Below are 54,981 nucleotides of genomic sequence, written 5' to 3'. Positions count from 1 at the left end.
GGCGGCAACCAGCTCATCCGCCGCGACCCCACCAGCACCACTCTCAACCTCGGCAGCGACCAGATCACCCTGGACACCGCCAGCAAGAAGGTCACCAACGTCCGCACCTACGGGGCGCCCGGCGGCCTGGCCATCACCCGCACCACCACCGGCGGCACCTCGGCGCTGGCCTACCAAGCCTCGGACCACCACGGGACCAACGGCGTCCAGTTCAACGCCACCGACCTCACCCAGACCCGCCGCCCGGCCGACCCCTTCGGCAACGAGCGCGGCGCCCAGCCGAGCGCGGGCACCTGGGCGGGCGACAAGGGCTTCGTCGGCGGCACCAAGGAGAAGACCACTGGCTTCACCCTTCTCGGCGCCCGCGAATACGACCCCACCACGGGCCGCTTCATCAGCCCGGACCCGGTCATCGATCCCGGCGACCCCCAGCAGTGGAACGCGTACGCCTACGCCAACAACAGCCCCTTCAACAGCTCCGACGCGAGCGGGCTGAAGTACCTGGGTGACACCCAGGAGGACACGGTCTACGCCCTCCAGCACACGGACCACGGAAGCGGGGTGCAGCAGCACGATGAGGAAGAGGAAGCTCAGACCGACCTGGACAACGCGAACAACGAGGTCAGGAAGACCAAGGCCAAGCGCGACCACCTCATCCACGAGGTCGTCGACATCATCGGTGACCTGATCGGCTACAACGACGCCCGCGACTGCTTCACCAAGGGCGACGTGATGGCCTGCATCAACACCGCCCTCAACGCGGTTCCGTGGGGCAAGCTCTTCAAGGCGATCAAGGTCGGCATCAAGGCCTTCAAGGTCTACAAAGAGCTCAACAAGACGTACGACGCCATCCACGCGGCGGAACGCGGCGCCTCCCGCGCCGCCGAAGCCATGACCAGAGCCAAAAAGGCCGTCTCGGAAGCACGGGCAGCCGAAGCCAAGGCCGCGAAGTCGGCATCTGAAAAGGCCGGCAAGGAATCAGCCGGCGACGCCGCATCGACAGAGTCCAAGGCCTCGAAGAGCGCGGACGACGCCGAGTCGAACGCGGGCAGCGCTGAGTCACGGAGCAGCGGGTCGGCGGCGGAATCGGAATCCGCCCCTGTCAGCTGCAACAGCTTCCCTGCCGGTGTCCGGGTCCTGATGTCGGACGGCACGTCCAAGCCCATCGAGGAAGTGCAAAGCGGCGAGTCCGTCGCTGCCACCGACCCCCAGACCGGCGCGACCGGCCCCGAAACCGTCACTGCCACCATCACCACGCCCGACGACAAGGAGTTCACCGACCTCACCCTCACCGACGACGCAAGCCCCCGCGGCCCGCCCGCCACCCTCACCTCCACCTACCACCACCCCTACTGGAGCGAGACCCGCCACCAGTGGGTGGACGCCGGCGAACTCACGCCGGGCGAACACCTCCGCCGTCCGGACGGCTCCCTCCTGACCGTCCAAACCACCCGCACCTACCCCTACGCCGTCACCACGCACAACCTCACCGTGGACAACGTCCACACGTACTATGTGCTGGCGGGCGCTACGCCGGTCCTGGTTCATAACTGCGGGGGAATGAAAGCCTCCGACCAAGTGCGCGACTTGGCGGCCCGAGGTAAGACGAGGGAAGCCGCCGATGTGCACTATGAAGACATGGTGAGGGCGCGCACGGGTGGTACGTCGCAGATGATTAACGGGCGTGAGGTGGACGTCGTTACCAGCGACGCTCTAATTCAGGTGAAGCGGACGATGACAGCCGTCAACCGGCCCAAGAACTTCCTGAGCAAGTCGACGAGGAATCAGATCAAGGCCACTCTCTCAAGTGCAGACGAAATGGGTGTGCGGGCCGAATTCTGGTTCAAGTACGGCGTCCATCGAGATGTCCGCAGCTACATCGAGGGTAAGGGCGGGATTGTCGTCACCGGATTTGGGGACTGATCGCCAGTGTCGAAGTACTTCAATCTACGAGGGTTCCTGGACTGTGATTACAGCGATCTGGATGTGATCCGGGACGTCGTAGTGCAGGACAGGAGCAGGGCGACGCGGTTCGGCCTGACCGAGGAAGCTGCCGCCCTGTATCTGGATGGGTGGCTGTACCAGAAGAGGGAGATTAACTGGATCGCCCACGCGTTCTTCGGCGCGTCCATGAAGAGCGGGGGTGTGGACCTTATCTTTGATCAGCTGGAGAGAATCGCGAAGTTGATTCCGGAGCTGGAGGGAGTGTTCTTCGTGGATGACGACGAGGGCGGCCCTTCTCGTCGATGGGATGTGGCGAATGGGCGCGTGTCCATCCGCTAAGGATCTCGCGATTAGCATCGCTGCCCGGCTTCAATCTTCGGGCAACACGCCCCCCCCCCCCCCCGTGACGATTCATGCAACTTCGATGGAACGGTCCCGCTTGACGGGGGAAATTGGCATCGAAGAGGTCGCGCTTTAGAGGACTCATCGCGATGGCCCTGGATTGCCGGAGTCCAATAGTTAACCGGGCTCGCGGGAAGCCCCGCCGGAGTGCATCCGGCGGGGCTTCTGCGGTGTTTGACGGCAGTAGTTGACGGCAACGTCAGCGGACAGGCCTTGCGCAAGGCACCGGGTCGTCACCGTCGTCGGGCTGGTTGGCGGTCGCGGTCGGGTAGTGAAGCGTGTGGCCGAGAAGGTCGATGGCGTCGCATTGGAGGCGGAGTCGGACGTGGGCGTAGACGGTGGCTGTGACGCCGATGTGGGCGTGGCCGAGGAGTTCTTTGATCACGATAAGCTCGACGCCTTGCTCCAGGAGGAGGGTGGCGGTGGAGTGCCGTAGGTCGTGGAAGCGGATGCGGCGGAGCCCGGCCCGATCGAGGAGGGCGCGGTAGCTGCGATTGAGTTTCGCGGGATCGATCGGCCCCCCCGTCGGCGTTGTAAAGACGAGGCCGTTGTCCTTCCAGCCTTCCGCTGCCGCCTCACGTTCTGCTTCCTGAGCTTCACGGTGTTCTTTCAATGAGTGGATGCACTCGTTAGGGAGGGCGATGCGCCGTTCAGATGCGCGGGTCTTGGTGGGCAGGGTGGTCAGTCCGCCGGTCTGGGTGCGCTGGAGGGTGCGGCGGATGCTGGCGGTGCCGGCACTGAGGTCGACGTCTTCCCAATGAAGACTGAGAAGTTCGCCCTTGCGGAGGCCAGTGCGGAGGGCGAGTTCGTACAGCGCGTGCAGGCGGTTGCTTCGGCCGGAGGTGAGGAACTGGCGGGCGGCGATCTCACGGCGCAGGTAGATCGTGAAACGCGCCCACAGCGCGGAGGCGTGGGCATTGAACAGGACCGCGCCGGCGTAGTCGTACGTCTTCGGGTCTGCGCGGAGCCGAACATCCTGAGCGCAACCGGGTGGGCAGCGAGCGATGTGATCTTCACCCGAGCCGTGAGGCGGGAGGATGTCGGTGACGGCCTGGGGAAGATCCTGCAAGAAAAGGAAATATGCACTTCCTGTCAGGGGAATTACGGACCTGACAATTTCGTCCCGGGGGTTCTTTACGACCCCGCTGGATCCTGGATGTTGGGAGCAGGGTGAAGGCCTCTCATATCGAGCTGCAACGTCATGACTGGGCGTCACTTAGGTGTGGATGTGGGCAATCGGGAGCTCACATCCCATCATCATTCACCGCCCCCCTCTCGGCGCGCACCCTGGAGGAGACCATGGGGCATACACTCAATGGCCATGTGGAACGAGAAGCCATGCTGTTCCAAGTGGCACCGCACGCAACCTCCGTGATTCTCGCTGCTCTGACCGAAGACCTGCCGTCGTTCACCAGGTCCCATTTACTGAACATTCTTTGGTACCTGGTGACCGGAGAGTCTCACGAAACTGAAGGGACAGCTGGCCTTCTGAGTCTTGAAGTAGAATGCCGATCTGTGGCGGGTGAGGGTATCTGGTCGATCTACAAAGAGGCGACGTCGGGGGCGGCGAGACAGCTATGGATATCCTTGAATTCGTGGATCCAGATTCCCTGCGATTTGAGCATTTCCGCTCGGCCCTCTCCGGAAGCTAAAGGGACGACTCAAGAGGCTCCGCCGGAATACCGGTCCGGCGGAGCCTCTTGAGTGGATCCATTCGCCGGGGCGGTGACGCATGGGTCGAGGACCGGCCCTTCTCCAGGAATCCGGTCTCGGCGATGATCAGCAGGACGCCTCTCTCACCACAGACGGACTTCGTCGCGGAGCTCTCGCTCCAGGTGAGGTCCTTCGGTCCACCGGGTGGCGTGAGGTGAGGGCCCTCACCCCGCCAGGATCACCGTGCGCGGGGGCGTCGGGGCTTCGCTGGGGGTGTTCGGGGTGGTGCCCGCGCGGAATTCCTGGGGGCTGACGCCGCGGACGCGTTTGAAGGCCGTCGAGAGGGCGAAGGCGCTGCTGTAGCCGACGCGGCGGGCGACCGTGGCGACGGTGGCCTCCGGTTCGCGCAGCAGGTCGGCGGCCAGGGCCAGGCGCCAGCCGGTGAGGTAGGCGACCGGGGGTTCGCCGACGACCTCGGCGAAGCGGCGGGCCAGTGAGGCGCGCGAGACCCCGACCTTGAGGGCGAGTTCCTCCACGGTCCAGCCGTACGCCGGGTTCTCGTGCAGGAGACCCAGCGCGGGGCCGACCACCGGGTCGCTCTGGGCCCGGTACCAGGCGGGCGCGCCGCTGCCCGGGTCGGCGAGCCAGGTGCGCAGGATGCCGATGAGGAGCAGGTCCAGGAGCCGGTCGAGGACGATCTCCTGGCCCGGTTCGTCCTTGCCGATCTCCATCGCGAGCAGCCGTACGAGGGTGTCGTCCCCGGCGGTGGCCGGGCGGACCAGGACCGTGGGCAACGCGTTCAGCAGCCGTCGGCCGATCTCGCTGGGCGCCTGGTAGGTGCCGCTCAGCATGACCGCGGACCCGTCGTCCTGGAAGGCCTCGCCCCAGGAGCGCACGCCCAGCGCCATGGTGTCGGTGACGTCCTCCCCGGCCTCGGTGTTGCACCGCTGCTCCGGACCCACCGTGATCTGGACCGGGGTGTCCGGGTGGTCGGCGACCGTGTAGGGCTCGGGGCCGCGTACGACGGCCAGGTCGCCGGGGCGGATCAGCAGGGGCGCGCCCCGGTCCGGGACCAGCCACGCCTCGCCGCGCACCATCGTGACGACGGAGAGCGGGGCGCGGTCCTCGACGCGCAGCGACCAGGGCGGGTTGAAGACGGATTTGAGGAGGAAGGCGCCCCGGGCCTTGGGGCCTTCCAGCAGACCGGTCAGAGTGTCCATCCCAGGTGCCTTCCGAGAGTGTCCGTCCCGGGCGCACGCACCACGGAGCGACGGTGAAGCGCCCGCTCTCCCGCGGGGGACGGAATTGAGAGCGGGCGCCGTTCAACGGGGTGGTGCTATGCCGCCGAGCCGCGGCCGTGCAGGGTCAGCGCCCGGCCCAGGGCGGCGAGGGCCGCCGTGCAGGCCACGGTGCGCACGATGTTGCCGCCGGTCCAGCGGGCCCCGAAGCGGGACCGGGCCGCGCCGAAGTCGGCTCCGGCGCGAGCCAGTTGGGTGTTCAGCGGAATGTTGACCGCCGCGGTCACCACCAGGGACAGCGCGTAGAGGGCGAAGGCCGTCCAGCCCCAGCGCGCCGCGTCCGGGCGGCCGCCGCGTTGCTGCTGCACCGCCGCGACGCCCGTGGCGAGGAACGCCCCGAGGAAGAGCAGGCCGAACAGCCCGTTGTCGATGGCGTCGTTGATGTTGCGCATTGCGGTCACGTACGTCTGGTCGTCGCCGCGCCCGAGGCCCGGCATCACCGAGATGTCGAAGGCGAAATAGAGGCCGGCCATCAGCCCCGTGCCCACCGTCGCCGCCACCAGGGTGGCCGATTGGGTCGTCGTGCTCGTCACGTCTGGAGTCCCTTCAGGGTGCGCTCGTACCGCCTGCGCAACAGCGTCGCACCGATCAGCCGGACCGGCGGTGGAATGGTGGAGGAGACGTGTGCGACGGACTCCCGGCTCGCGCCGTCGAACATCCACGGCTGGAGGTACGTCATGACGCGCATCGGCGCGCTGGAGACCACCTTGCGCTCCTCGGCCAGGTAGGCCCGCTCCCCCAGCCGGTCGAAGACCGGGAAGACCACGCGTTCCTCGTCGCGCAGGTGGCCGCGCAGGATGTCCTCGAAAGCCTTGGCGGCGGCCACGAGGCCGTCGCCGCCGCGCCCCACGGCGGTGGACACCGCCGCCATGGCGGCGTCCAGCTCCTCGTGGTCGTCGTGGAGTTCACGGGCCTGCGCGTCGAAGTCGGCGTCGCGCCGGCGCAGGCCCGGCCACAGCACGTCGTCCTCGCTGGTGTGGTGCCATTCGATGACCTCGCGCAGCCGCTGCCACCACTCGGCGCCGCCGCCCCGCCAGGCGGGCGCCGCCGCGCGCAGCCGCGCCGCGTCGCGCCGCATGGCGATGTGCATCAGGGCGAAGCCGTGGAAGTGGGGCGGCAGGGCGGCCAGTCCGTTCTCGCTGGAGAAGGAAGGCTGGGACGTGCTGGTCATCGGGGTCTCCTCCCGGTGGGGGCGACGTGGGACGGGCTCAGACGTTCCAGACCCCGCTGGCCGCCGCCTCGCGGGCGAAGTCGGCGAAGTCCTTGGGCTTGCGGCCCAGGGCCTCCTCGACCCCGTGCACCAGGTGCGCGTTGCGGCCGTCCAGGATCATGGTGAACAGCTCGGCGAACTCCTCCGGGAGGTCGTTCTCCCGCAGGACGGCGCGGTACTCCTCGTTGGTGACCGAGAGGTACGTGATCTCCCGGCCGGTGGCCTTGGTCAGTTCCGCGGCGACGTCGCTGAAGCTGAGCAGCCGCGGTCCGGACAGCTCGTAGGTCTTGCCGATGTGCCGGTCGTCGGTCAGGGCGGCCACCACGACGTCGGCGATGTCGTCGACGTCGACGAAGGCCTCCACCGCGTCCCCGGTCGGCAGGGCGATCTCGCCGGCCAGGACGGGCTCCAGGAAGAAGCTCTCGTTGAAGTTCTGGTTGAACCAGCTGGCGCGCACCACGGTCCAGTCGGCTCCGGAGGCCTTGAGGTTCTCCTCGCTGACCTCCGCGGCCTCCTCACCGCGGCCCGAGAGCAGCACCAGGCGGCGTGCGCCGCTCGCCACGGCCGCCTTGGAGAACGCGCCGACCTGCTCGGCGGCGCCCGGGAAGGCTAAGTCCGGGTAGTAGGTCACGTACACCCGGTCGACGCCCTCCAGGGCCGCGGCCCAGGTCTCGGGCTGGTTCCAGTCAAAGGCCGGTTCACCATGGCGCGATCCGACCCGTACGGGAAGACCCTTGGCGGCGATTTTTTCGGCGACGCGGCGGCCGCTCTTGCCGGTGCCTCCGATGACGAGGGTGGTCCGGCCGTTCTGCGTGTTCTGCGTGGTCTGAGTCATGAGTACAGTCAAGTCCAGTCTCGCGAGACGGGCCATAGCCACAAAGCTCTCCTCCATACGCGTGCGTCTACGGCCGGTGCCCGGGCAGGCGGGCGTGGAGGCTGTGGCGGCGGCGGGAACCCCCGAATCGTAGGCACGCCTTACCCGGACCGGCCACAGCGTCCCGAGCCCTCCTCGACCCGGTCCCCAGCCTTCCGCGAGCGGTTCCCGAGCGGCTCCGGACGGGCCCCCGAGCGGCTCTCCGGTGCGCCCCGGCCGCGGCTCCGGCCGGTCCCCGGCGCGCGTGCGGCGGGCCTCCGCCCGGCCTGGACGCGTTCTGTACGGCGGGACTTGAGCGATCCTCCGGTCCGCGCCGACACCATCGGGCCGTGGAAGACCGCAGCGAGGTCCGGGAGGCCGCATGAACCCCACTCCGGAGCATCCGGAGCTCGACCAGTTGTCCGCCGACCTGGGCGGTCTGCTCGGCCGGATCGGGCTCGACCCGGCCGGAGAACCGCCCGTGCGCCGGGACCGCATCGACATCCGCTTCGCGGCCGCGGCCGCCCGCCACCCCGTCAGGATCGCCGCGCGCGACGCGGAGGAGCAGGCGACGTACCTCGAACTGGACTGGCTCGCGGACGAGATCGCGCGCAAGCTGTCGGGGCGTACGGGCCCGGGGCTCGCGGTCGCCGTGCGCGCCCGGCGCTCGTGCATGTCCGCGGGCGCCGTCGTGGGCGCGCTGCGCTCGGGAGCGGCCGTACTTCCGCTGGAGCCCGGGCACAACGCGGGGCTCCAGGAGTTCCTGATGCGGGACGCCGGGGCCTCGCTCGTCCTTTCGGACAGCGGGCTGCTGCGCGACGAGATCCCGCTGGCCAAGGCCGGTCCGTTCGTCATCGCGGCCCGTCCGCAGAGCACCGCGGTACGCCGTGAACTGCCGCAGGAGGCCGCCTTCCTGGCGCTCCCCTCGGGCGGGCACCCCGGCCGGGCGCTGTCCGTGGCGCCGGTCACGCACGGGGAGGTGCTGTCCTGGGTGGACAGCATCGTCCCGCTGCTGGAGGCGGGGCCGCAGGAGGTGTGGACCGCCTTCCACTCGCTGAGCCTGGACCTGGGCATGCGGGAGATCTGGGGGCCGCTGCTCTCGGGCGGGCTCGCGGTGGTCGTCGACCGGGACACCGGTGCGGACGCGCGCGAGTTCGCCGAACTGCTGGAGGACGAGCAGGTGACGGTGCTGACGCAGCTGCCGTCGGGGCTGGCGCGGCTCACCGGAGCCGCCGCCCGCGGCACGACGCTGCCCGCGCTGCGGCACGTCCTGCTGGCGGACGAACCGGTGGAGGAGCGGGTGCCGGCGGCGTGGAAGGCCTCGGGGATCGCGCCGTGGGCCGTCGTGTGGGAGGTGTCGGGCTCGCCCACCGTGCTGTGAGGCGCGTGCTGTGAGGCGCGACGGACCCGGACGCGCCGAGGCGTCCGGCGGGGATTCCCGCCGGACGCCTCACGCGCACGCAACCGGACCTGCGGGCGGTTCAGACGTTCCCCAGCCCGCCGCACACGTTGAGCGCCTGCGCCGTGATCGACGCGGCGAGGTCGGTGGTCAGGTACCCGACGAGCCCGGCCACTTCCTCGGGCGTGGAGTAGCGCCCCAGCGGTATCCGCGCCTCGAACTGCTCCTGAACGTACTCCTCGGTGGTGTCCCACACCTGCGCGTACCCGCTGCGCACCAGGGCCGCGGTGGGCGTCTCGACGTAGCCGGGGCAGACCGCGTTGACGGTGACGCCCTGCGGGGCCAGCTCCTTGCCCAGCGCCTTCGTGAAGCCGACGACGGCGTGCTTGGCGGCGGAGTAAGGGGCGCCGAGCAGCACGCCCTGCTTGCCCGCGGTGGAGGCGATGTTGATGATCCGGCCCCAGTGGGCGGCGCCGAGCCCGCCCGGGCCGAGCACCTCGCGGGTGACCAGGAAGACGCTGTTGAGGTTGGTGTCGATGACCTCGTGCCACAGCTCGTCGGTGAGGTCGGCGGTCGCGCCGCCGCCGCTGCGGCCCACGTTGTTGACGAGGACGGAGACCGGCGCGTCGAAGGCGCGGCCCGCCGACGCGACCAGGGCCGCCACCGACGCGCGGTCGCGCACGTCGGCCGCCGCGCCCTCCACCTCCAGACCCTCGGCCCGCAGGTCCTGGACGGTCTGCTTGACGGCCGTCTCCGTGCGCGCGCAGAGGAACACCCGGTGGCCGCGGGCGCCCAGGTCGCGTGCGATGGCCAGGCCGATCCCGCTGGTCGCCCCGGTGACCAGGGCCACGGGCCGCTCGGGGGCTCTGTTCGTCGCCGTCGGCTGTGCCTTCATCGGGCGCCCTCCCATGCTCGTGCTGACGTCATGACGTTCGCGGAGGTCACTCGGGGCGCACCGGAAGAAGGATGGAGGAATCGGGCGGGGTCAGGCCCCGGGCGAAGGGTGCGCCCGGTCCGGTTCCGGGCAGGCCCGCAGCAGCCCGCGGGCCTCGGCGTGCAGCCGCTCGGCGTCCAGCTCCTCGCAGTCCACCGACATGCCGAGCCCGGTGGCCGCGCCGGTCTCGTAGAACGACTGGTACTGGATGTACGGCTGGAACCCGTCGGACGCCTCCCGCCCGATCAGCAGCGTCGCGAGGTGGGTGCGGCCCGCGTCGTCCGTGCGGGAGAGCTCCAGCTCGTACTCGTACGGCTCCGCCCGCGGCGGCAGGTCGAGCACCGCCCGCGCGAAGCCCCGCACCTGCTCCGCACCGTCGAAGCGGATGGTCTCCGTACCGAACGGCGACTCGGCGCGCAGCAGCCACGCCTCGCCCGCGCCCTCGACCGTCAGCGCGCTGCGCCCGTGCGGGCCTTCGTGGCGGCAGACGAACGCCGCGTCCTCGTGGTCCATCGGAACAGCATGCCAAGGAGGTGCCGGGCCCCGTGGTCCGGGGGCACGCCCTCTCGACGGGCGGCGGCCGCTGCGCGATCCTTGGCATCCGGTCCGGTGACGGGGGGTCACGTGGCGGGTCAGGCGACGCATCGGACCGCGGGGTGGCCGGCGTGAGGGCGTTCGACGTGGTGGAGCCCGTGCTGGTGGCCGCCTTCCTCGGGCTGGCGTACCGGACGGTGCGCACCACCGGGGTCGGGCTGCGGGTGGCCGTGCTGGTCATGGCCGTGTTCAACGCGGGGCTGCTCTGGACGCTGGCCGAGACCGGGCCGTCCTGGTCGGTGCCGGTGGTGGGCGCGTTCTCGCTGGTGTGCGCGGTGTTCAGCGCGCTGGCCGCGGCGCGGGCCCTGCTCGGGCGGATCGCCTTCATCGACGACGCCCGCTACGCGGAGATCGTGGACCAGGTGGGGAGCGCCCGGGAGCCGCAGGTGCTGGGGCTGTGCGTGCTCTACAACGGCACCCTCGCCGTGACGGCCTTCAGCGACGACGCCAGGCCGGAGGGCAGGCTGCACCACCTGCGGACCCCGGACCGCTGCGGCTTCTGCCTGGTGGAGGACCGGATGCGGGACTTGCTGGGCGAGCCGGAGGCGCTGGTCGAGGAGTACCGCACCCACCTGCGGGCGGGCCGGAGCCGGCACTTCCTGGTCAGGCGGCGCTCGCCGGAGGAGCCGTGGACGGGCCGGTTGCGGGACCGGATCGCCTACCGGCTGCCGAAGGTGCGGCCCCCGTGCGACGTCCACGACCCGCTGCTCGCGGGACGCGGCTGACCGTTGACGGCGTTAACGCCGTTAACGCTCCCCGCCCGCGCGGCGGTTCAGCGCTCCTCCGGGGAGAGCAGCAGCCGCTTCTGGGGTTTGCCCATGGCGTTGCGCGGCAGCGATGCCACGAACCGCACCTCGCGCGGGCGTTTGTGCACCGAGAGGTGGGTGGCGACGAAGTCGGTCAGTTCGGCCGCGCCGACCCCCTCGGCGACGACGAAGGCCACGATGCGCTGGCCGAGGTCCGCGTCGGGGACGCCGACCACGGCGGCCTCGCTGACGGCCGGGTGGTCCAGGAGCGCGTTCTCGACCTCGCCCGCGCCGATCCGGTAGCCGCCCGACTTGATCATGTCGATGGAGGCCCGGCCGACGATCCGGTGGAGGCCGTCCGCGTCGATGGCCGCGATGTCGCCCGTACGGAACCACCCGTCCTCGGTGTACGAGGCGGCCGTGGCCTCGGGGCGGCCGAGGTAGCCGCTGAACAGGGTGGGCCCGGTGAGCTGGAGTTCGCCGATGTCGGCCCCGGGCTCGGCGGCGATCCGGGTACGGACCCCCGCGACCGGCGTGCCGACCGTACCGGGGCGGGGCGCGGCGTCGGCCCGGGCGCTGAGCGTGATCAGGGTCTCGGTCATGCCGTAGCGCTCCAGCGGCGCGTGGCCGGTGAGCCGCTCCAGCGCCCCGAAGACGGGGGTGGGCAGGGGCGCGCTGCCCGAGACGAGCAGCCGGGCCCCGGCGAGGCCCGCGGCGGCGGCCGGGTCGGCGGCGATCCGGGACCAGACGGTGGGGACGCCGAAGTAGAGGCTGCCGCCCGCGGCGGCGTAGGCCTGCGGGGTGGGGCGGCCGGTGTGGACCAGGCGGCTGCCGGTGCGCAGGGCGCCCAGGACGCCGAGGACCAGGCCGTGGACGTGGAACAGCGGCAGCCCGTGGACCAGCGTGTCCCCGGCGGTCCACTGCCAGGCGTCGGCGAGGGCGTCCAGTCCGGCGGCGAGGGCCTCGCCGGTGTGGACGACGCCCTTGGGGGCGCCGGTGGTGCCCGAGGTGTAGAGGATCAGGGCGGGGTCCCCGGGGCGCGCGCCGCCGGTGTCGGCGCTCGCGGCGGCCCGGCGGGCGAAGTCGGCCTCGACGAGGACGGCGCCGGAGTCGCGCAGGATGTGCTCGCGCTCGGCGGGCCCGGCGTCCGGCGGCAGCGGGACGACCGGCACCCCGGCGAGCAGCCCGCCGACCACGGCGGCGACGGTCTCCAGGGAGGCGGTGGCGGTCACCGCGAAGGCGGGCGCCCCGGCCACCTCGGCGGCGACCGCGCGGGCCGCGCCGAGCAGGTCCTCGTACGAGGTGGAGCGGCCGGCGATGGTGACCGCGTCCGCGCGGTCTCCGTGGTTGCCGTGCAAGGCCGTGAGCAGCACCGGGGGTCCCCTGTTCGTCGTCGACGTCGACTGGGTCCCAGGGTGTCAGACGGCCGGCGGGGACGGCCGGGCGGAACCTCCCGTCCGGCCGTCCCCGCCCGCCACACCGGTACCGGTACCGGTACCGGTACCGGTCCGATCAGATGACGCCCTGGGCCAGCATCGCGTCCGCGACGCGCTCGAAGCCCGCGATGTTGGCGCCCGTCACGTAGTCGCCGGGGGCGCCGTAGCGCTCCGCGGTCTCGTGGCAGACCGTGTGGATGTCCCGCATGATCCCGGCCAGTTCCTGCTCCACGCGCTCCGCGGTCCAGGAGACGCGGGCGGCGTTCTGGCTCATCTCCAGGGCGCTGACGGCGACGCCGCCCGCGTTGGCGGCCTTGCCCGGGCCGAAGGCGACGCCGGCCTCTTGCAGGATGCGGACCGCTTCCGGGGTGGTGGGCATGTTGGCGCCCTCGGACACGGCCCTGACGCCGCCCGCGATCAGGCTGCGCGCGTCCTGGGCGTCCAGCTCGTTCTGGGTGGCCGAGGGGAACGCGACCTCCGCGGGCACCTCCCAGACCCGGCCGCCGGGCACGTAGCGGGCCGAGCCGCCGCGGCGGGCGGCGTAGTCGCTGACGCGGCCGCGCTCGACTTCCTTGATCTGCTTGAGCAGTTCGACGTCGACGCCCTTCTCGTCGATCACGTAGCCCTGGGAGTCGGAGCAGGTCAGCGGGTGGGCACCGAGCCCCAGCAGCTTCTCGATCGTGTAGATCGCGACGTTGCCGGAGCCGGAGACGACGGCGCTGCGGCCTTCGAGGCCGATGCCCTTCAGCTTCAGCATCTCGGCGGCGAAGAGCACCGCGCCGTAGCCGGTGGCCTCGGGGCGGATCGCGGAACCGCCCCAGCCGCGGCCCTTGCCGGTGAGGACACCGGCCTCCCAGCGGTTGGTGATCCGGCGGTACTGGCCGAAGAGGTAGCCGATCTCGCGGCCGCCGACGCCGATGTCACCGGCGGGCACGTCGGTGTGCTCGCCGATGTGGCGCTGGAGTTCGGTCATGAACGACTGGCAGAAGCGCATCACTTCGGCGTCGGAGCGGCCGCGCGGGTCGAAGTCGCTGCCGCCCTTGCCGCCGCCGATGCCGAGGCCCGTGAGGGCGTTCTTGAAGATCTGCTCGAAGCCGAGGAACTTCACCACGCCGATGTCGACGGACGGGTGGAACCGCAGGCCGCCCTTGTACGGGCCGAGCGCGCTGTTGAACTCGACGCGGTAGCCGCGGTTCACCTGGACGTGGCCGTGGTCGTCCGTCCACGGCACCCGGAAGATGATCTGCCGCTCGGGCTCGCAGAGCCGCTCGACGAGTCCCGGCACCGCGTATTCGGGGCGCGCGGCGAAGACGGGGGCGAGGGTCTCCAGTACCTCTCGCACCGCCTGGTGGAACTCGGGCTGGGCCGGGTTGCGGCGTTCGATGTCCGCGCGCAGCGCGTCCAGCCTGGCCTTCGAGTCCTTGGGGTCCTTCACGGGCTCGTCCTCCTCGGGGGTGTGGTGCGCGCGGGGCGGCGGTACGGCGTTGGTCCGACGTGCCGTCACCTCCCGCGAACCGGAATCGGCTGTTCGGGGTGCGGTCCCAGCCGGAGGGTACCGCGCGCCCTGACGGCGCCGGCGTGCCGTCCGACCTGCGGAACGGGGCCGAAAATACTACGGCGGGCGGCGCGGTTCGAGGGTGCGGGGAAGACCCCGGAGGATCCGCCGGAGCGTGCGTCCGGGTCTTGTTCCTTCGGGCCGTTGCCGGGCGACGCCTGCCTCGCGTCTCGCGCCCCGGCACCGTGCGCCCCAGCCTTCCGCCTCACGCTGTTGTTTCGCTGGAACCGCCCGGACCGGGGGCGAGGCCGCTCCCGTCGAAGCCCGGACCGGGATCCGTGCGCAGGTCCGCCCAGAGCTGCGCGCTGTCGAACCAGTGGTCGGTGGTCAGCATCTCCAGCCCGTGCGGGGACTGGCCGTGCCCGGCCAGCGCGGCCCGGGCCTGCGCGAGGGTCAGGTCCCGGTCCGGCCAGGGCAGTCCGGCGGCCGCGGCCACCGCGCGCAGGAAGGCACCGGCGGTGACGGGGGCGGGATGGGCCGCGTGGTAGACGGAGGCCGTCAGGTCGGGCGCGGGGGCCAGCGCCGCCCCCAGCAGCAGCCGGGCGAGGTCCGCCACGGAGACGGCGGACAGCAGCGCGGGCCAGCCCTCCACCGTGCCGGGCAGGGCGCGCAGGATCCGCAGCGCCCCCGGCACGACCCAGGTGTCGCCCTCGCCGTAGACGAGGTGGGGGCGCAGGACGGTCCCGCCCGCGGCGATGACCGCGTCCTCGGCGGCGGCCCGGTTCAGCGAGGTGGGCGAGCCCGGATTGCGGGGCACCCGCTCGGGGCGCTCGCCCCGGAAGGTGCCGCGGCCGTACACGGAGGCCGTGCTCAGGTACACGACGCGCGGTACCCCGGCCCGGCGGGCCTCGGCCAGCAGGGCGGCGGTGCCGCGGGCGTTGACCGCCTCGTTGGCCTCGGGGGCGCCGCCGATCCGCGAGGCGCAGTGCAGCAGGACGTCCGCTCCGTCGCAGATCCCGCGCAGCGAACCGGGGTCGGCGAGGTCGGCCCGTACGGTACGGGCGCCGGGGACGGCGACCGCCGGCGGGCGGCTGTGCGTCAGCAGTCTCAGGTCGAGGCCCCGGCGCGCCCCCTCGCGGGTCACGTGGCCGCCGATGAAGCCGGAGGCGCCGGTGATCAGGACGGTGAGCACGCGGGGCCCTCCGGAGGGGATGAGGCGGGACCAGAGGTGTCCGGCCGCGTGCGCGAACGGCGGCTCCGGGCCCCTGTTCGGCGGGTGCCGGTCGGCGGACGCCCCAAGATAACGACACCCCCGCCCTCGCGGACGGAAGATCCCCGATGTGATCGGGCCCCCTCCGGATGTGGACGGCCCGATCCCTGGGCGACGGGCGGTTCAGCCCGTACGCCAGGTGCCCGCCGGCCGGAACGCCCCCATCCTGGCGCGCCCCCAGCCGACGGGCTCGGCGCGCACCGCCTCCGCCTCGGCCGGCGCTCCCTGCCGTCCCGCCAGCAGTGCCAGCACCACGGCCACGGCCGCCGTCTCCGCCGCGTCCGGGCGGCCCTTGACCACCCGCCAGAGCGGGCTGCCCCGCTCCGCACTCCCCTGCTCCTGGTTTCCCTGCTCCCCGGCGGTCATACCGGCGGGTTCCCGTGCTTGCGGGCGGGCAGGTCGGCGTACTTGGAGCGGAGCATCGACAGCGACCGGATGAGGACGGCGCGGGTCTCCTGCGGGTTGATGACGTCGTCGACGAGGCCGCGCTCGGCCGCGTAGTACGGGTGCATCAGCTCGGTCGTGTACTCCTTGATCTTCTGCGCGCGCATCCCCGCCGGATCGTCGGCGGCCGCGATCTCGCGCCGGAAGATGACGTTGGCGGCGCCCTCGGCGCCCATCACCGCGATCTCGTTGGTGGGCCAGGCGAGCGCCAGGTCGGCGCCGATGGAGCGCGAGTCCATGACGATGTACGCGCCGCCGTAGGCCTTGCGCAGCACGAGCGAGATCCGGGGGACGGTGGCGTTGCAGTAGGCGTACAGGAGCTTGGCGCCGTGCCGGATGATGCCGTTGTGCTCCTGGTCGACGCCGGGCAGGAAGCCGGGCACGTCGACGAGGGTGACCAGCGGGATCGAGAACGCGTCGCAGAACTGCACGAAGCGCGCGGCCTTCTCGGAGGCGTGGATGTCCAGGACGCCGGCGAGGGCGGCGGGCTGATTGGCGACGAAGCCGACGACGTGGCCGTCGAGCCGGGCGAGCGCGCAGACGATGTTCTGCGCCCAGGCGGGCTGGATCTCGAAGTATTCGCCGTGGTCGACGGTCTCCTCGATGACCTTGCGGATGTCGTACGCCTGCTGCGGGTTGGCCGGAACGATGTGCTCCAGCGCGTCGTTGGTCCGGTCGGCCGGGTCGTCGCAGGCCTCGCGGGGGGCGCTCTCGCGGTTGTTGGAGGGCAGCAGCGAGAGCAGGTGGCGCACGTCCTCCAGGCAGCCCTCCTCGTCGTCGTAGGCGAAGGCGGCCACGCCGGAGACGGAGGCGTGCACGTCGGCGCCGCCGAGGCCGTTCTGGGTGATCTCCTCGCCGGTGACCGCGCGCACCACGTCCGGGCCGGTGATGAACATCTGCGAGGTCTCGCGGACCATGAAGACGAAGTCGGTCAGGGCGGGGCTGTAGGCGGCGCCGCCCGCGCAGGGGCCGAGCATCACGGAGATCTGCGGGATCACGCCGGAGGCGCGGGTGTTGCGCTGGAAGATGCCGCCGTATCCGGCGAGCGCGCTGACGCCCTCCTGGATACGGGCCCCCGCGCCGTCGTTGAGCGAGACCAGCGGGGCTCCGGCCGCCTCGGCGAGGTCCATCACCTTGTGGATCTTCTCGGCGTGGGCCTCGCCCAGGGCGCCGCCGAAGACGCGGAAGTCGTGCGCGTAGACGAAGACGGTGCGTCCGTCGACCGTGCCCCAGCCGGTGATCACGCCGTCGCCGTAGGGCTTCTTGTCCTCCAGCCCGAACCCGGTCGCGCGGTGCCGCCGCAGGGCCTCGACCTCCTGGAAGGAACCCGGGTCGAGCAGCAGGTCGATGCGCTCGCGCGCGGTCAGCTTGCCCTTGGCGTGCTGGCGCTCGGTGGCCCGCTCGTCGGGCCCGGCGAAGGCCTGGGCTTTGATCTCGGCCAGTTCGGCGGCTCGGTCCAGAACCGGTATGGGCGGGGCTTCGGGAGCCATGGTCATGTGGATCCTCCAGGTCTGAAGGCCGGATCCAGCCACCGTCGCCCCGCCCCCTCAAGAGGTCTTGGAGACTTGCTGGAACCCGCCCCCGCCCCGGGCGTCCGGCGGGGCCTCGCGGGGGCTCGTCGGGGTGCGGTCCGCGCACCCGTCGACCGGCCCGGACGCGGACGTGCCCGTGCCCCGGCCCGAAGGGCCGGGACACGGGATGGATCAACGGGATGGATCAGTGGTTCTCGATCCACCACACGATCAGGCCCACGCAACCGACGCCCGCTCCGTAGGCCGCACCGCGGACGACGTGGAACGCGAGGGTCTTGCGCCGGCGCTTGAACCAGCGGCCCACGCGCCGGGCGCGGGACGTTCGGATCGGGGCCGACTCTGTGCTTTCGGCGGGGATGAGCTCTGGCTTATCCTGCATTGCGTGCTCCGTGATGGTGACGGGGCTTGGAAGGGAGCCCTTCCGACGGTGGCCTCGGAACCGCGTCGGAGTTACAGGGGCTCCCTTCGTACGAGTGCAGGGGGTCGCACGATCCGGCCGCGCTGCCGCTGCTCTTCGTGTCTCCCATGGTGCAGTGAGGCGGAGATGCTGCGGAGTGCCAAATCCCTCAATTACGCCGGGCGTTACTGTAGGAACACCACAACTGGCGTTACGTCGGGGTTACGCGCCCTGTAACTTCGCACCACAATCGGCCGACGCCGCGCCAGTCGGTCTCGCGCCCGGGCCCGGCCGGCCGGTGCGGGTTTCCGACGCCGTCTCCCGTGCGCGGAAGGGGATCCCCTGAATGGATCCAAGGCATCGAGTCGGGCGCCATCGGGATGCCCCGGCTCCCGATGCCCATCCGCCTCGCCGCCCTCTACGAGTGCGATGTCGCCGACCTCACCGGTGACGACCGGATCGCCGCCGCCACGTACACGAAGTCCGCGCATGCCGCACTGCCCGCCGTGCAGCGGGCGCTGACCACGTACCGGCACCTTGCTCCGGGCGGTGGAGGAGCCCGCACAGAGCCCTGCGGGGACCTGCCGGGGTTGATTCGTTACCGCATCACTACCGCACGGTACTTCCGATATTGATGTTTTTGTGATACTATGTCAGAATCTGCCGGTACCGTCTGGTCGCATGCAGAACAATGGACAGCCCAGCCCCACAGCCCTCATGGCGGCCGCGGCGCGTGCCGCGCATCTCCTCGTCGACGACGGCCCGCCGGTCTTCGTCGATCCCCTGGCACTCACCCTCCTGGGGCAGCGCGCCGATGAACTCCTCGGCTACCACCGGTCCTACGGCGCCCACCCCATCCTGGCCGGTGCGCGCACGACGGCCGTGGCGCGCGGCCGCTACACGGAGGACCTGCTGGCCCGGCTGGCCGAGGAGGGCGTCGACCAGTACGTGATCCTCGGCGCGGGGCTGGACTCGTTCGCCTACCGGTCGGAACTCGCCTTCCGCGTCGATGCGTACGAGGTCGACCTGCCCGCGACCCAGGAGTGGAAGCGGGAGCTGCTGGCCAGGGCGGGGATCAGGGTCCCCTCGTCCACGGCCTTCATCCCGTTCGACTTCGAGCGGGAGCCCGCGCAGGCGCTGACCCACCACCTGGTGGCGGCGGGCTTCGACCTCGGCCGGCCCGCCCTGGTCAGCTGGCTCGGGGTGACGATGTACCTCACCCCGGAGGCGATCGGGCAGACGCTGGACGTCGTCAGCGGCTTCGCCCCCGGCACCGAGCTCGTCGTCGAGCACCTGCTGCCGACCGGCCAGCGCGATGAGGCGGGGCAGGCGTACGCGGAGGCGGTCATGGCGGCGGCGGCCGGACGGGGCGAGCCGTGGCGGACGTTCCTGAGCGTCGAGCAGATGGACGCCCTCCTGCGCGAGCACCGGCTGGATCCGGTCGCGTCCGTCCAGCAGCGCGAGGTCATGGACCCGGCGGGGTGGGAACGCACCGACGCACTCCGTCCGTTCACCCTGTCCGTCCTCACCCGCGCGAACGTTCCCCCGCGCCCGGGGCAGCTGCCAGCGCCGCCGCCGTGTGCCAGGCGTCGGTGACCGCCGCGCGGGCCTGGGCGGTGCGCTCCGTGACGTCGCCGGTCAACTGCACGGGGGCGCCCACGTGCACGTGCAGCGACGGGCGGCGCAGGGGCGCGGTGGCCACTCCCGCCAGCTGCTTGGCGGTGCTGCCGGACGAGAGCCGGCGCGAGCCCGCCTGACCGACCGGCACGACGAGGGCGCCGGTGCGTTCGGTCAGCCGGGCCAGTCCGCTGCGGAACGGGCCGGGGGCCGATTCCGCCGCGTCCCGGCGCGCGGGCAGGCACCCCTCCGCGTACATCAGCAGCACCCGCCCCTGCGCGAGCGCTTCGGCGGCCGCGTCGAGGGCGGCCGGGGCGCGGGCCGTGCCGCGCGCGACCGGTATGTGTCCCTCCCCGGTGAGGGCGCGCCCGAGCCACGGCACGCGCCACAGGCCCGCGGTCGCCATGACGACCGGTCGGACCCCGAGGCGGTGCAGCGCGGCGAGCACCACGGCCGGGTCGGTGAGCGACGTGTGGTTGGCCACCAGGACCGTGCCGGGGCCTCCGGTGGGCGCGAGCGTCCCGGTCACGGACAGCCTGCCGAACACGGGGATCAGCGCTGCGGCGGTACGGCTGAGCAAGGGAGCCTCCGGGACGGGGTACGGGGTACGGGGTACGGGGTGCGGGGCGCGGGCGCGGGGCGCGGGCGCGTGATCACCATCGTCCGGTCGGCGCCACCGCCCCGTCCTGAGTGATCGTGCTCATCTCGCTGGGGTCCCGTACCTGGTTTTCCCGGCAATCGATTGACAGGAAACTGTCGAATTGACAGAATTCTGTCATAAGGACAACAGTCCGGCAGGGACCTGGAGGACGCCATGACCCGCACCGTGCACCTCGCCGTTTACGACACCCTCGCCGACTGGGAGACCGGGTACGCCACCGCCTGGCTGGCCCGCACCGGCCACGAGGTGCGGACGGTCGGCCTCTCCACGGACCCCGTCCGCAGCACCGGCGGCCTCCGCATCACCCCCGACCTCGCGCTCGACGACCTCCGCCCCGCCGACAGCGCCCTGCTCCTGCTGCCCGGAGCCGACCTCTGGGACGCGGGCGACGAACTGGCCGCCTTCGCCAAGGCCGCCCGGGCCTTCCTGGAGGCGGGCGTCCCCGTCGCCGCCATCTGCGGAGCCACGGCGGGCCTCGCCCGCGAGGGGCTGCTCGACGACCGCGCCCACACCAGCGCCGCGCCCGAGTACCTCGCCGCGACCGGCTACCGGGGCGCCGCCCACTACGCCGACACCGACGCCGTCACCGCGGGCGACCTCGTCACCGCGGGACCGACCGAGCCGGTGGCCTTCGCCCGCGAGGTCCTCGGCAGGCTCGGCGCGTTCGAGGGCGCCCAGCTCGACGCCTGGTACCGGCTCTTCCACGACTCCGACCCGGCCGCGTACGCGGAGCTCAACGCGTGAGCCGGGCCGCGCAGGACGCCCTGTCGGGCACCGCGCTGTCGGTCTTCCGGCTGAACGGCCAGTTCCTCGCCGTCTCCGAGGAACTGGCCGCGCCCGTCGGCCTCACCGCCTCCTGGTGGCAGGTGCTGGGCGCCGTGCTGCCCGAACCGCTGCCGGTCGCCGGGATCGCCCGGGCCATGGGCATCACCCGCCAGAGCGTCCAGCGCATCGCCGACCTCCTGGTCCGCCAGGGCCTCGCCGCGTACGCGCCCAACCCGGCGCACCGGCGCGCCAAACTCCTCTGCCCCACGGCCGAGGGGCGCGCGGCGATCGCCCGGATCCAACCGGGCCACGCGGCCCTGGCGGCGCGGCTGCTGCACGAACTGGGCGGCCAGGACGCCTTCGACGAGACGGTACGGGTGCTACGACGCCTCAGCGTGGCACTGGACGCGATCGCCGCGGACCCGGCGCCGTAACGGGCCGGCCGGCCAGGCCACCCCGTTAGGCTTCCCGCGGCACCACCCGGCACCGGCACCAGGAGCGCGCACCGTGTTCGACCCCGCAGCCCAGCACCCGTACCCCGACGCCCACCGGCCGGACGAGGCGCCCGCACCGCATCCGCTGCTGGGGCCGGTGCTCGGGCTGCTCGGGACCTGGCACGGCCGGGGGCGCGGCGAATACCCCACCCTCGCCCAGGAGTTCACGTACGCGCAGGAGGTCTCCTTCAGCCACGACGGCCGGCCGTTCCTGCACTACGAGACCCGGGCCTGGCTGCTCGACGCCGACGACGCGCCGCTGCGGCCCTCCGCCCGCGAGAGCGGCTGGTGGCGGCTCCAGCCCGACGGACGGGTGGAGGCGCTGATCACCCAGCCCACCGGCATCGCGGAGATCCTGGTCGGCCGGGCGGACGGCACGGCGGTCGACCTGGCCACCCACGAGGTGGCCCTCGCGCCCACGGCCAAGGAGGTGAGCGCCACCCGTCGGCGCTACACCCTGACCGACGACGGCGCGCTCGCCTTCGTCCACGACCTCGCGGCGGTCGGACAGCCGCTCCAGCACCACCTCTCGGCGCGGCTGCGGCGCCGGGAGGCGTAAGCGTAAGCCGCTGCAGCTCAGCCCGCGACGAGCGTCAGGTGGCCGCGGCGGGCCGGGGCGCGGCCCGGGGCGGCCGGGCCGGTGGAGACGGGGCCGAGCGTACGCACCGGGGCGGTCCGCTCGGCCGCGCGCCGTTCCGCGCGCAGTTCCGCGATCGTCTCGCGCAGGGCCTCGTCGAAGCGGGCGATGTCCTCGGGGGTGTTGTCGTAGTGGACGCTGGCCCGCAGGGCCGTGGTGACCTCCGGACGCGGCCGGTGGAGCGGAGTCTCCTGCGCCACCGTCTTGCGCACGACGACCCCGCGCCGCGCCAGGGCGCGCCGGACGAGCCCGGCGGGCAGGTCGGCGTGGCGGAAGGCGAGGATGCCGGACCGCTCCCGGGCCGGGGTGAGGACTTCGATGCCGGGTGTGCGCTCCAGGACCGCGCGCAGCTCCGCCGTCAGGTCCCGGCGCGGGAGCCGCGCGGCCGCCGCGTGGTGGGCGAGGGCCGCGTTCAGCGCGGCGACGGCCGCCGGGTGGGGCAGCGGGTGCGCGCCGCCGGCGAGCGAAGCCCTCAGCGCGGGGGCGACGTACGCGAAGCCGATGGAGTCGGGGCCGCGCAGGAACCGCCAGCCGTCGGCGGTGAGCAGGTCGCAGCCGAGGGCCGCGGCGTCGACGGGCAGCCGTCCGACGGAGTGCGAGGCGTCGACGGCGTACCGGGCCCGGTGGCCGGCCAGCAGCCGGCCGACGGCCTCGACCGGGGTGACCGTGCCGAGGGTCGGGGCGACGTGGGTGACGGAGACCAGGGCCACGTCCTCGTCGAGGTGGGCGCTCATCCACTCCAGGTCGAGGCCGCCGTCCGCGCGCAGCGGGACGACCTCCAGCGTGCAGCGCGTACGGTCGCGCAGGTCGTGGAGGGCGCCGAGGCGGGCCACGCCCTCGTACGGGGTGGTCCAGACGCGGTCGCCGGGGGTGAGGTCGAGTCCCGAGACGCACGCCTCGAAGGCGGCGGCCGCGCCGGTGAACAGGACGGTGTCGGCGGCCGGGACGCCGAGGAGGTCGCCGAGGCGGGCGTAGACCTCGGTGTGCAGGACGGCGCCGAGGCGCTCCTCCAGGTCGTAGGGGCCGTAGAGGTCGTCGCGGGTGGTGGCGTCGGCGAGTACGGCGCGCACGGCGGCCGGCATCCGGCCGGTGCCCGCCGTGTCGAGGTGAGCCGTGTTCATTTCAGGGGCCTCCCCCCACAGTTGGGGTGTACCAGGACTTGCCAACTTGCTTGGCAATATGTTGCCCACCTCTGAAGCCGGCTGGCAATGCTTGGCAACGCCCGCTCAGGCGGGACTCTAGGCGGCAGACCCGGCAACCCCTCCCTGGCAATACTTGGCAACATTCGCCGCTGCCTTGCCCGTTCTTAAATCTCCGCAGTTCAAACGGCTGCCCACGGGCAGTGTCCGGGGCCTCCGAGGGCACATGCGGGCCCTTCTCCTCGGTTCTCCACTCCTTCTCCAGCGGATTCCGAGCGGATTTCCAGGGAGTGTTGCCAATCTTCTTGGCAGAGAGGTTGCCAAGCCGGATCAAACAATTGCCACGGAGGACACCATGAAGAACATCGCCCGCCTCATCGCCAGTGCCGCCCTCGTCAGCGCCGCGGTCCTCACCGTCGGTGGAGTCGCCCACGCCGACGGCGGTACCGACATCGGCTGGCCGGTGGCCCCGCCCACCGGCGTCACGGCCGTCACCGACGGCGCCGCCACGGACATCGGCTGGCCGGTCGCCCCGCCCACCACCCCGGCGCCGACCCCGGCCCCCACCACCAACATCGGCTGGCCGTAACCTCCACGGCGGCTCTAGCCGGATGCGGCACGGTGCTGCGAGGAGCACCCGCACCGCCGCCCCGGAAGGAAGTCCCCGATGGCCAAGTCACCGATGGTCCACGCACCGTGGAACGCGAAGTTCGAGAACGTCCTGCGCCAGGGCCTGCCCGGGCTCGGCACGGACGGGAAGCCCGCGGCCGACGTCCCGATGGACGCGTACGGGCTGGACTCCATGGCCCTCATCGGCATCGTCAGCGGCCTGGAAAAGGCGTTCGGCACCACCCTCGCCGGACAGGTCGTCATTCCCGTGCACTCCCTCACGGCCGGCCAGCTGTGGGGCATACTCTCCACCGCGCTGCAGCCCTCCTGGGACCAGGAGCGCCCGCTCGCGGCAGGCCACCGCACCCGGGACCTCGGCCCCTGGGCCGTCGCCTGACCCACCCGTCCCACCCGCCACACCCGACCCATACCGCGAAGCCCCCGCCGGTCAGCCGACCGCGACGGGGGCTTCGGTCGTGCCCGGGACCCGGCGCGCGGGGCCTCCCGTAGGACCACTGCCGCTCAGTCCGTCCGCAGCACCGAGTAGATCAGCTGGTCGTGCCAGGCCCCCGCGCGCCACTGCGCCCGGCGGATGCGGCCCTCCAGCTCGAACCCGGCCTTCTCGGCGGCTCGTTGCTCGGCGATGTTGTCCGCGTCGGTGCACAGCTGGACCCGTTCCGCGCGGGTGTGCGCGAAGAGGTACTCCACGAGCTCTCGCTGCGCCCGGGTGCCGATGCCCCGGCCGCGGTGCGCGGCGAACAGGCCGATCGCGATCTCCCAGCAGGACGAGGTGTCCGCCCGCCCCCAGGAGCGGCGCAGCCATTCGACGCGCCCGACGAGTGCGCCGCCCGACGTGACGGACAGCATGTTCTCGTCCCCGCCCAGCAGGCCCCGTTCGGCGAGCGCCTGCCGGGTGCGCAGGGCCGGCGTGTGCCCGTACCACTGGTAGGGCCCGGGGCCCTCGGGGCCGGCGAACTCCGCCTCGAACCGGTCCAGGTCCGCGGCCGTCACCGGCCGCAGTGCCACCTCGTGGGCGTCCGACGCCCCGGCCCCCGCCCTCGTATCCGTCATCGGGGGATCGTACAAGATCACCGGCGCGCCGCTCCCGACCTGCGGTTCCACCAGTCTTCATGCGTTCTTGGACAGAGGCTCAGGATCCGCTTGCCAACATCAAGGCAAGGTTTTGCCAAGCCCCAGCCCGGTCGCCGCCAGCCCGGTCGCCGCTGTCGAAGGAGCTACCGCCTTGATGTCACTCTCCGGCCTCATCGAACAGCACGTGCTCGCGCGGCCCGAGGCGACCGCCGTCACCCACCCCGCCGGTGGGGGCGACGAAGTCTCGCTTTCCTACCGGGAGTTGAGCCGCGCGGCCAACCGCCTCGCCGCCCACCTCGGCGCGCACGGCGTACGTCCCGGTGACCGCGTGGTGACCGCCCTGCGGCCGGGGCCCGACCTGGTGACCGCCTTCCTCGCCGTCATCCGGGCGGGCGCGGCGTACGTCCCCGTCGACCCGGCGCACCCCGGCGAGCGGCGGCGGCTGATCGTCCGCGACAGCGCGGCCCGCGCCGTGGTCACCGAGGGCGCCTTCGCCGCCGACTACGCGGCCCTGGGCGCCGCCGTGGTCGCGGTGGACACCGACGCCACCCTGATCTCGGAGCGCCCGTCCGCGCTCGGCGCGCTGACCGCTCCCGTGCCGGGCCCCGAGGACACGGCGTACGTCTGCTACACCTCCGGAACCGGCGGCGCCCCCAAGGGGGTCGTCGTCCCGCACCGCGCGGTCCTCGACCTCGTCGGCTCCGGGGACTTCCTGCGCCTGGGGCCCGACGACGTGGTCGCCCAGGCCGCCAGCCCCGCCTTCGACGCGGTCACCTTCGAGATCTGGTCCACCCTGGCCGCCGGGGCGCGCCTCGCCGGGCTGCCCCGGGACACCGTCACCGACCCGGCCCGCTTCGAGCGGGCGGTCCGCGACCAGGGCGTGACGGTCGCCTTCCTGACCACCCCGCTCTTCCACCGGATCGCCCGCGAACGCCCGGCCGCCTTCGCCCCGCTGCGCGCGCTCCTCTTCGGCGGCGAGCCCTGCGACCCGCGCCTGGTGCGCGAGGTGTTCCGGGCCGGGCCGCCGAACCGGCTGCTGCACATGTACGGGCCGACCGAGGCCACCGCCTTCGCCACCTGGCACGAGGTCACCGAACCGGCCGAGGACGCCCGGACGATCCCGATCGGGCGGCCCGTCGGCGCCACCGTCGCCGTGGTCGTCGGGCGCGACGGCCTGCGGGTGGGCCCGGGCGGCTCCGGCGAACTGCTGCTGGGCGGGCCGGGACTGGCCACCGGCTACCTCGGCGCGAGCGAACCCGGCCCGCGGGGGCGGCTCACCGCGGAGCGGTTCGTCGAGGACCGCTTCACCCCCGGCGGCGGCACGCTCTACCGGACGGGCGACCGCGTACGGCTGCGCGAGGACGGCGAGCTGGAGTTCCTCGGCCGGGTCGACAAGCAGGTCACCCTGCGCGGCTTCCGGATCGAGCTGGGCGAGATCGAGGCGGTACTCGGCGCGCATCCGGCCGTCGCCGAGTCCGTCGTGTCGGTCCACCGCACCACCGGGGACGGCGACGGCGACGGCGACGGCGACGGCGGCGAGCGCCGGCTGGTCGCGCACGTCGTACCCGCCCCGCTCACGCCGCCCGCCGCGGACCCGGCCGGTCAGGTCACCGCCTGGCGGGAGATCTTCCAGACCCTCTACCAGGACGCCCGCGCCGGCGGCCTCGGCGAGGACTTCACCGGCTGGGACAGCGGTTACGACGCCCTGCCGCTGCCGCTGTCCCAGATGCGCGCCTGGCGCGCGGCCACCCTCGACCGGATCCGCGAGCTCGGCCAGCGCCGGATCCTGGAGATCGGGGTCGGCACCGGCCTGCTGATGGCCCCCCTCGCCCGGTCCGCGCGGTGCGAGGAGTACTGGGCCACCGACTTCTCCCCCGCCGTCATCGACACCCTGTACGCCCAGACCCGGGCGGACGGGCGACTGCGCGGCAAGGTACGGCTCGGCTGCCGGGAGGCCGAGGACACCGCCGGGCTGCCCACCGGCCACTTCGACACCGTCGTCCTCAACTCGGTGGCGCAGTACTTCCCCGACCTGGACCGGCTGCGCACCGTCATCGCCCGCGTCCTGCCCCTGCTCGCCCCCGGCGGCTCGATCCTGCTGGGCGACCTGCGCCACCTGGGTCTGGCCCGCCCCTTGCGGACCGGGATCGAGCTGGCCCACCGGGAGGGGCGCTGCGGCGACGGCGCCTCCGTGCTGCGCGCCGTCGAGCGGCGGGTGGCGCTGGAGACGGAACTGCTGCTGGATCCGGGCCTGTTCACGGCGCTGGCCGCGGAGTTCCCGCAGATCCGGGCGGTCGACGTACGGGCCAAGCGCGGCGCCGACCACAACGAGCTCACCCGCTACCGCTACGACGTCGTCCTCACCACCGCCGAGCCCGTCGCGGACCTCGCGACGGTCCCCGCGCTGCCCTGGGGGCGCGAGGTGAACGGCGCCGCACCGCTGGCCGCCCACCTCGCGGAGCACCGCCCGGCGGCGCTGCGGCTGACCGGCATCCCGAACGCGCGGCTGCACGGCGAACTCGCGGCCCTGCGCACCCTGGAGGCGGCGGGCAGCGTGGCCGAAGCCCTGGAGCGGCTCGCCGAGACGGGCGGTGCGCCCGATCCGGAGGAGCTGTGCGCGGCGGCGGAGGGCGCGGGCTACCGGGCCCTGCCGACCTGGTCGGCCGGGCCCGACGGAGCCCTGGACCTGCTCCTCCTGGACCCGGCGCGGATCCCGTACGGCCCGCTCAGCTCGGTGTGCGCCGCCCCGGCGCCCACCGGCACGGGGGCCAACACCCCCACCGCCTTCGGCCACGGGGTCGACGTCGAGGTGGTGCTGCGCGCCCACCTCCAGGAGCGGCTGCCGGACTACATGGTCCCCTCCGCCCTGGTGGTCCTGGACGCGCTGCCGCTGACCCCCAGCGGCAAGCTCGACCGGGCGGCCCTGCCCGTCCCGGCCTTCGGCGGGGAGCGGCCGGGCACCCCGCCGGGCACGCCCGTGCAGGAGATCGTCCGCGACCTGTTCGCCGAGGTCCTCGGCCTGCCGCGGCGGGCGGTCAGCGCGGACTGCGACTTCTTCGCCCTGGGCGGCCACTCGCTGGCCTCGGCCCGGCTGCTGGCCCGGGCCCGGCACGCGCTCGGTGTCGACGCGGGCCCGCGCGCCCTGTACGACGCCCCGACCCCGGCGCTGTTCGCCGCCCTCGTCGGGGACAGCCCGGCCGGCGCCACCGGCCCGGGCGGCAGCGCCACCGCGAGCGCGGTGCTGCCGCTGCGGCTGCGGGGGGCGCTGAGCGTGCGCGCCCTGGAGGAGGCGCTGCGGGACCTGGGCGGGCGGCACGAGGCGCTGCGCAACAGCCGGCTGGGCTCGGCGGGCACCCGGCTGCGCGCCCTGGCCGCCGACGACCACGTGCTGGAGCTGACCCTGCCGGGCGAGTCGGTCGACCTGTGGTCGCACACGCCGCTGGCCGCCGAACTCGCCCTGGCCTACGGGGCCCGCGCCACCGGGGACGCCCCGCGCTGGCCGACCCCCGCGCCGCAGGGCGCGCCCCGGGCGATGTACGGGGACCTGGCGCCGACCCCGGCGCCGGGCAGCGGTCCCGAGCGGCCCGATTCCACGCTGGGCTCCCTGGCGGGCGATGTGGGTCCCGCGCTGCACGAGCGGCTGTCCCTGCTGGCCGCCGAGCACGGGGCCACGCTGTTCATGGTGGTCCATGCGGCGCTGGCGGCGCTGCTGACCCGACTGGGCGCGCCGTCCCCGGTCACGGTGGCCGCTCCGGTGCCCGCCCGGGACAGTGCGGCGCTGCGGGGCGCGGTGGGTCCGTACGGGCGGGTGCTGGCCCTGTCGGTGGACACCTCGGGCGACCCGGCGTTCGCCGAACTCCTGGCGCGGGTGCGGACGGCGGACCTCGCGGCCTACCGGCGGGGGGACGCGGCCCTGGCGCTGCCGGGCGGGATCGCGCTCGCGCTGCTCCAGGAGACGGGCGGCGAGTTCGAGGGGGCCGGGCTCACCGTCTGCGCCGAGAACCCCGAACTACCGCAGATGGCAGCGGCGTTGGGGCTGACCCTGACCGAGCGGCAGGGCCCGGCCGGGGCGCCCGCCGGGCTGGCGCTGAGCGCCGCCTTCCAGCACGACGCGATCGGGGAGAGCGCCGCCGGCTACCTCGCGGGGCAGCTGCTCTCGCTCCTCGAAGCGGCGGTGGACGCGCCGCACACCGCACTGAGCCGGCTGCGGCTGCTGCCGGGCGAGGTGTCGGCGGAGACGGTCGGACCCTGGCTCGGGGAGCACCTGGAGCTGCCGGTGCGCAGCGCGGCTTCGCTGTTCGCGGCGCAGGTGGCCCGCGCGCCCGGCGCCCCGGCCCTGTCGGGCGGCGCGACGGCGGGCCCCGCTGGGCTGACGGACCTGAGCGGTCTCGCGCCGCTGGCCGGTCCGGCCGGGATCGCGGGGCTGGCGGGCCTCGCGGGCCTGACCGGCATCGGCGGCGCCGGGGGCGCGGGGATGCCGGGCGCCCCGGGGATGCCCGGAGCGGCCCCCGTGGCCGGCATGGACTACGCCGAACTCGACGCCCGGTCCGACCTGCTGGCCCACGCCCTGATCGCCCATCAGGCGGGACCGGGCACCACGGTGGTCACCGCGATCGCCTCGCCGACCGGTTTCGCGGTGGCCGCGCTCGCCATCGCCAAGACGGGGGCCGCCTGCATGCCGGTGGATCCGCTGCGCGGGCTGCCCGCCGCCGTGTGGCCCGTCGTCCTGCTGCTGGACGAAGCCGCCGACCGGCTGCTGCCGCCGGTGCCGGGGGCGGCCCGGCTGGTGCGGGACCCGGCCGCCGACCTGCTGCCCGCCGACGGGAAGTGGCCGGTGCGCTCGGCCGACCGGACGGGCCCGCTCGACGCCGCGGCCCCCGTGGTGCTGGCGGGCACCGCGCACGCCACGGTGGCGATCGGCGCCGGGCCGCTGGCCGCCGCGAGCCTGGGGCGCGGCGAGCGGGCCGACGCCGCCTGGCTGGTGACCGGTTATCCGGACGCGGACGCGGCGGTCGGTCTGCTGGCCGCCTTCGTCTCCGGGGCCCGCGTGAACGTCCCCGACGCGGCCCTCGCCCATCTGGGCACCCCCGCCGAAGTACTGGAATGGCTGCGCGAGCACGGCGCCCCGGCGGTCCTGGGCCGCGCTGACGACGCGCTCGTCGCCCTGGCCCGGGCCGAGGGGACGGCCCTGACCTACAGCGCCGGGTGGGCCGAGGGCCGCCTGGTGATCGAGCAGGGCCCGGACGGGCGGACCCGGCCCGCGCCGGGCTACCGGGCGTACGTCCTGGACGCGCGGCTGCGGCCGGTGGCCACCGGGAGCACCGGTTCGCTGTACGTGGCGGGGGTCGGCGTGGCCCAGGGCTACCCGGGCCTGCCGGGCGCGGGCGGGGCGAGCTTCCTGCCCGACCCGCTGGCCGGCGGGCCGCAGGGGGCCACCGCCCGGATGTGGCGCACCGGCCACGCGGCCCGGGTGGACGCCGACGGGAGCCTGCAGGTCCTGGACCACCCGTGGGCGGACGACCCGTTCGCCGACGAGTTCGCGACCTTCGTCGTCGTCGCGGACGGCGCCGGGCACCGCGCGCTGTGGCCCGCGGGGGCGCCCGTACCGCAGGGATGGCACCAGACGCACGCCGAGGACGTGTACGAGCTGTGCTTGGAGCACCTCGGCGACGCCCCCGCCGAGGACCGGGGCGAGAGCGCCGGCGACCTGGGCGACGTGAAGGGCAGCAACGGCTCCTCCGGCCCCACCGACCACTTCTAGAACGCTTCCCGCCCCCTCGACCCACCCACCAATCCCCAGGGAGACCGAGATGAACGCGATCCTGCTGGCCGAGAGCCCCCGCACCGCCTTCGCCGAGAGCGTCCTCGGGCGCGGCGAGGTGCGGGTCGTCCTGCTGCGCACGGCCGGGATGCCGCTGAGCCGGGCGTACCTGCGGCGCACCGCGCGGGTGCCCACCTTCACCCTCGACCCCGCGGCGGCGCCGATGGACGAGGCGGCCCGCTACCTGCGCTGGGTGAAGGGGACCAAGGGGCTGCCGCGCCCGTGGTTCGTCTCGGGCGGCGACGCGGAGGCGGGGGAGGTGGCCCGGCGGTTCGGGGCGCTGGTGGACCTGCCCGAGCTGACCCCCGAGCAGCTCGTACCGGCGCCCGGTCCGGTCCCGGCCTTGGCGCGGGAGCCGTGGTGGAGGGATGGTCGAGCCTTGCTGGAAGGGGACTTGAGCGATCCGGGCAATTCCGCGAGGAGCCTTGCGCCGAGTGCTTGAATGATCCCGTCGGGGACGGATGTGATCATCAGGGGAGCGGGGCAGGGGCATGCGGAAGACGTTTCATGCGGCACACGTCTACATGATCGTCGGAGTGATCTCCGGCCTGTACTACCGGGAGATCACCAAGGCCAACGACTTCACCGGGGACACCCAGCTCGCGGTGGTGCACACGCACCTGCTCGCGCTCGGCATGCTGGGCCTGCTGATCGTCCTCGGCCTCGACAAGGTGTTCTCGCTGTCGGGGACGAAGCACTACGACTACTTCTTCTGGTTCTACAACGCGGGCATCGCCATCACCTGCGCGAGCATGACCTACCGCGGCACCCAGACCGTGCTCGGGCACCACGTGCCCGAACTCTTCTCGCTGGTGGGCGGCCTGGGGCACATCATCTTGACGGTCGGCCTGATCCTGCTCTTCACGCTGCTGGGCAAGCGCGTGAAGGAGCACGTGGACGGACAGGCCGCGCAGGCGGCCCGGGCCGCGGTGCCGGGGCAGGCCGCGGGCGGCGCGGAGTCCGAGAAGGTGTCCGGCTGAGCACCTGAACCAGCAGGGCTTGCGGCCCGGCGGTCAGCCGACCCGGGCCGCCGGGCCGGTCAGGATGCCCGTCAGGGCGGCGAGCCGCTCCCGCGTCAGGTCCGGGCGCAGCCGCCCGCCCCGGGTGAGGGTGGCCAGGCCGTGCCAGGTGCTCCACAGCACCTCGGTCAGCAGCTCCGGATCGCGGCCCGCCGCCACCGGTTCGACGGCCAGCCGGATCTCCGCGAGCGCGTCGAGCAGCGGCTGCGGAGCGGCCCGTCCGGCATCCGCCGCGCCGTCAGCCGCCTCCGGGGCGCCCGCGGTACCGGGGTCGAGGGTGAGCATCGCCTGGTAGAGGACCGGCCCCTTGGCGGCAAAGTCCAGGTACGCGCGCGCGACCGCGTCCAGCGCCTCCAGCGGATCCGCCTCCGCGTGCCGTACGCGCGCGGCGTGCAGGGCGCCCGCGAGTTCGCCGAAGCCCTCCAGGGCCACCGCGTGCACGATCGCGTCCTTGTTCTTGAAGTGCTGGTAGAGCACCGGCTGGCTGTACTCGATGCGCTCCGCGAGACGCCGGGTGGTGACGAAGTCCCAGCCTTCGGCCTCGGCCATCTCGCGGGCCGAGGTGAGGATCAACTGGCGGCGCTGGCCCTGCTCACGAAGCCGTCGCTCTCGGGGAGTCATGGCGCTCACGGTACCACTTTCGGTGCAATTGAAGCGGTCAGTGATAGCGTTCCTGCCTTTGACAGCAGGTGCGGGCCCCGGCCCGGAACAGCCCCCTGACCTCATCGTCTAGTCGCCTTCGAGGCATGGTCGGCAGCATCGGGGTAAGTCCGCCCACAGAGAGGGCCACCCATGCAGACCCCGACTCCCCTGGAGGAGCTGCTCGACCTCGCCGCGGACGTCCTGTGCCGCGACCGGCGCACGCTGCCGGCCGGGGCCTCGGGTTCGCCCTTCCTCACCCTGGGCGGTGGCCTCGGCCAGGCCCTGCGGCTCCAGGCGCGCGCCGACGAACAGCTCGGCCTGCTCCTCGACGTGGCCCAGCTGCTGGGCCCCGCCCCGCTGACCGACGTACTGGCCCGGGCCGTGGTCCCGGCGCCCGCGGCCGTGCGGCCTGCCCCGGCTCCCGGCCGGGGTGCGCGCGATCTCGCCCTGCTGCCCGGTCAGTCGGCTCCGCTCACCGCGCAGCGCTACGTCGGCCCCGGCGCGGTGCACCGGGTGCTGAGCGCCGAACTGGCGGGGCCGCTGGACCCCGCCGCGCTGCGGGCCGCGCTCGCCGGCCTGGGCGCGCGGCACGAGGGGCTGCGGACCGCGTTCCCGGTCTCGGCGGCCGGGACCGTACGGCGGGTGCTCGACGCGTACGCCCCGCCGCTGATCACGCTGCCCGAGCTGCCGGGCGCTCCGGCCGCGAGCCGCGGGGCGGCCGTCGACGCCGCCCACGCGCGGCTCGCGGACGAGGTGGAGCGGCTGATCGGGCATCCCGACCGGCCGCCCTTCGCCTTCGTCCTGACCCGGCTGGCGGCGGACCGGCACCTGCTGTCCTTCCTCTGCCACGACGCGGTGGCGGACGCCTGGTCGGCGGCGCTGGTCTGGCGGGAGCTGCTCGCCGACTACGCCCGCGCGGCGTCCGGGCAGCCACCGGCCGCCCGGTCGGCCGCGCCGGCCCGGACGGAGCCGCCCGCCGGGGCGGAGCCGCTCCTTGACGCGGGACCGCTCGCCGAACGGATCGACCGGATACGGGAGTTCCCCGCCGTCGTGGACCTGGTCCCGCCCGGGCGGCGGCCCGCCGTCTTCGACTTCCGGGGCGAGCGGCTGGCCGTCGCGCTGGACACGGAGCTGCGGGACGCGGTCGACGCCACGGCCGCGCGGGCCGGCGTACCGCACGGGACGGTGCTGCTCGCGGCCTGGGCGCTCGCCGTGGGGCGGCGCTCCGGGCACGAATGGCTGCTGGTGGGCGCCGAGCTGCCGAGGCTCCGCACCGGCGCGCCGCTGCGGACGGTCGCGCCGGGTTCGACGACCGTACCGGTGTGCTGCGAACTGGAGGGCGGCGTCGACTACTTCCTGCGCGGGGTCGCCTGCGCGTTCGGCGAGGCGCTCGCGTGCTCCGCGCTCGATACGGAGGCGCTCGTACGGGAACTCGGGCTGCGCGGCGACCGGTCGCGCACCCCGCTGACCCAGGTCTCCTTCGCGGACCACGACGGCCTGCTGCCCGCCCGCGCGGCGGCGGGCCCGCTGACGGCCCGTTTTCACCACGGCCACCTGGGCGGGGCCACGGCCGACGCGGCGCTGACGGTGCTGCGCTGGCGCGAAGAGCCGCTGCTGGCGCTGGACTTCGCCTCCTCGGTACTGGACCGCGCGCAGGCGGAGCAGCTGGCCCAGGAGCTGCGCGGCGCGCTGGCCGCGCTGGCCTCCGCCGGTGAGGCGGACCCGGTGGAGGACCTCCTGCCGCACACCCTGACGGCCTGCGTCACGCCGCTGACCGCCGCTCCCCTGTCCGCGGCGGCTTCGGCCTGACGTCGGCTTCGAACGGACCGGTCCGAATCCGGTCAAAGATCCGGTGCGCGCGCCGCGCGGGGGAACGGAAGGCGCGCGCACCGGATTCGGGCCCGGGCAGCCGGAGGGGGGCCGGCGCCCGGGAGCACGGTGGGCCGATGGCCACGGCCATCGCCCCGGTCTGTGGTGACGGGCCCGCGCCCGGGCCGTGGAGGCCCGGGGGCCCGTGGCGCGGCGGGTCAGGCCAGGTCGGGGAGGCGCGCCGCGATGTCCTCCGGGGCGGGCATGGCGGCGATCTCGGCGGCGATCTTGCGGGCCGCGTCGCGGTAGCCGGGGTCGCCCAGGATCTTGCGGGCGTACTCGGTGACCGCCTCGGCGGTGAGGTCGAAGAGAACCTCGCCCGCGCCCGCGTCCCGTACGGCCCGGCCGTTGGCGGGGCCGTCCGCGCCCTGCGGCACGATCAGCTGGGGCAGGCCCGCTTCGAGAGTGGCGAGCGTGGTCCCGCTGCCGCCGTGCTGGACGACGAGCGCGGCGTGCGCGAGGACGGCGGACTGCGGCAGCCACGGGGCCACGATCACGTGCTCCGGCAGCTCGCCGAGGTCGGCGATCTGCACCCGGAAGCCGGCCGCGACCAGGACCGGCACGCCCAGCGGGGCGAGCCCGTCGATCACGGTGCGCAGGTTCTCGGCGGAGCCGAGCGCGGTGCCGAGGGTCAGGTAGACGAAGGGTTCGCCCGAGGTGGCGAGCCCCGCGGGCAGTTCGCCCGGCTCGACGAAGGCGACGGGCCGCTGCTCGATGCGCGCCTGGCCCGACTCGACGAAGGCCCGGTCCTGGAGGGACGGCGGGCAGATGTCGATGTAGGTGTTGCCGAGGGTCAGCGCCTGCCCGGCGGGCACGGTGACGCCCAGGTCGGCGGCGGTCGCGAGGATCTCCTGCTGGAGCCGCTCGGCCTCGTGGTCCTGCGAGAGCAGGCCGACGCCGTGCGCGAGGGCGGGTACGCCCGCCAGTTGGGCGGCGAACCCGGCGCCCGGGTTGAGCACTTCGTGCACGACGAGGTCGAAGCGCCGGCTCTCGAAGACCGGCGCCAGGTCGGCCGCGACCCAGCGCGGCAGGACCGAGCCGAACACCTTGATGTGCAGGTTCGCGAGGACCTCCGGCGGGACGTCCTGGGCGCCCACCTCGCCGCCGTGGGCCTCGAGGAAGGCTCGACCGCCCGCTGCTTCGATGAATGCCTCGGGCACGGACCGGCCTGCCGTCACCGGCTCGAAACCAGCCTCCCGGAGGGTCTGGTGGAACTGCTCACCCGTTGCGAACGCGACCTCGTGGCCGGCGGCTCGCGCCGCCCTCGCCAAGGGAAGCAAGGGAAAAATGTGCCCGAAGTTGCCCACGCTGGCAAAGAGGATTCTCATGAGGCCCAACCCTAGGGGCGCCGACCGCGATTGTCTAGTGTTGCTAGATATTCTAGCAATGAACGGATCGAGGTGAGCGCGATGGCCCCCGAGGATCTGGCGCGCCTTCAGTTCGGCCTCACCGTCGCCTCGCACTACCTCCTCGTCACCCTCACGCTGGGCCTGGTCGCCCTCGTGGCGGTCGCGCACACCCGCTGGGCGCGCACGGGCGACCCGGCGCTGCGGCGGATGACCACCTACTGGGGCACCCTCTACGTCATCAACTACGCGGTCGGCATCGCCACCGGCCTCGCCATGGAGTTCCAGCTCAGCGCCAACTGGACCGGCCTGGAATCCACGGCGGCGAGCGTCTTCGGCGCCCCCCTCGCGGTGGAGACGGTGGTCTCGTTCTTCGCCGAGTCGACCTTCCTCGCCCTGTGGATCTTCGGCTTCGACCGGCTGCCGAAGTACGTCCACCTCGCATGCATCTGGATCGTGGCCGCCGCGGCCTACACCTCCGCGGTGTGGGCGCTGCTGGCCAACGGCTTCATGCAGAACCCGGTCGCCTACACGATGCGCGACGGGCACCTGGAACTGACCTCGTTCGGGGCGCTGTTCGCCAACGCCAACTCCTGGATCGCCATCTTCCACATCTTCGGCGGCGCGCTCGCGGTCGGCGGCTTCTTCGTGCTCGGCGTCAGCCTGCTGCTGCACCGGCGCGGCCGCGCGGACCGGGCGTTCGTCCGGCACTCGCTGAAGGCGGGCGCGCACGCCGGGACGTGGGGCGCCGCGCTCGTCGTCCTCAGCGGCACGGTCCAGCTCGGCAACACAAGGAAGGACCAGCCGCTCAAGGGCGCGGTCCTGGACGGGAACCAGGCCGAGGTGACGCGGCAGCTCCAGGAGCTGGCGAAGCGGTTCGGCCCACTGGAGGGACCGCCGTCCGGGCCGGTACTGGGCGCCCTGACCCTGATGATGATGATCGGCGGGGTGCTGCTGATCCTGGGCGTCTGGGCCCTCGTCTCGCTGCGCGAGCAGCGCCCGCAGGCCTTCCCCCCGCCCTACGCGCAGCCGTACCCGGGTCAGGGCCACCCCGGCCAGTGGCAGCCAACGCCTGCGCCCGCCCGCGGCCAGGGCCAGGGCGGCCGCAAGGTGTACCCCGGCCAATGGCCCCCGGGCCAGGGCCCGCACGGGCCGACCGGCCAGGGCCGCCGCGTGTACCCCGGCCAGTGGCCGCAGGGCCGGGCACCGGGACCGCAGGGCCAGTACGGCCAGTACGGCCCGTACGGTCAACCCAGCCGCCCCGGCCCGTACGCCCGGCCCGGCCCCCACGCTCAGGTTTACGCCCACGCCCACGTCGGCCGCACCCCCTCCGGGGAGGGCGAGGTCATGCGGTCGGCCGTGCTGCGGCGGGTGCTGCCCTTCGCGATGGCGCTGCCGTTCCTCGCGAACCTCTGCGGCTGGGCCGTCCGCGAGGTCGGCCGCCAGCCGTTCGTCATCACCGGCATCCTGACCACCCGCCAGGCGATGACCCCCGGCCTCGGCGCGGGGCGGCTCACCGCGTCGCTCCTCGTCCTCGTCGTCCTCGTGGTCTGCCTGCTCGGCCTGGACTGGTGGCTGCTGGCCCGGGCCGCGATGCGCGGTCCCGGCGAGGGCGGCCTCGGCCGGGGCGCGGAGCCCGCCGCCGCATCCACCGCCTCCGCCGCCGCACCGGACTCCCTGGGCAGCGGCCTGGCCGGCGCCGCGCACGACCCGCGCGTGGATCCCCGTACGCACCCCCGCGCGCCGCAGGCGAGTCCGTACGGCGACCGGTCCACCGGGGCCGCCGCGTCCCCCGCGTCCCCGGCCTCCTCGGCGTCCGCCGCGTCCTCCCGGGAAGGAGCGCACCCGTCATGAGCCACCCGACCGTCGCCCTCGTGGCGTTCATCGCCTTGTTCACCGGATACCTGGTCCTGGCCGGGATCGACTACGGCGTCGGGCTCACCCTTCCCCGCACCGGCTCCGACGCCCCCGGGCGGCGCGCCGTGCTGGGGGCGGTCGGGCCGCTGCTGCTCGGCAACGAAGCCTGGCTGCTGGTCTCCGTCGGCGCCCTCGCCGGAACCCTGCCGGGGCTGCGCGGCGCGCTGTTCGAGGGCGCCCATCCCTACGCGCTGATCGCCTTCGCGGGCGCACTGGCCCTGAACGCGGGCGTCCAGCTGCGCGGCCGGCACCCCGGCGAACGGGTCCGGCGCGCCTTCGACCTGCTGATCTGCGCGGCCGGAGCCGCCGCCGCCTTCGGCTGGGGCTGCTTCCTCGCCGTGACCGCCGCCGGGGTCTCCCTCGGCAGCGACGGTCACGTGCGCGGCGTGGCCGCGCCCGACCCCTTCACCCTGCTGGGCGGCCTGACCATGGTCGCGCTGCTCGCCACGCACGGCAGCGCCTTCGTGGCCGCCCGGCTCACCGGTGACCCGGCCCGGCGGGCGGCCGCGCTCACCGTCGTCGGCGCGACCCTCGCCGCGGCGCTGCTCGCGGTCACCGCGCTGACGGGCTGGGTCGGCGGGAGCTTCGACGGCGGGGCGCTGCGCCACCCGGTCCTGGCGGCGCTGGCCGTCGTCCTCGCCGTGGCGGCGCTGTTCCTGACCCGGGCCCTGGCCGGCGGCGGCCGGGCGCGGCTCGCGCCCTGGGCGACCACGGCCGCCGTGATCGCGGCGGCCTGCGCGGTCTTCGCGGGCAAGTACCCGGCCCTGCTGACCTCCACCGTCGCGGGCGTGCCCGCACCGACGGTCGCGCAACTGGCCACGGACGAGACCGCGTTGGCGGCCGTGCTCTGGACCTCCGGGCCGGTGCTGCTGCTCGTGGTCGCGGCGCAGGTCTACCTGTGGCTGGCCGTGTGGGCCCCGGCGCGCACCGCCGCCCCGGCGCCGGAGCCGCTCGAAGCCCCCGCCTTCTCCTGAAGAGGGGCCCCTCCCCGGGGCGCCCGCGGTTCCCGAGAGTCAGGACAGCGACCGATGGACCTCGCCCTGGTACGGAGTTCGCCCCTGCTCCGGCGGTTTCTGGTGCACCGCGCGCTGGGCGCGGTGGCGGAAGCCGTCCTGACCCTCCTGCAGTGCGTCCTGCTGGCCTCGGTGCTCGCGGCCGCCGTCGAGGAGGGCACGGGGGCCGCGCTGCACGCCGTACCGGTCCCGCTGCTGGCGGCCGTGGTCGCCGGGCGGGCCGCGCACGCCTGGTGGGACCGCGCTTCGGCGGGCGCGGCCGCCGCCCGGTACAAGGAGGAGCTGCGGGCGGAGCTCACGGCGGCCGTCACCGCCGCGGCCGTCCGCGGCCGGGGCCCGCGGCCCGCCTCGGTGGTCGCGCTGCTCGGCCGCGGCATGGACGCGCTGGAGGACCACCTCACCGGCTCGCTCGCCCTGCTGCCGCAGGCGGTCGTCGTGCCGCTGGCCGTCACCGGCACCGTCTGGGCCGCGGACTGGGTCTCGGGCCTGGTCGTGCTGGTGACGCTGCCGCTGGTGCCGCTGCTGCTGGCGTTGGTCGGCCTGCACACCAAGGCCCGTACGGAGGCGCAGTGGGCGGTGCTGCTGCGCCTGGGCGGGTACTTCCTCCAGGCGCTCGGCGGGCTCGCCACGCTCCGCGTCTTCGGGCAGGAGGGCCGGGCCGCCGAGAGCGTGCGCGCGCGGGCCGCGGAGCACCGGCGGGCGACGGTGCGCACCCTGCGCGTGGCGTTCCTGTCCGCCTTCGTCATGGACAGCCTGACGAGCCTGTCGGTGGCGCTGATCGCGGTCCCGGTCGGTTTCCGGCTGCTGGACGGGGCGATGCCGCTGTCGACGGGGCTGGCCGTCCTGCTGCTGACCCCGGAGGCGTACCGGCCGCTGCGGCTGCTGGCCGGGCGCTTCCACGCGGCGCAGGAGGGGCGTACGGCCCTGGCCCAGGTCCGCGCCCTGCTCGACGGCGCCGCGGCCGGCCCCGCGCTCGTACGCGAACGGCCTTCTTCCGGGCCGAAGCCGTTGCCCGACCCGGCGCGCTTCCCGCTCGTCCTGGACCGGCTCGACGTCGGCCACGCGCCCGGCGCGCCGGCCCTGACGGGGCTGTCCTGGCGGTTCGAGCCGGGGCGCAGCTGCGCGCTGACCGGGCCCAGCGGCGCCGGGAAGACCACCCTGCTGCGGACGGTCGCCGGGCTGCTGCCGCCGCTCGCGGGGGACCTGCGGGTGGGCGGCGTATCGGTGGTCGCCCGCACGGCCGCCGACCGGGCGGCGTGGACCGACCGGATCGCGATGGTGGCGCAGCAGCCGCACCTGTTCGCGCTGTCGGTCGCGGACAACGTGCGGCTGGGGCGGCCCGGCGCGGGCGCCGACGAGGTGTGGGACGCGCTGGAGGCGGCGGGCGCGGCCGACTTCGTACGCCGCCTGCCGGACGGACCGGCCACCCGGGTCGGCGAGGGCGGCGCCGGCCTGTCCGGCGGGGAGCGCCAGCGGCTCGCGCTGGCCCGCGCACTGCTGCGCCGCCCGTCACTGCTGCTGCTGGACGAGCCGACGGCCCGCCTGGACGGCGGCACGGAGCAGCACGTGCTGCGCGCCCTGGAAGCGGTGGCGGGCCGCGCCACCCTCCTGGTGGCCACCCACCGCCCGGCGGTGGCCGAACACACGGACACGGTCCTCCGCCTGGACTCCCTGCGCCCCGCCCCGGTACCCGCCCTTGAGGAGACCCGCCGATGAACCCGCGTCCGGGCCGCGCCCCTGCTCCGGCCCCGGCCGTACCGGTGTCCACACCGTCCCCCCGGGCGCTGTCCCGCAGGGACGTGGGGCGGCTCGGGGTCGCCGCGGTGGCGGCCGCGCTCGGGGAGGGCTGCGCCATCGCGCTGACCGCGAGCGCGGCGTGGCTGATCTGCCGGGCCTCGCAGCAGCCGCCGCTCGGAGCGCTGATGGTCGCGGTGGTCGCGGTGCGCGCCTTCGCCCTGGGCCGGGGCGCGCTGCGCTACGCCGAGCGGCTGTGGGGCCACGACGCCGCGCTGCGGATCATGGAGCGGGTACGGGGCCGGCTGCTGACGCTGCTGGCCCCGCACGCGCCGTACGGGCTGCGGGCGTTCAGCCGTGGCGAGCTGCTGAACCGGCTCGTCGCCGACGCCGATGCCGTGCAGGACGCGCTGCTGCGGGTGGCCCTGCCGATGCTGACCGCGCTGCTGGTGGGGGCCGGGGTCACGGTGGGGAGCGCACTGGTGCTGCCCGCCGCCGGATGGGCGCTGGGGACGGGGCTGCTGCTGGCCTGCGTGGCGCTGCCCGCACTGGCCGTGGCCACCGGGCGCCGCTCGGCCGCCCGGCTGTCGGCGGCCCGCGCCGAACTGGCCGCGCGCACCGTGGACCTGGTCGAGGGGGCGGAGGACCTCGCGCTGTGCGGGGCGACGGCGCTGGTGGCGGAGCGCGAACGGGCCGCCTCCCGCGCGGTGGCCCGCCGCGAGCGGGCCGGGTCGGCCGCCGCGGCCGCGATCGCCGCGGCCGCGGTCCTGGTCCAGCTCGGCACCACGGCCGCGGTGGCCGTCCTGGCCCTGCGCGGCACCGGCCCGGTGACCGCCGCGGTACTGACCCTGACCGCGCTGGCCACCCTCGACCTCGCCACCCCCGTCCGCGCGGCCGCCGACCACCTCACCCGCCTCGCCACCTCCCTCCACCGGCTGCGCGCCCTGCACGCCCTCCCGGCGACCGCGCCCGGCGCGACGACCGGCACGACGGCCGACGCGCGGACCGACCCGCGGGCCGGCACGCGGACCGGCACGCGGGCCACCGCGACACCCTCCGCGTCGGCAGGCACGTCACCCCCCACCGGTACCGCCCCCGCCCGCCGGGGCCCACGCCTCCCCCACGGCCCGCTCACCCTGGAGTTCGCCAACGTCGGCGTCACCCACGCGGGGGCCGTGCGCCCCGCCCTGACCGGGATCGGGCTCCTCCTCGCCCCCGGGCGCCGGATCGCGCTCGTCGGCCCCAGCGGGTCCGGCAAGAGCACGGTCGCCGGGCTGGCCCTGGGGCTCCTGGAGCCCACCGCGGGCCGGGTCGCGCTGGGCGGCGTACCGCTCGCGGAGCTGCCGGAGGGCGCCCTGCGGCCACGGCTGGCCGCCGGGCTGACCCAGTACCACCACGTGTTCGCCGGCACCGTGCGCGAGCACCTGCTGCTGGCCCGCCCCGGCGCGGCCGAGGGCGCGCTGTGGGCGGCCCTCGCCCGGGCGGGGGCCGCGGACTGGGTGCGCGCGCTCCCCGGCGGGCTGGACGCCGAGGTCGGCGAGGACGCGGCCGCCTTCTCCGGCGGCGAGCGCCGCCGCCTGGGCCTGGCGGCCGCCCTGCTCGCCGATCCCGCGGTCCTGGTCCTGGACGAACCCACCGAGTCGCTGGCCCCCCGGGACGCCGACGCCGTCCTCGCTGCGGTCCTCGCGCCCCGCCCGGACCGCGCGGTGCTGCTGATCAGCCACCGCACCATCGGCCTGGAGGCGGTGGACGAGATCGTCGTCCTGGACGCCGGCCGCGTCGTCCAGCGCGGCACGCACGCCGAACTCCTCGCCGCGCCCGGCCACTACCGCGAGCGGCACCGCACGGAGCGGGCGGCGGAGGCCGCCGAACCGGGCCGCGCGCAGCCGGCGTACCCGCACCGCGCACGGCCCGCGCACCCGCACGACCCCCACGCCCTGGCCGCCGCCCCGTGACCGCCCGCCACTTGAGCCCCCGTGCGCCCCACCTCAAGGCCCTCTCCAGCCACAGCCGATCGGGCTCCCCCATCGTCGTGGTGCGACCGGCTGCCCCTGGGCGCGCGGGACAAGGCGAAGGAGTCCACCGATGACCATCACCCAGGCAATGCCCCCGGGCGTCGTCACGAGCCTGGGGCGGCGGTTCACCCTGTCGGCCCAGGCCCTCGACAGCTCGGTGACCCCCAACCCGGTCTTCCGCGACTGGTTCGCCGAGCAGCGGCGCACCAACCGCTACGACGTGCGGCGCATCCCCTTCGCCGAGCTCGTCGGCTGGCACTTCGAGGACTCCACCGGCAACCTCGTGCACGACAGCGGCCGCTTCTTCTCCGTCGAGGGCCTGCACGTGCGCACCGACTGGGGCGGCCACGGCGCGTCCTGGTCCCAGCCGATCATCAACCAGCCGGAAGTCGGCATCCTCGGCATCGTCGTCAAGGAGTTCAACGGGGTCCTGCACTGCCTGATGCAGGCCAAGATGGAGCCCGGCAACCTCGACACGGTGCAGCTGTCCCCCACCGTGCAGGCGACCCGCAGCAACTACACCGGTGTGCACAAGGGCGCGTCCGTCCACTACATCGACTACTTCAAACCGCCCCGGGTCGGCTCGCGGGTGCTCTTCGACTCCCTCCAGTCGGAGCAGGGCTCCTGGTTCCTGCGCAAGCGGAACCGGAACATGGTGGTGGAGGCGCTGGGCGACGTGCCCGAGCACGAGGACTTCGTCTGGCTGACCCTCGGCCAGATCCACCAGCTGCTCTACGAGAACAACGTGATCAACATGGACGCCCGCACCGTCCTGTCCCTGATCCCGACCTTCGCCGACGAGGGCCCCTCGCTGCACACGACGGAACACGTCCTGTCCCGGCTCACCGAGATCAAGGCGACCCGCGAACTGGTGCAGAGCACCCTGCCGCTGCACGGCGTCCAGGGATGGCACCGCACCGACTACGCGATCGCACACGACAGCGGCCACCACTTCAGCGTCATCGCCGCCTCCGTCTCCGCCGCCAACCGCGAGGTCCAGCGCTGGACCCAGCCGCTGCTCGCCCCCGCCGAGCAGGGGCTCGCCGCCTTCGTGGTCCGCCGGATCGGGGGCGTACCGCACCTGCTGGCGCAGGCCCGCTCCGAGGCCGGCGTCCTGGACGTCGCCGAGCTGGGCCCGACCGTGCAGTGCCAGCCGGGCCGCGCGCTGACCCTGCCCCGGGAGCGGCAGCCGCGCTACCTCGACATGGTGCTCTCCGCGCCGAAGTCGCGGCTGCTGTACGACACGGTGCAGTCCGAGGAGGGCGGCCGCTTCCACCACGCGGGCAACCGGTACGCGCTGGTGGAGGTCGGGGACGAGTTCCCCGTCGACGTACCGGAGGACTTCCTGTGGGTGACGGCCGGGCAGCTCGCCGGGCTCCTCAAACACAGCAACTACCTGAACATCGAGGCCCGGACGCTCCTGACCAGCCTGCGGGCGGCCTGGGCGCTGGGCGGAGCGTACGCGCTGTGAGCGGGCGGAAGGCTCTGCGCGTCGGCGTGTTGGGCTGCGCCGACATCGCCGAACGCCGCATGCTGCCCTCGATGCAGCGCCAGCCGCTCGTCGAGGTCACCGCGATCGCCAGCCGCACGATCGAGAAGGCACGGCACTTCACCGACCGCTTCGGCGGCGTCCCCCTCGCGGGCTACGAGAAGGTGCTGGAGCGCCCGGACGTGGACGCGGTGTACATCCCGCTGCCGCCCGAGATGCACGTCGAGTGGACGCTGCGGGCGCTCGCGGCGGGCAAGCACGTGCTGTGCGAGAAGCCGTTCGCGACCTCGCTGCCGGACGCCGAGAAGGCGGTCGCGGCGGCCCGCGGCAGCGGCCTGCTCCTCATGGAGAGCTTCATGTTCCTGCACCACTCGCAGCACGCGCGGGTGCGGGAGCTGGTGGCGGACGGGCTGATCGGCGAAGTCCAGCTCTTCACCTCGGAGTTCGGCATCCCGCTGCGCCCGGGCGGGCTGCGCGCGAGCACCCTGCCGGAGGTGGCGGCGTACCCGGTGCGCGCGGCCCAGCTGTTCCTGGGCCCGGACCTGCGGGTGGCGGGCGCGCAGGTCCGCCCGGACAGCGCGTACGGTCCCCAGCCCGCCGGGAGCGCCCTGCTGACCTCCCCCTCCGGCGCGGCCGCCCACCTCGCGTACGGCGTCGAGCACGCCTACCTCAGCGGCTACGGCCTCTGGGGCAGCGAGGGCCGCCTGCGCCTGGAACGCGCCTTCAGCACCCCGGACGACTTCACCCCGGTCCTGCGCGTGGACCGCGCGGACGGCACGCGGGAGATCCCCCTGTCCCCCGACCACCACTTCACGAACATCGCTGGCACCTTCGCGACGGCGGTCCTGGACGCGGAGGACTTCACCCCGCACGCGGAGGCGATCCTCACCCACGCCCGCCTGATGGAAACGATCGCCACGACGGCGGCGGACCACTGACTCCCTGGGCTCCGCCGCAAGGGACACCGGCCTCGGCGGCAGCCGTGTCGAGGATCCGGCCGAGCTCGGAAGCGATCGCCCGGGCCTCGTCCGGTTCGGTGACGTGAGCCGCGCGGTCTTCGAGCAGGCGCAGCCGGGCAGCCGTCCCGGGGTGGCGTTCGATCGCGACGTACAGGGCCCACTGACGCAGGAAGCGGCACACGGGCGCGGAGCTGCCCTGCTCCCGGGCACGGGCACTGGTGAGGGCGACGGCGGTGGCGCGTTCGGCGTCGAACGTCGCGACCACGCCGGGGGCGATCCGCACCAGGGCCGCGCGCAGCTCTTCCGCGGTCGCGCCCGACTGCGGCACGCTGCCGCCGCGGGGGCGCTCCGCCGCGGTGCTCATGTCTTCCATGCGCCCCAGCCTGCCCCATTGCGGGGTCGCGTACGGGGGCCCTCCCGCCCCGTAGCGCACGCCCCCGCTCAGGCGCGGAGGCAGTCCGCCGCCCGCGTCGTCACGACGCCGACGGACCGCCGACCCGGCGTTCGAGCCCCCGGAGCAGGCGGACGTACGGGCTCCAGCGGGCCGGACGGGCCACCGTGCCCGTGCAGGCGAGCTCGGCGCGGTCCAGGGCGTCCTCCAGGCAGGCGTCGTGCATCGCGCGGAAGGCCAGGGGCCAGGTCAGGCGCGCCAGTCCACCGGTCTTCATCGCGAGGGTGTGCCGCAGCACGGTGCGCTCCCCGTCCACGGGCAGCACCGCGAACTCGTGGAAGCCGTGGAACCCGCGCGGCCCGCTGAAGGTGAAGCGGGCCCAGGTCCCGGGCACGTACGCGGTGACCGCGTAGCGGACCGGCCCGTGGCCACCGGTCGCACCGACCGCCAGGGGGCGGTCGAATTCCAGCGCGGGCCACTTCCGGTGCGCCCACAGCCGGTCCGCGGCGCCACCGGACAGGCTGTCGACGAGCGCGCCCACCTCGCTCGCCTTGGCGGCCAGCAGCCGCTCGTGCACGTTGTAGACGCCCATGGCGTCCTCCCCTCCACATTATTAGAGAGCACTCTCTAATAATGTGGAGGGTACTCTCTGATTCATGGCGCGACCACCCCGCTTCGACACCGACCAGATCCTCGACGCCGCGGTCCAACTGGCCGCCTCCGCCGGACCGGCGGGCGTGACCATGTCCGCCGTCGCCCAGGCGATCGGCGCGCCGAGCGGATCCATGTACCACCGCCTCCCCGGCCGCACGGCGCTGCTCGCTGAGGTCTGGCTGCGCACCGTGGAGCGCTTCCAGGAGGGCTACTTCCTCGCCCTCGGCAGCGCCCCCGACCCCCACGGAGCCGCCCGCGCGGCCGCCCGGCACGTCGTCGCCTGGAGCCGCGCCCACCCGCGGGAGGCCTCGCTCCTGCTCTACGGCGCCGACCAGTTCGGCCGCGCCGAGTGGTCCGAGGAGCACAAGGAGCGCGCGGACCGGGGCAACGCGCGCGTGTACGACTCCCTCCACCTCCTCGCCGACGTCCTGGGCGCGGCAGGCCCCCGGGACCACGACCGCGTCATCCTGGCCCTGATCGACCTGCCCCTGTCCCTGGTCCGCCGCCACCTGCGCGCCGGCCGCCCCCTCCCCCCACACGCGGAGGACCTGGCCGAAGAGTCCGCGGCAGCCCTGCTGACCGCCACCTGAGCCGGAGAGAACCGGGTCACCGTGGTGCCGGCGAAGTCGACGCCGACGGTACGCGCACGTCGCATGCGGCCTCGTCCGGCTGCGCGGTCACGGACGTCCGAGGCCCCAGGGGCGTCTTGAGGGTGAAGGACCAGCACTGGTACTCCGCCCTCGGCCCCAGAAACGACATGGCGACGCGAATTTCCCGTTCATCACGCCGAATGGCCCATGGACCCGGCGAGACGTCCTTCAGCTCGTCATCCGTCAGGGTTCCGTCCTGCGCACGGTGCTGGAGAGCTTGACCGGTCAATCGTGTGTCGGTCGCGAGTTGCTGTTCCATACGCCTGGCCTGGCCCTCGGGGAGACTCACCCCCAGCCACCAGAGGAAGACGCCGACCAGCGCCAGCGCAAGAACGAACAGCAGGAGCAGGACGACCCCCACAGCCCTCATCACAGTCCGGCGTGCCGACGTGGGGAGCCGAGAGCCAGGGGCTTCCAAGGGGTTCACGGGCAGGAGCCTGCCCTGTGGGCCACGGGCCTGTACAGCCGATCTGGCGAAGTCCTCTTGGCCCGGGTGACAGGATCCTTCCGGGTCAGGCGCGGAGGTTGTCAGCCGCTCCGCGCCGGGGCAGGTGCGCCCAGGTCCGGTTCCCGCCGCCCGGCTCGCGGGACTCACCGAAGCCCCAGGCCCCGCCGCACGACCGCACCACCGCGGCCATGAGCAGCGCCGCCCGCCGCCGGGCCTCGCAGTGGGCGGCGATCCGGGGGTGGGCGTGGGGCTGCGCATGCAGTTCGGCGGCCGCAAGGTGGCGCGCGCACAGCTGGAGCACCTTGCCGATGCGGCCGAGCGGGAGAACGTCGTCCTGCGCGTCCTGACCTTCGAAGGGGGCGGCTTCCCCGGCGCCGGGCAGACGGTGAACTACCTGGAGGGTCCCGTCCCACGGCTGGACACCGTGCAGGTCGACAGCACGCACGGCCCAGACTTCCTGCACACGGAGGCCCAGTTGTCCAAGTACCGTGCCCAACTGGACTGGATGGAACGTCTCAGCCTGACGCCGGAAGCGTCCCGCGATTTCATCCACCGACTGGCCCGTCAACTCTGAGAGGCAACCGATGGCCGACATCGTCTGGGAAGAAGCTTTCTGCGGCGAAGGGGCAAGCTGCTACCGGATCGGGGTGGACGACGACGGCAACAGCTACATCGCCGTCGCCGGCGCGGAGACCTCGTACCTCACCGACAGTACGGACGCCCTCCGCCAGCTGATCCGGGACATCAAGGCGGGCAAGGCCGACCACCTCCTGGCCGACTGAGCCGGGCCGCCCCGATCTGTCAAGCCCCGAACGTCAGGGGCATGACGCGGCGCGCGCGCACGGGCCTAATCGATGCATGGGACCACACAGACGAAAAGCGTCTGTCTCACCGGAGGTGAATCACCATGACTCGCACATCCCGTATGCAGCGCATCGCCCTTCTCACGGCCTCGACCGCCTTGGCCGCAGGTGGAGCGCTCCTGCCCTCCACCGCATTCGCCGCACCGGCGCCCTCGGCGGCTTCGGCGGCGACCAGCCACGGCGATCACAATAACTGCAACGACTGGTACTGGTACTGGACCTGGGACTACTGCCGCGGCTACGACCACCACCATCACAACCACAAACACGACCACCATCACCACCATCACCACGACCGCTGAGGCGGCCACGTGAAAGAGGTCCGGGCCGGACGAGGTATCCATCCGGCCCGGACCTCCGCACGCGCGGGTCCCCGACTGAGCTACTCCCCCTGGAGCGCGTAGAAGTCCGCGCCCAGCTGGTGGAACATGCCCGCCACGTCCAGCTGGTCCCAGTGCTCCGCCAGCAGGCCGTTCTCGACGCGCCAGATGTCGATCGACTGGAAGTTCAGCGTGCGGCCGGTGGCCGGTATGCCGAAGAAGGGGCCCTGGTGGGTGCCCGAGTACTCGAAGCGGCCCGCGATGCGGTCGCCGTCGACGATCAGGTCGTGGGCGACGACCTTGACGTCCGGGAAGGCGTCGAAGATCGACTGGAAGAACGCCGTGTTCGCCTCGATGCCGTCCGCGACGATCGGGTTGTGGTCGATGTGGTCGGCGGCGGTGTGCTCCGCCATCGTGCTCACGTCGTGGCTGTTGATCATGTCCACGAAGCGCTGGACGAGGTCCCGGTGGTTCTCCGACATGGGTGTGTCTGCCTCTCTGTACGGCTCGCGTCGCCGATCGCTGCACACCGACGATCCGCACTCCCGGTGGAGCCCCTCTGGAGCACCGGTCCACGGCGACCCTCCACCGGGCCCCACCGGAGCCCCGCCGCACCCCTCACCGCACCCCCCACCGAACCCCCACCCCGGCTCAAGTGGCCGCTTCTAGCCTCTGGTGCCATGAAGGCTCTCGTACTCTCCGGCGGGGCCGGAACCCGCCTGCGCCCCCTCACCCACACATCCGCCAAGCAGCTCGTGCCCGTGGCGAACAAGCCGGTGCTCTTCTACGGCCTGGAAGCGATCGCGGACGCAGGCATCACCGAGGTCGGAATCGTCGTCGGGGACACCGCCGACGAGATCCGCGAAGCCGTCGGCGACGGCTCCAAGTTCGGCATCGAGGTCACCTACATCCCGCAGACCGCGCCGCTGGGCCTCGCCCACGCCGTCGTGATCGCCCGGGAGTTCCTCGCCGACGAGGACTTCGTCATGTACCTCGGCGACAACTTCATCGTCGGCGGCATCTCCGACCTCGTGGACTCCTTCCGCGCGGAACGCCCGACCGCGCAGATCCTGCTCACCCAGGTCTCGGACCCCAAGTCCTTCGGCGTGGCCGAGCTGGGCCCCGACGGCCGCGTGGTGGGCCTGGAGGAGAAGCCGGAGGTCCCCAAGAGCGACCTCGCGCTCGTCGGCGTCTACCTCTTCACCCCCGCCGTCCACGAGGCCGTGCGCGCCATCAAGCCCTCCTGGCGCGGCGAGCTGGAGATCACCCACGCCCTCCAGTGGCTGATCGACGCCGATCTCGACGTCCGGTCCACGACGATCTCCGGCTACTGGAAGGACACCGGGAACGTCAACGACATGCTGGAGGTCAACCGGTCCGTCCTGGAGCGCGCCGAACCGCGCATCGAGGGCCTGGTCGACGCCGCGAGTGAGATCATCGGCCGGGTGCAGATCGACGAAGGCGCCCAGGTCACGGACTCGCGCATCGTCGGCCCCGCCGTGATCGGCGCGGGCAGCGTGATCACCGGCTCGTACATCGGGCCGTTCACGTCGATCTCCCGCGACTGCACCATCACCGACAGCGAGATCGAGTTCTCCATCATCCTGGACGGCTCCTCGGTGCGCGGCGCGAGCCGCGTGGAAGCCTCGATCATCGGCCGCAACGTGGAGGTGACCCCCGCCCCCCGGGTCCCCGCGGCCCACCGTCTCATCCTCGGCGACCACAGCAAGGTGCAGATCTCCTCATGACCACAGACGCCACACGCATCCTCGTCACCGGCGGGGCGGGGTTCATCGGTTCGCACTACGTCCGTACGCTGCTCGGGCCCGCCGGCCCGGGGGACGTGGCGATCACCGTGCTCGACAAGCTCACCTACGCGGGCAATCCCGCGAACCTCGACCCGGTGCGCGCGCACCCCGGGTTCCGGTTCGTCCAGGGGGACATCTGCGACGTCGCGCTCGTCGCCGAGCTGGTGGCCGGGCACGACCAGGTCGTGCACTTCGCCGCCGAGTCGCACGTGGACCGCTCCATCCTGGGCGCGGCCGAGTTCATCACGACCAACGTGCTCGGGACGCAGACCCTGCTGGACGCGGCGCTGCGCCGCCCCGGCGGGCCCGTGCCCTTCCTGCACGTGTCCACCGACGAGGTGTACGGGTCGGTGGCCGAGGGGTCCTGGCCGGAGACCGATCCGCTGAGGCCGAATTCGCCGTACGCCGCCTCCAAGGCCTCCTCGGACCTGGTGGCGCTGTCGTACCACCGGACGCACGGCCTGGACGTGCGGGTGACGCGCTGCTCGAACAACTACGGGCACCACCACTTCCCGGAGAAGGTCATCCCGCTGTTCGTGACGAACCTGCTCGACGGACTGCGCGTGCCGCTCTACGGGGAGGGGCTCAACGTCCGCGACTGGCTGCACATCGACGACCACGTCCAGGGCCTGGAGCTGGTGCGCACGGGCGGCCGCGCGGGCGAGGTGTACAACATCGGCGGCGGCACCGAGCTGAGCAACAAGGAGCTGACCACCCTGCTCCTGGACCTGGCGGGCGCGGGCTGGGACCGGGTCGAGCACGTCGCCGACCGGCTCGGGCACGACCTGCGCTACTCCGTGGACTGCACGAAGATCTCCACCGAGCTGGGCTACCGGCCCCGCAAGGACTTCGGGCAGGGTCTCGCCGAGACCTTCGCGTGGTACCGGGAGAACCGCGCCTGGTGGGAGCCGCTGAAGCAGAAGGCCGCCCTGTGAGCCAGTGGCTGGTCACGGGCGCGGACGGGCTGCTCGGCCGGGACCTGCGGGCGGCGCTGGAGGCGGCCGGGCAGCCGGCCGTGTGCCTGGGGCGCGCGGAACTCGACGTGCGCGACCGGCGGGCGGTGCGCGCGGCGATCGCGGCGCACCGGCCGGTGGTGGTGGTCAACGCGGCGGCGTACACGGACGTCGACGCCGCGGAGACGCACGAGTCGCAGGCGCGGCACGTCAACGGCGCGGCGCCGCTGCACCTGGCGAGCGCGTGCGGGGAGTTCGGGGCGCTGCTGCTGCACGTGTCCACGGACTACGTGTTCTCCGGCGAGGCGCGCGTGCCGTACCCGGAGGACGCGCCGCCCGCGCCGCGGACCGCGTACGGGCGCAGCAAGCTGGAGGGTGAGCGGGCGGTGCTGCGGCTGCTGCCGTGGACCGGGTTCGTCGTGCGGACGGCCTGGCTCTACGGGGAGGGCGGCGACAACTTCGTCGCTGCGATGATCAGGCTGGAGCGGGAGCGGGAGTTCGTCGACGTCGTCGAGGACCAGCGGGGTCAGCCCACCTGGAGCGTGGACGTCGCCGACCGGCTGGTGTCGCTGGGCCGGGCGGCCCGGCTCGGCGCGGCGCCCGGCATCTACCACGCCACCAGCGGCGGCGACTGCACCCGGCTGGAGCTGGCGCGCGAGGTGTTCCGGCTGCTGGGCGCGGATCCGGGACGGGTCCGGCCCCTCGTCGGCCCCCTGCCGGGTGCGCGGCGGCCCGCGTACAGCGTGCTGGAGCGCGGCCGCTGGGAGGCGGCGGGCATCGAGGTGATCCGGGACTGGCGCGAGGCGCTGGCGGCGGCGATGCCGGCGCTGACAGGTGCGCGGGTGCTGGCGCCGACCTAGGGCGCGGTGCGACCGGGCGAGGCCCTCGGCCCGGTGGGGAGGCGGATGGCCTCCCCACCGGGCCGAGGGCGCTGCGCGCCTCAGCCGCGGGTGCGCGGGCGGGTGTTCGCGGTCAGCAGGGGCTCACGTAGCCGACCCAGTCCCAGGACGCGTACGGGTCACCGACGGGTCCGCCGGGTGAGGTCCAGCCGAGCTTGCCGTCGTGACCGTAGAACTTCACGCGGTACTTGGAGGGCTGGTTGTTGTACCAGGACCCGGTGCCCCTGTACCCGATGGCCACCTTGCCGCAGTCGTAGAGCCCCCACATGGTTCCCGTGTACTCGGGGCCGGGATACAGGCACACCCAGCCCCGCGCGCAGGGATCCGCGAACGCCCCGTCGGTCCCCCGGGCGTTCAGGTTCCTGGCGCGCTGCTCGCCGGGCAGGGGCAGGACCATGACGCCCTTCCCTTCCACCGCGATCGTGTTCGCGGCCACCTGCCGGCCGCCGGTGGCGGCCAGTTCGGTGTCGATCCGGCGCTGGAGTTCCGCCGCCCGGCCCTCATCCAGACCGGCGGCCCGGGCCTGGGCCGAGAAGTCGGCGTGCGCGGAGGCGGGCGCCGCGGAGCGGATGCTGGCGTCCGCCGGGCCCGCGAGGGCCACCGCGCCGAGGAGCGCCAGACCGAGCGCCGTCAGCCGTGTACGAAACAAGGACACGAAGTCTCCCATCGTCATCGGGGCGGGCCGGCCGGTCCACGCAATCGTCCCCGTACGGACCGGCCGGCCCGGGAGCGGAGCACCGTCGGCACCGCTCGCCCCGAAGACTGGCGGCGGGCGCGCTTTGGCCGCCCGGGCCCGGAGGCGTTCGCGCAGGTGGCGGGCGGTGCGATCGGCGGACAACGGGGTTGTCCGCCGGACAACGCGCTCAGTCCGCCGCGGTGATGGAGCCGGCCGTGAAGCCCAGCGGAGTCCACCCGGTCCCGCCGCCCGTCCAGCGGGAGACCTCCAGGCGGCCGTCGACGCGGTAGACGGAGTCGGGGCCCACCGCGAGGCCGACGCCCGCGCCGCCGATGGGACTCCACACCCCCGGCGTCCCGCCGTACGCGAGGATCTGCCCGGTGGCGGCGTCGACGGCGAAGAGCCCGGCGCCGCCCGCGTACAGGTTCCGTGCCGGACCGCCGATCCGGCGCCAGTTGCTGCCCTTGGCATCGCCCTGCCAGATCTCCTGGCCGTCGGGGGAGATACGGGCGACGAAGTCGGGTCCGACGGCGAAGTCGGAGCCGGGGCCGCCCGCCTCCAGCCACGCGTAGCCGTACCCGGAGTAGCGGAACAGGCCGCCCGTCTGCGGGTTGGTCGCGAAGAGGCCGGCGCCGCCCGCGTACAGCCGGGTGGCCGCGCCGCCGATCGGGATCCACTCCGCGCCCCGGCCGGTCCACCGCATCACCGCGTTGCGCTGCTCGGTGATCGCGTAGAGGGCCTCCCCCGCCACGACGAACTGCTCGCCGGGGTTTCCGATCTGGGACCAGGTGCTGGACGGCTCGTCGTACTTGAGGATCCGGCCGTCGCCGGCGCTGGTGGTGAAGACCCCGGCGGCCCCGGCGTAGACCTGGTCGGCCGCGGGGCCGATCACCTTCCAGGCGCCGTCCCGGGCGGTCCACCGCAGCACCGTGCGGTGGTCCGGCGATACGGCGTAGGCGCTGCCCGCGGACTGCCGCGCGGGCGGTGGCGCGACGGCGGTGGGAGCCGTGGTGGAACCCGCCGTGGCGGGCGGGGTCCGCGGCGGGGCCGGCGGTACGGGCGCGGGGGCGCGCGTCGGCATCGCGGACGGGGACGGCGTGGCGGACGCGGACGCGGACGGTGTCGGGGCGGCGCTCGGGGCGAGGGGGCGCGAGTGGGGCCGCGCCTGCGGCGCGCCGTTCGCGGACACGGTGCGCTGGCGGCCGAGCAGGACCCCGGTGAGGGCCACCGCGGCGACGACGACGAGGACGGTACAGATCGCCAGCACCGCGAGCAGGGGCCCGCCGGCCGGTGGCCGCGGCGGCACGGGGACGGGGAGCGGGGCCCGTACGGGGACCACGGGAAGCCGGTCGACACGGTCGAGCGGGGCGGGGCCGAGGCGGTCCAGGCGGTCCAGAACGACCCCCTCCAGGGCGGCGGAACGCTCCCGGCCGGCCCGCGTGCGCTCCCAGAGCCAGTGCGCGTCCTCGCGCTGCTGGGCCACGAGGTGGTGCAGCCGGACCAGTTCGACGGATACCGCCCGGTGCGCGGTGGCCGGGAGCGGGGCGCGGCCACCGCCGTCGCCGAGCGGCGGCGGGTCCGCGGGCGGGAGTGCCGGGAGCATCCGGTCCGGCCGGGCACCCTGGTCCGGCGCGCGGGCTTCGGCTTCGGCCACTGCCCGCCGTACGGCTTCCCCCGCCTCCCGCGCGGCGATCAGCTGGTCGAGCGCCTGCTCGGGCCGCACCCGCAGGGGCTCGGCGGCCGCAGCGGCGGAGGCGCCCCCGTCCTCCGGGCCGACCGGGTGGTCCGGACCCTGCGGGGCGGCTTCGGCCTGGTCCCGGAGCGCCGTCATCAGCGCCAGCAGCCCCTCCACGAGGTGCCCGGACGCGGCGAGGTCGTCCTGCGCGCGGCGGAGCGCCTCCTCCAGCCCGGACGGCACCGCGCCCTCGGCTCCCGCCTCCGCCTGCCCACCGGCTTCCGCACCCGCCTCCGCCTCCGCCTGCGCGGTCAGCGCCTGCCCGTGCAGCCGCCGGGCCCGGGCCAGCAGCTCCCGCCCGCGGCCGGGATCACGGACGCGGTCCTCGACGACGATGCCGAGGCGGCCCAGCGGGATCACCCGGGCACCGGAGCGGTATTCGCTCCAGGCCGTCTTGCCGCCCCCGAAGCGCTGGGCGAGTTCCCGCACCGTCATGCCGCGTGTCACGTCCCGCAGCAGCCCGGCCAACTCGTTGGCCGCTTGCGAGCGGCCCCTCGGTGCCCCTTGCGGACGTCCTGTCCTCGCCATGCCCGTTCGCCCCCCTGCTCTCGGCGGGCACAGGGAACAGGACGGGGCCGCTCATGTCCATCGCACGACGTCGCACCTGTCCGGTTTCCCCTCCCCGGCGGGGGGGCGAGCCGGCGCCGTTCAGTGCGCGATGGAGAGGCCGAACGGGACGAAGCCGTGCCGGGTGATGAAGGGGCCCAGCATCAGGACGGTCCATTCCAGCGCCCGTGCGGTGTAGAGGCCGCCGAGGTCGAGGATCCATGCGCGCGGCCAGCCGAGGTCCCCGAGCAGCGCCGACAGTTCCTCCTTGGCGTGCGGGTCGTCGCCGGAGAGGAAGGCGGTGGCGGGGGCGGGCAGGATCCGCGGGGCGGTCATCACCGAGTGGTCCATGGTGTTGAGGGCCTTGACCACCCTCGTCCGGGGCAGGACCCGCTGGATCTCCTCCGCGAGGCTGCTGTGCGGGTAGAGGGGGGCGACGGGGAACCCCTCGGGGCTGCGTTCGGCGGCGTTGGACACGTCCACCAGGACCCGCCCGCGCAGGGCGGGTTCGAGGTCGCGCAGCAGGGCGACGGAGACCTCGCCGGGGGTGGTGTTGAAGACGATCGAGGCGTGTTCGGCCGCCTCGGCGTGGC

Annotated in this window: 51 protein-coding genes and 2 pseudogenes (2 of these 53 running past the window's edge); 28 read left to right on the top strand and 25 right to left on the bottom strand. The window is 73.9% G+C overall.

Annotated features, from left to right (window positions below; all coding sequences use genetic code 11):
- Together ABZY31_RS11115 and ABZY31_RS11110 are read left to right on the top strand one after the other, a co-directional pair.
- A protein-coding gene (locus ABZY31_RS11115; protein WP_356407564.1) for a restriction endonuclease fold toxin crosses the window boundary here: on the top strand, positions 1 to 1,923 show its 3' portion. Its footprint begins 810 nt before the window's first position; only the last 1,923 of its 2,733 coding nucleotides appear in the window; its start codon lies off the left edge, out of view; the stop codon is at positions 1,921 to 1,923.
- 6 nt (positions 1,924 to 1,929) lie between these two features.
- Positions 1,930 to 2,283, top strand: coding sequence for a hypothetical protein (locus tag ABZY31_RS11110; protein ID WP_356407561.1), 354 nt, complete (start codon positions 1,930 to 1,932; stop codon positions 2,281 to 2,283).
- Between the two features lie 262 nt (positions 2,284 to 2,545).
- Here ABZY31_RS11110 and ABZY31_RS11105 read toward each other — a convergent pair.
- The 5 genes and pseudogenes from ABZY31_RS11105 to ABZY31_RS11085 form a co-directional block, all read right to left on the bottom strand.
- Positions 2,546 to 3,301, bottom strand: a pseudogene (locus tag ABZY31_RS11105) (site-specific integrase); the annotation flags it as partial.
- Between the two features lie 922 nt (positions 3,302 to 4,223).
- Positions 4,224 to 5,219 (bottom strand): AraC family transcriptional regulator, encoded by a 996-nt coding sequence (locus ABZY31_RS11100; protein WP_356407558.1) that lies wholly within the window; start codon positions 5,217 to 5,219, stop codon positions 4,224 to 4,226.
- A gap of 116 nt (positions 5,220 to 5,335) precedes the next feature.
- A complete protein-coding gene (locus ABZY31_RS11095) occupies positions 5,336 to 5,830 on the bottom strand; it encodes an anthrone oxygenase family protein (RefSeq protein WP_356407555.1) in 495 nt (164 codons plus the stop codon).
- Positions 5,827 to 6,468 (bottom strand): hemerythrin domain-containing protein, encoded by a 642-nt coding sequence (locus tag ABZY31_RS11090; protein WP_356407552.1) that lies wholly within the window; start codon positions 6,466 to 6,468, stop codon positions 5,827 to 5,829. Before ABZY31_RS11090 ends, ABZY31_RS11095 begins: the two co-directional genes overlap by 4 nt.
- A gap of 37 nt (positions 6,469 to 6,505) precedes the next feature.
- Positions 6,506 to 7,342, bottom strand: a complete 837-nt coding sequence (locus tag ABZY31_RS11085) for an NAD(P)H-binding protein (protein WP_356407549.1) — start codon at positions 7,340 to 7,342, stop codon at positions 6,506 to 6,508.
- A gap of 400 nt (positions 7,343 to 7,742) precedes the next feature.
- Here ABZY31_RS11085 and ABZY31_RS11080 point away from each other — a divergent pair, with 400 nt between their 5' ends.
- Positions 7,743 to 8,741, top strand: a complete 999-nt coding sequence (locus ABZY31_RS11080; RefSeq protein ID WP_356407546.1) for an AMP-binding protein — start codon at positions 7,743 to 7,745, stop codon at positions 8,739 to 8,741.
- Between the two features lie 100 nt (positions 8,742 to 8,841).
- Here the strand turns inward: ABZY31_RS11080 and ABZY31_RS11075 are convergent, their stop codons facing one another.
- Both ABZY31_RS11075 and ABZY31_RS11070 read right to left on the bottom strand, forming a co-directional pair.
- Positions 8,842 to 9,654 carry an SDR family NAD(P)-dependent oxidoreductase gene (locus tag ABZY31_RS11075; protein WP_356407543.1) on the bottom strand — a complete coding sequence of 271 codons (813 nt, stop codon included), beginning with the start codon at positions 9,652 to 9,654 and terminating at the stop codon, positions 8,842 to 8,844.
- 90 nt (positions 9,655 to 9,744) lie between these two features.
- Entirely contained in the window at positions 9,745 to 10,206 is a 462-nt protein-coding gene (locus ABZY31_RS11070) for a hypothetical protein (RefSeq protein WP_356407540.1), read from the bottom strand.
- A gap of 152 nt (positions 10,207 to 10,358) precedes the next feature.
- Here ABZY31_RS11070 and ABZY31_RS11065 point away from each other — a divergent pair, with 152 nt between their 5' ends.
- The gene (locus tag ABZY31_RS11065; RefSeq protein ID WP_356407538.1) at positions 10,359 to 11,012 is read left to right on the top strand and encodes a hypothetical protein; all 654 of its coding nucleotides are present in this window, start codon (positions 10,359 to 10,361) and stop codon (positions 11,010 to 11,012) included.
- A gap of 47 nt (positions 11,013 to 11,059) precedes the next feature.
- On the opposite strand, the gene ABZY31_RS11060 is transcribed toward ABZY31_RS11065, so the two are convergent.
- The 6 genes from ABZY31_RS11060 to ABZY31_RS11035 form a co-directional block, all read right to left on the bottom strand.
- Positions 11,060 to 12,403, bottom strand: coding sequence for an AMP-binding protein (locus tag ABZY31_RS11060; RefSeq protein ID WP_356407684.1), 1,344 nt, complete (start codon positions 12,401 to 12,403; stop codon positions 11,060 to 11,062).
- A gap of 142 nt (positions 12,404 to 12,545) precedes the next feature.
- Positions 12,546 to 13,904: an NADP-specific glutamate dehydrogenase gene (gene gdhA / locus ABZY31_RS11055; protein WP_356407681.1), complete on the bottom strand. Its 1,359-nt coding sequence runs from the start codon at positions 13,902 to 13,904 to the stop codon at positions 12,546 to 12,548.
- A gap of 325 nt (positions 13,905 to 14,229) precedes the next feature.
- Positions 14,230 to 15,156: an NAD-dependent epimerase/dehydratase family protein gene (locus ABZY31_RS11050; RefSeq protein WP_356407535.1), complete on the bottom strand. Its 927-nt coding sequence runs from the start codon at positions 15,154 to 15,156 to the stop codon at positions 14,230 to 14,232.
- A 201-nt stretch (positions 15,157 to 15,357) separates the two neighbouring features.
- The gene (locus tag ABZY31_RS11045) at positions 15,358 to 15,600 is read right to left on the bottom strand and encodes an acyl-CoA carboxylase epsilon subunit (protein WP_356407533.1); all 243 of its coding nucleotides are present in this window, start codon (positions 15,598 to 15,600) and stop codon (positions 15,358 to 15,360) included.
- On the bottom strand, positions 15,597 to 17,174 hold the full coding sequence (locus tag ABZY31_RS11040; protein WP_356407530.1) for an acyl-CoA carboxylase subunit beta: 1,578 nt from the start codon (positions 17,172 to 17,174) through the stop codon (positions 15,597 to 15,599). Before ABZY31_RS11040 ends, ABZY31_RS11045 begins: the two co-directional genes overlap by 4 nt.
- A gap of 220 nt (positions 17,175 to 17,394) precedes the next feature.
- Complete coding sequence (locus ABZY31_RS11035) at positions 17,395 to 17,589, bottom strand: hypothetical protein (RefSeq protein ID WP_356407528.1); 195 nt, start codon at positions 17,587 to 17,589, stop codon at positions 17,395 to 17,397.
- Positions 17,590 to 18,002: 413 nt separating this feature from the next.
- On the opposite strand from ABZY31_RS11035, the gene ABZY31_RS11030 reads away from it, so the two are divergent.
- Positions 18,003 to 18,242, top strand: coding sequence for a hypothetical protein (locus tag ABZY31_RS11030; protein ID WP_356407525.1), 240 nt, complete (start codon positions 18,003 to 18,005; stop codon positions 18,240 to 18,242).
- Between the two features lie 46 nt (positions 18,243 to 18,288).
- Positions 18,289 to 19,203 carry a class I SAM-dependent methyltransferase gene (locus ABZY31_RS11025; RefSeq protein ID WP_356407523.1) on the top strand — a complete coding sequence of 305 codons (915 nt, stop codon included), beginning with the start codon at positions 18,289 to 18,291 and terminating at the stop codon, positions 19,201 to 19,203.
- Here ABZY31_RS11025 and ABZY31_RS11020 read toward each other — a convergent pair.
- The gene (locus tag ABZY31_RS11020) at positions 19,133 to 19,804 is read right to left on the bottom strand and encodes a lysophospholipid acyltransferase family protein (RefSeq protein ID WP_356407522.1); all 672 of its coding nucleotides are present in this window, start codon (positions 19,802 to 19,804) and stop codon (positions 19,133 to 19,135) included. The genes ABZY31_RS11025 and ABZY31_RS11020 overlap by 71 nt on opposite strands.
- Positions 19,805 to 20,038: 234 nt before the next feature.
- Here ABZY31_RS11020 and ABZY31_RS11015 point away from each other — a divergent pair, with 234 nt between their 5' ends.
- From ABZY31_RS11015 to ABZY31_RS11005, 3 genes are all read left to right on the top strand, one after another.
- On the top strand, positions 20,039 to 20,629 hold the full coding sequence (locus ABZY31_RS11015) for a DJ-1/PfpI family protein (RefSeq protein WP_356407520.1): 591 nt from the start codon (positions 20,039 to 20,041) through the stop codon (positions 20,627 to 20,629).
- On the top strand, positions 20,626 to 21,084 hold the full coding sequence (locus tag ABZY31_RS11010) for a MarR family transcriptional regulator (RefSeq protein ID WP_356407517.1): 459 nt from the start codon (positions 20,626 to 20,628) through the stop codon (positions 21,082 to 21,084). Before ABZY31_RS11015 ends, ABZY31_RS11010 begins: the two co-directional genes overlap by 4 nt.
- A 73-nt stretch (positions 21,085 to 21,157) precedes the next feature.
- Entirely contained in the window at positions 21,158 to 21,703 is a 546-nt protein-coding gene (locus tag ABZY31_RS11005) for an FABP family protein (RefSeq protein ID WP_356407514.1), read from the top strand.
- 17 nt (positions 21,704 to 21,720) lie between these two features.
- On the opposite strand, the gene ABZY31_RS11000 is transcribed toward ABZY31_RS11005, so the two are convergent.
- Complete coding sequence (locus ABZY31_RS11000) at positions 21,721 to 22,902, bottom strand: aminotransferase class V-fold PLP-dependent enzyme (RefSeq protein ID WP_356407511.1); 1,182 nt, start codon at positions 22,900 to 22,902, stop codon at positions 21,721 to 21,723.
- Positions 22,903 to 23,275: 373 nt separating this feature from the next.
- On the opposite strand from ABZY31_RS11000, the gene ABZY31_RS10995 reads away from it, so the two are divergent.
- Both ABZY31_RS10995 and ABZY31_RS10990 read left to right on the top strand, forming a co-directional pair.
- The gene (locus tag ABZY31_RS10995) at positions 23,276 to 23,509 is read left to right on the top strand and encodes a hypothetical protein (RefSeq protein ID WP_356407508.1); all 234 of its coding nucleotides are present in this window, start codon (positions 23,276 to 23,278) and stop codon (positions 23,507 to 23,509) included.
- Positions 23,510 to 23,587: 78 nt separating this feature from the next.
- Positions 23,588 to 23,926, top strand: coding sequence for an acyl carrier protein (locus tag ABZY31_RS10990; RefSeq protein WP_356407505.1), 339 nt, complete (start codon positions 23,588 to 23,590; stop codon positions 23,924 to 23,926).
- Between the two features lie 125 nt (positions 23,927 to 24,051).
- Here ABZY31_RS10990 and ABZY31_RS10985 read toward each other — a convergent pair whose 3' ends face one another.
- A complete protein-coding gene (locus ABZY31_RS10985; protein WP_356407502.1) occupies positions 24,052 to 24,600 on the bottom strand; it encodes a GNAT family protein in 549 nt (182 codons plus the stop codon).
- A gap of 175 nt (positions 24,601 to 24,775) precedes the next feature.
- Between ABZY31_RS10985 and ABZY31_RS10980 the strand changes: the two genes are divergently transcribed.
- From ABZY31_RS10980 to ABZY31_RS10970, 3 genes are read left to right on the top strand one after another with little or no spacing between them, the layout of a single operon-like run.
- The gene (locus ABZY31_RS10980) at positions 24,776 to 30,382 is read left to right on the top strand and encodes an amino acid adenylation domain-containing protein (RefSeq protein ID WP_356407500.1); all 5,607 of its coding nucleotides are present in this window, start codon (positions 24,776 to 24,778) and stop codon (positions 30,380 to 30,382) included.
- Between the two features lie 49 nt (positions 30,383 to 30,431).
- Positions 30,432 to 30,884, top strand: coding sequence for a hypothetical protein (locus tag ABZY31_RS10975; protein ID WP_356407498.1), 453 nt, complete (start codon positions 30,432 to 30,434; stop codon positions 30,882 to 30,884).
- 49 nt (positions 30,885 to 30,933) lie between these two features.
- A complete protein-coding gene (locus ABZY31_RS10970) occupies positions 30,934 to 31,422 on the top strand; it encodes a DUF2871 domain-containing protein (RefSeq protein WP_356407495.1) in 489 nt (162 codons plus the stop codon).
- 33 nt (positions 31,423 to 31,455) lie between these two features.
- On the opposite strand, the gene ABZY31_RS10965 is transcribed toward ABZY31_RS10970, so the two are convergent.
- On the bottom strand, positions 31,456 to 32,082 hold the full coding sequence (locus tag ABZY31_RS10965; protein WP_356407492.1) for a TetR/AcrR family transcriptional regulator: 627 nt from the start codon (positions 32,080 to 32,082) through the stop codon (positions 31,456 to 31,458).
- A 171-nt stretch (positions 32,083 to 32,253) separates the two neighbouring features.
- Between ABZY31_RS10965 and ABZY31_RS10960 the strand changes: the two genes are divergently transcribed.
- Positions 32,254 to 33,912, top strand: coding sequence for a condensation domain-containing protein (locus ABZY31_RS10960; protein ID WP_356407489.1), 1,659 nt, complete (start codon positions 32,254 to 32,256; stop codon positions 33,910 to 33,912).
- Between the two features lie 218 nt (positions 33,913 to 34,130).
- Here the strand turns inward: ABZY31_RS10960 and ABZY31_RS10955 are convergent, their stop codons facing one another.
- Positions 34,131 to 35,300 carry a nucleotide disphospho-sugar-binding domain-containing protein gene (locus ABZY31_RS10955; RefSeq protein ID WP_356407486.1) on the bottom strand — a complete coding sequence of 390 codons (1,170 nt, stop codon included), beginning with the start codon at positions 35,298 to 35,300 and terminating at the stop codon, positions 34,131 to 34,133.
- A gap of 81 nt (positions 35,301 to 35,381) precedes the next feature.
- On the opposite strand from ABZY31_RS10955, the gene ABZY31_RS10950 reads away from it, so the two are divergent.
- The 6 genes from ABZY31_RS10950 to ABZY31_RS10925 all read left to right on the top strand — a co-directional run bounded on the left by ABZY31_RS10950 (position 35,382) and on the right by ABZY31_RS10925 (position 44,424).
- Positions 35,382 to 37,172, top strand: coding sequence for a cytochrome ubiquinol oxidase subunit I (locus tag ABZY31_RS10950; protein ID WP_356407483.1), 1,791 nt, complete (start codon positions 35,382 to 35,384; stop codon positions 37,170 to 37,172).
- Positions 37,169 to 38,209, top strand: a complete 1,041-nt coding sequence (locus ABZY31_RS10945) for a cytochrome d ubiquinol oxidase subunit II (protein WP_356407480.1) — start codon at positions 37,169 to 37,171, stop codon at positions 38,207 to 38,209. The genes ABZY31_RS10950 and ABZY31_RS10945 overlap by 4 nt, the downstream gene beginning before the upstream one ends.
- 54 nt (positions 38,210 to 38,263) lie before the next feature.
- Entirely contained in the window at positions 38,264 to 39,964 is a 1,701-nt protein-coding gene (gene cydD / locus ABZY31_RS10940; RefSeq protein ID WP_356407478.1) for a thiol reductant ABC exporter subunit CydD, read from the top strand.
- Positions 39,961 to 41,937 carry a thiol reductant ABC exporter subunit CydC gene (gene cydC / locus ABZY31_RS10935; RefSeq protein ID WP_356407475.1) on the top strand — a complete coding sequence of 659 codons (1,977 nt, stop codon included), beginning with the start codon at positions 39,961 to 39,963 and terminating at the stop codon, positions 41,935 to 41,937. The genes cydD and cydC overlap by 4 nt, the downstream gene beginning before the upstream one ends.
- A gap of 130 nt (positions 41,938 to 42,067) precedes the next feature.
- Positions 42,068 to 43,468 (top strand): NDP-hexose 2,3-dehydratase family protein, encoded by a 1,401-nt coding sequence (locus ABZY31_RS10930; protein WP_356407473.1) that lies wholly within the window; start codon positions 42,068 to 42,070, stop codon positions 43,466 to 43,468.
- Positions 43,465 to 44,424 (top strand): Gfo/Idh/MocA family oxidoreductase, encoded by a 960-nt coding sequence (locus ABZY31_RS10925; RefSeq protein WP_356407470.1) that lies wholly within the window; start codon positions 43,465 to 43,467, stop codon positions 44,422 to 44,424. The genes ABZY31_RS10930 and ABZY31_RS10925 overlap by 4 nt, the downstream gene beginning before the upstream one ends.
- Here the strand turns inward: ABZY31_RS10925 and ABZY31_RS10920 are convergent.
- Together ABZY31_RS10920 and ABZY31_RS10915 are read right to left on the bottom strand one after the other, a co-directional pair.
- The gene (locus ABZY31_RS10920) at positions 44,372 to 44,818 is read right to left on the bottom strand and encodes a hypothetical protein (protein ID WP_356407468.1); all 447 of its coding nucleotides are present in this window, start codon (positions 44,816 to 44,818) and stop codon (positions 44,372 to 44,374) included. The genes ABZY31_RS10925 and ABZY31_RS10920 overlap by 53 nt on opposite strands.
- Positions 44,819 to 44,918: 100 nt before the next feature.
- The gene (locus ABZY31_RS10915) at positions 44,919 to 45,428 is read right to left on the bottom strand and encodes an SRPBCC family protein (RefSeq protein ID WP_356407465.1); all 510 of its coding nucleotides are present in this window, start codon (positions 45,426 to 45,428) and stop codon (positions 44,919 to 44,921) included.
- A gap of 64 nt (positions 45,429 to 45,492) precedes the next feature.
- Between ABZY31_RS10915 and ABZY31_RS10910 the strand changes: the two genes are divergently transcribed.
- Complete coding sequence (locus tag ABZY31_RS10910; protein WP_356407462.1) at positions 45,493 to 46,080, top strand: helix-turn-helix domain-containing protein; 588 nt, start codon at positions 45,493 to 45,495, stop codon at positions 46,078 to 46,080.
- Positions 46,081 to 46,096: 16 nt separating this feature from the next.
- On the opposite strand, the gene ABZY31_RS10905 is transcribed toward ABZY31_RS10910, so the two are convergent.
- The gene (locus ABZY31_RS10905; RefSeq protein ID WP_356407459.1) at positions 46,097 to 46,501 is read right to left on the bottom strand and encodes a hypothetical protein; all 405 of its coding nucleotides are present in this window, start codon (positions 46,499 to 46,501) and stop codon (positions 46,097 to 46,099) included.
- A 337-nt stretch (positions 46,502 to 46,838) separates the two neighbouring features.
- Between ABZY31_RS10905 and ABZY31_RS10900 the strand changes: the two are divergent.
- From ABZY31_RS10900 to ABZY31_RS10890, 3 genes and pseudogenes are all read left to right on the top strand, one after another.
- Positions 46,839 to 47,162 (top strand): annotated as a pseudogene (locus ABZY31_RS10900) (Scr1 family TA system antitoxin-like transcriptional regulator); the annotation flags it as partial.
- 10 nt (positions 47,163 to 47,172) lie between these two features.
- Positions 47,173 to 47,370, top strand: coding sequence for a hypothetical protein (locus ABZY31_RS10895; RefSeq protein ID WP_356407456.1), 198 nt, complete (start codon positions 47,173 to 47,175; stop codon positions 47,368 to 47,370).
- 125 nt (positions 47,371 to 47,495) lie between these two features.
- A complete protein-coding gene (locus ABZY31_RS10890; RefSeq protein WP_356407453.1) occupies positions 47,496 to 47,753 on the top strand; it encodes a hypothetical protein in 258 nt (85 codons plus the stop codon).
- An 80-nt stretch (positions 47,754 to 47,833) separates the two neighbouring features.
- Here ABZY31_RS10890 and ABZY31_RS10885 read toward each other — a convergent pair whose 3' ends face one another.
- Complete coding sequence (locus ABZY31_RS10885; protein WP_356407450.1) at positions 47,834 to 48,253, bottom strand: ester cyclase; 420 nt, start codon at positions 48,251 to 48,253, stop codon at positions 47,834 to 47,836.
- Between the two features lie 198 nt (positions 48,254 to 48,451).
- Between ABZY31_RS10885 and ABZY31_RS10880 the strand changes: the two genes are divergently transcribed.
- From ABZY31_RS10880 to rfbD, 3 genes are read left to right on the top strand one after another with little or no spacing between them, the layout of a single operon-like run.
- Complete coding sequence (locus tag ABZY31_RS10880; protein ID WP_356407448.1) at positions 48,452 to 49,519, top strand: glucose-1-phosphate thymidylyltransferase; 1,068 nt, start codon at positions 48,452 to 48,454, stop codon at positions 49,517 to 49,519.
- Positions 49,516 to 50,514: a dTDP-glucose 4,6-dehydratase gene (rfbB, locus tag ABZY31_RS10875; RefSeq protein WP_356407445.1), complete on the top strand. Its 999-nt coding sequence runs from the start codon at positions 49,516 to 49,518 to the stop codon at positions 50,512 to 50,514. The genes ABZY31_RS10880 and rfbB overlap by 4 nt, the downstream gene beginning before the upstream one ends.
- Entirely contained in the window at positions 50,511 to 51,392 is an 882-nt protein-coding gene (rfbD, locus tag ABZY31_RS10870) for a dTDP-4-dehydrorhamnose reductase (RefSeq protein WP_356407442.1), read from the top strand. Before rfbB ends, rfbD begins: the two co-directional genes overlap by 4 nt.
- A gap of 112 nt (positions 51,393 to 51,504) precedes the next feature.
- On the opposite strand, the gene ABZY31_RS10865 is transcribed toward rfbD, so the two are convergent.
- The 3 genes from ABZY31_RS10865 to ABZY31_RS10855 form a co-directional block, all read right to left on the bottom strand.
- A complete protein-coding gene (locus ABZY31_RS10865) occupies positions 51,505 to 52,086 on the bottom strand; it encodes a hypothetical protein (RefSeq protein WP_356407440.1) in 582 nt (193 codons plus the stop codon).
- A 208-nt stretch (positions 52,087 to 52,294) separates the two neighbouring features.
- A complete protein-coding gene (locus tag ABZY31_RS10860) occupies positions 52,295 to 54,370 on the bottom strand; it encodes a hypothetical protein (RefSeq protein WP_356407437.1) in 2,076 nt (691 codons plus the stop codon).
- Between the two features lie 120 nt (positions 54,371 to 54,490).
- Positions 54,491 to 54,981, bottom strand: the 3' portion of a protein-coding gene (locus tag ABZY31_RS10855; RefSeq protein WP_356407434.1) for an NAD(P)-binding domain-containing protein. The gene runs 157 nt beyond the window's last position; only the last 491 of its 648 coding nucleotides appear in the window; its start codon lies off the right edge, out of view — the gene reads right to left on this strand; the stop codon is at positions 54,491 to 54,493.

Source organism: Streptomyces sp. NPDC006529, assembly GCF_040611795.1.
In the GTDB taxonomy this organism is placed as follows: Bacteria; Actinomycetota; Actinomycetes; order Streptomycetales; family Streptomycetaceae; genus Streptomyces.
The sequence above is the reverse complement of the archived record's forward strand: the minus strand, read 5'-3'. Positions and strand labels throughout refer to the sequence as shown.

Bases quoted from the DNA above. Each gene is read 5' to 3' on its own strand.
- ABZY31_RS11100 (WP_356407558.1), bottom strand. From the start codon at position 5,219: ATGGACACTCTGACCGGTCTGCTGGAAGGCCCCAAGGCCCGGGGCGCC.
- ABZY31_RS11090 (WP_356407552.1), bottom strand. From the start codon at position 6,468: ATGACCAGCACGTCCCAGCCTTCCTTCTCCAGCGAGAACGGACTGGCC.
- ABZY31_RS11085 (WP_356407549.1), bottom strand. From the start codon at position 7,342: ATGACTCAGACCACGCAGAACACGCAGAACGGCCGGACCACCCTCGTC.
- ABZY31_RS11080 (WP_356407546.1), top strand. From the start codon at position 7,743: ATGAACCCCACTCCGGAGCATCCGGAGCTCGACCAGTTGTCCGCCGAC.
- ABZY31_RS11075 (WP_356407543.1), bottom strand. From the start codon at position 9,654: ATGAAGGCACAGCCGACGGCGACGAACAGAGCCCCCGAGCGGCCCGTG.
- ABZY31_RS11070 (WP_356407540.1), bottom strand. From the start codon at position 10,206: ATGGACCACGAGGACGCGGCGTTCGTCTGCCGCCACGAAGGCCCGCAC.
- ABZY31_RS11045 (WP_356407533.1), bottom strand. From the start codon at position 15,600: ATGACCGCCGGGGAGCAGGGAAACCAGGAGCAGGGGAGTGCGGAGCGG.
- ABZY31_RS11040 (WP_356407530.1), bottom strand. From the start codon at position 17,174: ATGACCATGGCTCCCGAAGCCCCGCCCATACCGGTTCTGGACCGAGCC.
- ABZY31_RS11035 (WP_356407528.1), bottom strand. From the start codon at position 17,589: ATGCAGGATAAGCCAGAGCTCATCCCCGCCGAAAGCACAGAGTCGGCC.
- ABZY31_RS11030 (WP_356407525.1), top strand. From the start codon at position 18,003: ATGCCCATCCGCCTCGCCGCCCTCTACGAGTGCGATGTCGCCGACCTC.
- ABZY31_RS11025 (WP_356407523.1), top strand. From the start codon at position 18,289: ATGCAGAACAATGGACAGCCCAGCCCCACAGCCCTCATGGCGGCCGCG.
- ABZY31_RS11015 (WP_356407520.1), top strand. From the start codon at position 20,039: ATGACCCGCACCGTGCACCTCGCCGTTTACGACACCCTCGCCGACTGG.
- ABZY31_RS11000 (WP_356407511.1), bottom strand. From the start codon at position 22,902: ATGAACACGGCTCACCTCGACACGGCGGGCACCGGCCGGATGCCGGCC.
- ABZY31_RS10995 (WP_356407508.1), top strand. From the start codon at position 23,276: ATGAAGAACATCGCCCGCCTCATCGCCAGTGCCGCCCTCGTCAGCGCC.
- ABZY31_RS10990 (WP_356407505.1), top strand. From the start codon at position 23,588: ATGGCCAAGTCACCGATGGTCCACGCACCGTGGAACGCGAAGTTCGAG.
- ABZY31_RS10985 (WP_356407502.1), bottom strand. From the start codon at position 24,600: ATGACGGATACGAGGGCGGGGGCCGGGGCGTCGGACGCCCACGAGGTG.
- ABZY31_RS10980 (WP_356407500.1), top strand. From the start codon at position 24,776: ATGTCACTCTCCGGCCTCATCGAACAGCACGTGCTCGCGCGGCCCGAG.
- ABZY31_RS10975 (WP_356407498.1), top strand. From the start codon at position 30,432: ATGAACGCGATCCTGCTGGCCGAGAGCCCCCGCACCGCCTTCGCCGAG.
- ABZY31_RS10970 (WP_356407495.1), top strand. From the start codon at position 30,934: ATGCGGAAGACGTTTCATGCGGCACACGTCTACATGATCGTCGGAGTG.
- ABZY31_RS10965 (WP_356407492.1), bottom strand. From the start codon at position 32,082: ATGACTCCCCGAGAGCGACGGCTTCGTGAGCAGGGCCAGCGCCGCCAG.
- ABZY31_RS10960 (WP_356407489.1), top strand. From the start codon at position 32,254: ATGCAGACCCCGACTCCCCTGGAGGAGCTGCTCGACCTCGCCGCGGAC.
- ABZY31_RS10955 (WP_356407486.1), bottom strand. From the start codon at position 35,300: ATGAGAATCCTCTTTGCCAGCGTGGGCAACTTCGGGCACATTTTTCCC.
- ABZY31_RS10950 (WP_356407483.1), top strand. From the start codon at position 35,382: ATGGCCCCCGAGGATCTGGCGCGCCTTCAGTTCGGCCTCACCGTCGCC.
- ABZY31_RS10945 (WP_356407480.1), top strand. From the start codon at position 37,169: ATGAGCCACCCGACCGTCGCCCTCGTGGCGTTCATCGCCTTGTTCACC.
- cydD (WP_356407478.1), top strand. From the start codon at position 38,264: ATGGACCTCGCCCTGGTACGGAGTTCGCCCCTGCTCCGGCGGTTTCTG.
- cydC (WP_356407475.1), top strand. From the start codon at position 39,961: ATGAACCCGCGTCCGGGCCGCGCCCCTGCTCCGGCCCCGGCCGTACCG.
- ABZY31_RS10930 (WP_356407473.1), top strand. From the start codon at position 42,068: ATGACCATCACCCAGGCAATGCCCCCGGGCGTCGTCACGAGCCTGGGG.
- ABZY31_RS10920 (WP_356407468.1), bottom strand. From the start codon at position 44,818: ATGGAAGACATGAGCACCGCGGCGGAGCGCCCCCGCGGCGGCAGCGTG.
- ABZY31_RS10915 (WP_356407465.1), bottom strand. From the start codon at position 45,428: ATGGGCGTCTACAACGTGCACGAGCGGCTGCTGGCCGCCAAGGCGAGC.
- ABZY31_RS10910 (WP_356407462.1), top strand. From the start codon at position 45,493: ATGGCGCGACCACCCCGCTTCGACACCGACCAGATCCTCGACGCCGCG.
- ABZY31_RS10895 (WP_356407456.1), top strand. From the start codon at position 47,173: ATGGCCGACATCGTCTGGGAAGAAGCTTTCTGCGGCGAAGGGGCAAGC.
- ABZY31_RS10890 (WP_356407453.1), top strand. From the start codon at position 47,496: ATGACTCGCACATCCCGTATGCAGCGCATCGCCCTTCTCACGGCCTCG.
- ABZY31_RS10885 (WP_356407450.1), bottom strand. From the start codon at position 48,253: ATGTCGGAGAACCACCGGGACCTCGTCCAGCGCTTCGTGGACATGATC.
- ABZY31_RS10880 (WP_356407448.1), top strand. From the start codon at position 48,452: ATGAAGGCTCTCGTACTCTCCGGCGGGGCCGGAACCCGCCTGCGCCCC.
- rfbB (WP_356407445.1), top strand. From the start codon at position 49,516: ATGACCACAGACGCCACACGCATCCTCGTCACCGGCGGGGCGGGGTTC.
- ABZY31_RS10860 (WP_356407437.1), bottom strand. From the start codon at position 54,370: ATGGCGAGGACAGGACGTCCGCAAGGGGCACCGAGGGGCCGCTCGCAA.